The sequence below is a fragment of the Paracoccus sp. J55 genome (genome assembly GCF_000513975.1).
Taxonomy (GTDB): domain Bacteria; phylum Pseudomonadota; class Alphaproteobacteria; order Rhodobacterales; family Rhodobacteraceae; genus Paracoccus.
Genome location: NZ_AZVA01000006.1, coordinates 167,210 through 213,906, shown reverse-complemented (window position 1 = coordinate 213,906; position 46,697 = coordinate 167,210). Strand labels below are relative to the sequence as shown.

49 protein-coding genes, 1 other RNA gene and 1 pseudogene (1 of these 51 cut by a window edge) are annotated in these 46,697 nt (G+C 68.7%); 22 read left to right on the top strand and 29 right to left on the bottom strand.

Annotated features, from left to right (window positions below):
* Positions 1-245 (bottom strand): hypothetical protein (locus PARJ55_RS0108525; RefSeq protein WP_028712653.1); only part of this gene is annotated, 245 nt, incomplete at its 3' end.
* A gap of 357 nt (positions 246-602) precedes the next feature.
* Between PARJ55_RS0108525 and PARJ55_RS0108520 the strand changes: the two genes are divergently transcribed.
* Both PARJ55_RS0108520 and PARJ55_RS0108515 read left to right on the top strand, forming a co-directional pair.
* On the top strand, positions 603-857 hold the full coding sequence (locus tag PARJ55_RS0108520; protein WP_036713907.1) for a hypothetical protein: 255 nt from the start codon (positions 603-605) through the stop codon (positions 855-857).
* 99 nt (positions 858-956) lie between these two features.
* Positions 957-1,430, top strand: coding sequence for a sigma-70 family RNA polymerase sigma factor (locus tag PARJ55_RS0108515; RefSeq protein ID WP_028712651.1), 474 nt, complete (start codon positions 957-959; stop codon positions 1,428-1,430).
* Between the two features lie 997 nt (positions 1,431-2,427).
* On the opposite strand, the gene PARJ55_RS0108510 is transcribed toward PARJ55_RS0108515, so the two are convergent.
* Positions 2,428-2,925, bottom strand: a complete 498-nt coding sequence (locus tag PARJ55_RS0108510; protein WP_028712650.1) for a ferritin-like domain-containing protein — start codon at positions 2,923-2,925, stop codon at positions 2,428-2,430.
* Between the two features lie 161 nt (positions 2,926-3,086).
* Between PARJ55_RS0108510 and PARJ55_RS0108505 the strand changes: the two genes are divergently transcribed.
* From PARJ55_RS0108505 to PARJ55_RS0108495, 3 genes are read left to right on the top strand one after another with little or no spacing between them, the layout of a single operon-like run.
* The gene (locus PARJ55_RS0108505) at positions 3,087-3,773 is read left to right on the top strand and encodes a hypothetical protein (RefSeq protein WP_028712649.1); all 687 of its coding nucleotides are present in this window, start codon (positions 3,087-3,089) and stop codon (positions 3,771-3,773) included.
* Positions 3,770-4,627, top strand: coding sequence for a glucose 1-dehydrogenase (locus PARJ55_RS0108500; protein ID WP_028712648.1), 858 nt, complete (start codon positions 3,770-3,772; stop codon positions 4,625-4,627). The genes PARJ55_RS0108505 and PARJ55_RS0108500 overlap by 4 nt, the downstream gene beginning before the upstream one ends.
* 29 nt (positions 4,628-4,656) lie before the next feature.
* Positions 4,657-4,881, top strand: a complete 225-nt coding sequence (locus PARJ55_RS0108495; RefSeq protein ID WP_028712647.1) for a hypothetical protein — start codon at positions 4,657-4,659, stop codon at positions 4,879-4,881.
* Positions 4,882-5,171: 290 nt separating this feature from the next.
* Here the strand turns inward: PARJ55_RS0108495 and PARJ55_RS21680 are convergent, their stop codons facing one another.
* Both PARJ55_RS21680 and PARJ55_RS0108485 read right to left on the bottom strand, forming a co-directional pair.
* Positions 5,172-5,378 (bottom strand): hypothetical protein, encoded by a 207-nt coding sequence (locus PARJ55_RS21680; RefSeq protein WP_036697140.1) that lies wholly within the window; start codon positions 5,376-5,378, stop codon positions 5,172-5,174.
* 67 nt (positions 5,379-5,445) lie between these two features.
* Positions 5,446-5,742 (bottom strand): PRC-barrel domain-containing protein, encoded by a 297-nt coding sequence (locus PARJ55_RS0108485; RefSeq protein ID WP_028712646.1) that lies wholly within the window; start codon positions 5,740-5,742, stop codon positions 5,446-5,448.
* Between the two features lie 149 nt (positions 5,743-5,891).
* Here PARJ55_RS0108485 and PARJ55_RS0108480 point away from each other — a divergent pair, with 149 nt between their 5' ends.
* The 4 genes from PARJ55_RS0108480 to PARJ55_RS21670 all read left to right on the top strand — a co-directional run bounded on the left by PARJ55_RS0108480 (position 5,892) and on the right by PARJ55_RS21670 (position 8,726).
* Positions 5,892-6,782 (top strand): hypothetical protein, encoded by an 891-nt coding sequence (locus PARJ55_RS0108480; protein WP_028712645.1) that lies wholly within the window; start codon positions 5,892-5,894, stop codon positions 6,780-6,782.
* Positions 6,783-6,848: 66 nt separating this feature from the next.
* Positions 6,849-7,358 (top strand): hypothetical protein, encoded by a 510-nt coding sequence (locus PARJ55_RS22960; RefSeq protein ID WP_051416196.1) that lies wholly within the window; start codon positions 6,849-6,851, stop codon positions 7,356-7,358.
* A 9-nt stretch (positions 7,359-7,367) separates the two neighbouring features.
* Positions 7,368-7,811 (top strand): DUF421 domain-containing protein, encoded by a 444-nt coding sequence (locus PARJ55_RS0108470; protein WP_028712644.1) that lies wholly within the window; start codon positions 7,368-7,370, stop codon positions 7,809-7,811.
* A gap of 84 nt (positions 7,812-7,895) precedes the next feature.
* On the top strand, positions 7,896-8,726 hold the full coding sequence (locus tag PARJ55_RS21670; RefSeq protein WP_036697138.1) for a Ku protein: 831 nt from the start codon (positions 7,896-7,898) through the stop codon (positions 8,724-8,726).
* A gap of 51 nt (positions 8,727-8,777) precedes the next feature.
* Here PARJ55_RS21670 and PARJ55_RS0108460 read toward each other — a convergent pair whose 3' ends face one another.
* Both PARJ55_RS0108460 and PARJ55_RS21665 read right to left on the bottom strand, forming a co-directional pair.
* Positions 8,778-9,950 (bottom strand): zinc-dependent alcohol dehydrogenase, encoded by a 1,173-nt coding sequence (locus PARJ55_RS0108460; protein WP_028712643.1) that lies wholly within the window; start codon positions 9,948-9,950, stop codon positions 8,778-8,780.
* Positions 9,950-10,579, bottom strand: coding sequence for a hypothetical protein (locus tag PARJ55_RS21665; protein ID WP_051416195.1), 630 nt, complete (start codon positions 10,577-10,579; stop codon positions 9,950-9,952). The genes PARJ55_RS0108460 and PARJ55_RS21665 overlap by 1 nt, the downstream gene beginning before the upstream one ends.
* 201 nt (positions 10,580-10,780) lie before the next feature.
* Here PARJ55_RS21665 and PARJ55_RS0108450 point away from each other — a divergent pair, with 201 nt between their 5' ends.
* Positions 10,781-11,389 carry a UdgX family uracil-DNA binding protein gene (locus PARJ55_RS0108450; protein WP_028712642.1) on the top strand — a complete coding sequence of 203 codons (609 nt, stop codon included), beginning with the start codon at positions 10,781-10,783 and terminating at the stop codon, positions 11,387-11,389.
* 203 nt (positions 11,390-11,592) lie between these two features.
* Positions 11,593-14,130, top strand: a complete 2,538-nt coding sequence (gene ligD, locus PARJ55_RS0108445) for a DNA ligase D (protein ID WP_028712641.1) — start codon at positions 11,593-11,595, stop codon at positions 14,128-14,130.
* On the opposite strand, the gene PARJ55_RS0108440 is transcribed toward ligD, so the two are convergent.
* Together PARJ55_RS0108440 and PARJ55_RS21660 are read right to left on the bottom strand one after the other, a co-directional pair.
* On the bottom strand, positions 14,127-14,933 hold the full coding sequence (locus PARJ55_RS0108440; RefSeq protein ID WP_028712640.1) for a Ku protein: 807 nt from the start codon (positions 14,931-14,933) through the stop codon (positions 14,127-14,129). The two genes, ligD and PARJ55_RS0108440, sit on opposite strands and share 4 nt — an antisense overlap.
* A complete protein-coding gene (locus tag PARJ55_RS21660) occupies positions 14,933-15,214 on the bottom strand; it encodes a hypothetical protein (RefSeq protein WP_198019328.1) in 282 nt (93 codons plus the stop codon). Before PARJ55_RS21660 ends, PARJ55_RS0108440 begins: the two co-directional genes overlap by 1 nt.
* Positions 15,215-15,418: 204 nt before the next feature.
* On the opposite strand from PARJ55_RS21660, the pseudogene PARJ55_RS24860 reads away from it, so the two are divergent.
* Positions 15,419-15,634: pseudogene (locus tag PARJ55_RS24860) on the top strand (amidase); the annotation flags it as partial.
* Positions 15,635-15,853: 219 nt separating this feature from the next.
* On the opposite strand, the gene rnpB reads toward PARJ55_RS24860, so the two are convergent.
* Positions 15,854-16,221: RNase P RNA component class A (rnpB, locus tag PARJ55_RS22965), an RNA gene on the bottom strand.
* Between the two features lie 156 nt (positions 16,222-16,377).
* Positions 16,378-16,734: a helix-turn-helix domain-containing protein gene (locus PARJ55_RS0108425; protein WP_028712638.1), complete on the bottom strand. Its 357-nt coding sequence runs from the start codon at positions 16,732-16,734 to the stop codon at positions 16,378-16,380.
* A 74-nt stretch (positions 16,735-16,808) separates the two neighbouring features.
* On the opposite strand from PARJ55_RS0108425, the gene PARJ55_RS0108420 reads away from it, so the two are divergent.
* Positions 16,809-17,648 (top strand): NAD(P)H-binding protein, encoded by an 840-nt coding sequence (locus tag PARJ55_RS0108420; RefSeq protein ID WP_028712637.1) that lies wholly within the window; start codon positions 16,809-16,811, stop codon positions 17,646-17,648.
* Here the strand turns inward: PARJ55_RS0108420 and PARJ55_RS0108415 are convergent.
* The 5 genes from PARJ55_RS0108415 to PARJ55_RS0108395 form a co-directional block, all read right to left on the bottom strand.
* Positions 17,645-20,056, bottom strand: coding sequence for an ATP-dependent helicase (locus PARJ55_RS0108415; RefSeq protein ID WP_028712636.1), 2,412 nt, complete (start codon positions 20,054-20,056; stop codon positions 17,645-17,647). The two genes, PARJ55_RS0108420 and PARJ55_RS0108415, sit on opposite strands and share 4 nt — an antisense overlap.
* A gap of 59 nt (positions 20,057-20,115) precedes the next feature.
* Positions 20,116-21,159: a GTP cyclohydrolase FolE2 gene (folE2, locus tag PARJ55_RS0108410; protein WP_371255956.1), complete on the bottom strand. Its 1,044-nt coding sequence runs from the start codon at positions 21,157-21,159 to the stop codon at positions 20,116-20,118.
* A 25-nt stretch (positions 21,160-21,184) separates the two neighbouring features.
* Positions 21,185-22,381: an O-succinylhomoserine sulfhydrylase gene (metZ, locus tag PARJ55_RS0108405; RefSeq protein ID WP_051416194.1), complete on the bottom strand. Its 1,197-nt coding sequence runs from the start codon at positions 22,379-22,381 to the stop codon at positions 21,185-21,187.
* 70 nt (positions 22,382-22,451) lie between these two features.
* On the bottom strand, positions 22,452-23,057 hold the full coding sequence (locus PARJ55_RS0108400; RefSeq protein ID WP_028712633.1) for an inner membrane-spanning protein YciB: 606 nt from the start codon (positions 23,055-23,057) through the stop codon (positions 22,452-22,454).
* A gap of 67 nt (positions 23,058-23,124) precedes the next feature.
* Positions 23,125-24,207: a thioredoxin family protein gene (locus PARJ55_RS0108395; protein ID WP_028712632.1), complete on the bottom strand. Its 1,083-nt coding sequence runs from the start codon at positions 24,205-24,207 to the stop codon at positions 23,125-23,127.
* Between the two features lie 257 nt (positions 24,208-24,464).
* Between PARJ55_RS0108395 and acnA the strand changes: the two genes are divergently transcribed.
* On the top strand, positions 24,465-27,224 hold the full coding sequence (gene acnA, locus PARJ55_RS0108390) for an aconitate hydratase AcnA (protein WP_028712631.1): 2,760 nt from the start codon (positions 24,465-24,467) through the stop codon (positions 27,222-27,224).
* Between the two features lie 125 nt (positions 27,225-27,349).
* On the opposite strand, the gene PARJ55_RS0108385 is transcribed toward acnA, so the two are convergent.
* Positions 27,350-27,955, bottom strand: a complete 606-nt coding sequence (locus PARJ55_RS0108385) for a hypothetical protein (RefSeq protein WP_028712630.1) — start codon at positions 27,953-27,955, stop codon at positions 27,350-27,352.
* Between the two features lie 203 nt (positions 27,956-28,158).
* Positions 28,159-28,779: a 30S ribosomal protein S4 gene (rpsD, locus tag PARJ55_RS0108380; protein WP_011750529.1), complete on the bottom strand. Its 621-nt coding sequence runs from the start codon at positions 28,777-28,779 to the stop codon at positions 28,159-28,161.
* A 195-nt stretch (positions 28,780-28,974) separates the two neighbouring features.
* On the opposite strand from rpsD, the gene PARJ55_RS0108375 reads away from it, so the two are divergent.
* From PARJ55_RS0108375 to PARJ55_RS0108355, 5 genes are all read left to right on the top strand, one after another.
* Complete coding sequence (locus PARJ55_RS0108375) at positions 28,975-29,346, top strand: iron-sulfur cluster assembly accessory protein (RefSeq protein ID WP_028712629.1); 372 nt, start codon at positions 28,975-28,977, stop codon at positions 29,344-29,346.
* 101 nt (positions 29,347-29,447) lie between these two features.
* The gene (gene tpiA, locus PARJ55_RS0108370) at positions 29,448-30,182 is read left to right on the top strand and encodes a triose-phosphate isomerase (RefSeq protein WP_028712628.1); all 735 of its coding nucleotides are present in this window, start codon (positions 29,448-29,450) and stop codon (positions 30,180-30,182) included.
* 132 nt (positions 30,183-30,314) lie between these two features.
* Positions 30,315-31,361 (top strand): methionine ABC transporter ATP-binding protein, encoded by a 1,047-nt coding sequence (locus PARJ55_RS0108365; RefSeq protein WP_028712627.1) that lies wholly within the window; start codon positions 30,315-30,317, stop codon positions 31,359-31,361.
* Complete coding sequence (locus PARJ55_RS0108360; protein ID WP_028712626.1) at positions 31,351-32,025, top strand: methionine ABC transporter permease; 675 nt, start codon at positions 31,351-31,353, stop codon at positions 32,023-32,025. Before PARJ55_RS0108365 ends, PARJ55_RS0108360 begins: the two co-directional genes overlap by 11 nt.
* 16 nt (positions 32,026-32,041) lie before the next feature.
* Complete coding sequence (locus PARJ55_RS0108355) at positions 32,042-32,824, top strand: MetQ/NlpA family ABC transporter substrate-binding protein (protein ID WP_028712625.1); 783 nt, start codon at positions 32,042-32,044, stop codon at positions 32,822-32,824.
* Positions 32,825-32,933: 109 nt separating this feature from the next.
* On the opposite strand, the gene PARJ55_RS0108350 is transcribed toward PARJ55_RS0108355, so the two are convergent.
* Both PARJ55_RS0108350 and PARJ55_RS0108345 read right to left on the bottom strand, forming a co-directional pair.
* Positions 32,934-34,436, bottom strand: a complete 1,503-nt coding sequence (locus tag PARJ55_RS0108350) for an acetyl-CoA hydrolase/transferase family protein (protein WP_028712624.1) — start codon at positions 34,434-34,436, stop codon at positions 32,934-32,936.
* A 126-nt stretch (positions 34,437-34,562) separates the two neighbouring features.
* On the bottom strand, positions 34,563-34,988 hold the full coding sequence (locus PARJ55_RS0108345; protein WP_051416193.1) for a DoxX family protein: 426 nt from the start codon (positions 34,986-34,988) through the stop codon (positions 34,563-34,565).
* A gap of 111 nt (positions 34,989-35,099) precedes the next feature.
* Between PARJ55_RS0108345 and PARJ55_RS0108340 the strand changes: the two genes are divergently transcribed.
* Positions 35,100-36,011 carry a LysR family transcriptional regulator gene (locus PARJ55_RS0108340; RefSeq protein WP_028712622.1) on the top strand — a complete coding sequence of 304 codons (912 nt, stop codon included), beginning with the start codon at positions 35,100-35,102 and terminating at the stop codon, positions 36,009-36,011.
* Here the strand turns inward: PARJ55_RS0108340 and PARJ55_RS0108335 are convergent.
* The 10 genes from PARJ55_RS0108335 to coxB all read right to left on the bottom strand — a co-directional run bounded on the left by PARJ55_RS0108335 (position 35,974) and on the right by coxB (position 44,857).
* On the bottom strand, positions 35,974-37,374 hold the full coding sequence (locus PARJ55_RS0108335) for an FAD-binding oxidoreductase (protein ID WP_028712621.1): 1,401 nt from the start codon (positions 37,372-37,374) through the stop codon (positions 35,974-35,976). The two genes, PARJ55_RS0108340 and PARJ55_RS0108335, sit on opposite strands and share 38 nt — an antisense overlap.
* Positions 37,374-37,955, bottom strand: coding sequence for a GNAT family N-acetyltransferase (locus tag PARJ55_RS0108330; protein WP_028712620.1), 582 nt, complete (start codon positions 37,953-37,955; stop codon positions 37,374-37,376). Before PARJ55_RS0108330 ends, PARJ55_RS0108335 begins: the two co-directional genes overlap by 1 nt.
* Positions 37,955-39,220: a pitrilysin family protein gene (locus tag PARJ55_RS0108325; RefSeq protein WP_028712619.1), complete on the bottom strand. Its 1,266-nt coding sequence runs from the start codon at positions 39,218-39,220 to the stop codon at positions 37,955-37,957. Before PARJ55_RS0108325 ends, PARJ55_RS0108330 begins: the two co-directional genes overlap by 1 nt.
* Complete coding sequence (thrC, locus tag PARJ55_RS0108320) at positions 39,217-40,605, bottom strand: threonine synthase (RefSeq protein WP_028712618.1); 1,389 nt, start codon at positions 40,603-40,605, stop codon at positions 39,217-39,219. The genes PARJ55_RS0108325 and thrC overlap by 4 nt, the downstream gene beginning before the upstream one ends.
* 9 nt (positions 40,606-40,614) lie before the next feature.
* A complete protein-coding gene (locus PARJ55_RS0108315) occupies positions 40,615-41,286 on the bottom strand; it encodes an SURF1 family protein (RefSeq protein ID WP_028712617.1) in 672 nt (223 codons plus the stop codon).
* A 65-nt stretch (positions 41,287-41,351) separates the two neighbouring features.
* A complete protein-coding gene (locus tag PARJ55_RS0108310; protein ID WP_028712616.1) occupies positions 41,352-42,152 on the bottom strand; it encodes a cytochrome c oxidase subunit 3 in 801 nt (266 codons plus the stop codon).
* A 34-nt stretch (positions 42,153-42,186) separates the two neighbouring features.
* Positions 42,187-42,771 (bottom strand): cytochrome c oxidase assembly protein, encoded by a 585-nt coding sequence (locus PARJ55_RS0108305; protein ID WP_028712615.1) that lies wholly within the window; start codon positions 42,769-42,771, stop codon positions 42,187-42,189.
* Positions 42,768-43,037 (bottom strand): hypothetical protein, encoded by a 270-nt coding sequence (locus tag PARJ55_RS0108300; protein ID WP_036697227.1) that lies wholly within the window; start codon positions 43,035-43,037, stop codon positions 42,768-42,770. Before PARJ55_RS0108300 ends, PARJ55_RS0108305 begins: the two co-directional genes overlap by 4 nt.
* Positions 43,037-43,954, bottom strand: a complete 918-nt coding sequence (cyoE, locus tag PARJ55_RS0108295; protein ID WP_028712613.1) for a heme o synthase — start codon at positions 43,952-43,954, stop codon at positions 43,037-43,039. The genes PARJ55_RS0108300 and cyoE overlap by 1 nt, the downstream gene beginning before the upstream one ends.
* A 9-nt stretch (positions 43,955-43,963) precedes the next feature.
* Positions 43,964-44,857 carry a cytochrome c oxidase subunit II gene (coxB, locus tag PARJ55_RS0108290; protein WP_036697134.1) on the bottom strand — a complete coding sequence of 298 codons (894 nt, stop codon included), beginning with the start codon at positions 44,855-44,857 and terminating at the stop codon, positions 43,964-43,966.
* Between the two features lie 164 nt (positions 44,858-45,021).
* Between coxB and tldD the strand changes: the two genes are divergently transcribed.
* The gene (gene tldD / locus PARJ55_RS0108285) at positions 45,022-46,443 is read left to right on the top strand and encodes a metalloprotease TldD (RefSeq protein WP_028712611.1); all 1,422 of its coding nucleotides are present in this window, start codon (positions 45,022-45,024) and stop codon (positions 46,441-46,443) included.
* Between the two features lie 106 nt (positions 46,444-46,549).
* A protein-coding gene (gene dprA, locus PARJ55_RS0108280) for a DNA-processing protein DprA (RefSeq protein WP_028712610.1) crosses the window boundary here: on the top strand, positions 46,550-46,697 show its beginning. It continues 1,133 nt past the right edge of the window; only the first 148 of its 1,281 coding nucleotides appear in the window; its start codon is at positions 46,550-46,552; its stop codon lies off the right edge, out of view.

Genomic DNA, 46,697 nt, shown 5'->3' with positions numbered 1-46,697 from the left:
GCGGCGAAGCCGTCGCCCCGGCCATCCGCCTGGTCCTGATCTTGCTCCTGATCCTGATCTTGCTCCTGATCCTGGTCCGGCTGCTCCTGATCCGCCTGGTCCTGGCCGGATTGCGCGCCCGATTGCGGCCCCGATTGCGGCCCCGATTGCGTCCGGGCCCGATCCTCCGGCCCGCCCTCCTGCCGGTCCTCCTGCCGGCCCTCCGGCCGGCGCCTGCTGCCGGAGGTCTCCGTCTCACGCGCCATGTGATGCCTCCATCTGATGCCCCTCCATGCTGTGGGGCCGATGAACCGGCAGGGGGCGCAAATGTTCCCGCCCCGGCCCAGGCCGCCGCGGCGACGGCAGGGGCCGGAAGGCATGGAAAGGAACGGGGACCGCCGGGGCCACCCCCCCCGCAAGCCTCCGCAAGCCGCCGCAAGCCCTTGGAACGCAAGGCCCCCGGAACGCCAGGCCCCCGGCGGCGCCCCGCCCGCATCGCCCGAATGTGAGCGGGAGGGCGCGTCCCGTTCTGCAACACTGCCGGAATATGCAGGTTGCAGAGGGTCGCCAAGCGGCGACGATCGATTAAGATATGTCAACTCGCCTGGAAGATGGAGACCCCGATGGCCAACGCTGAAGGCGGCCCCGCCGTCGATCCCGAGCCGGACCCCGAACTGGACAGGGCCCTGGCCGACCTGCTGGCGCAGACCGAGAAGGAGCCGGTCTCGCCGCGGCTGCGCGAACTGGCCAGGCGGCTCGAGACGGCGCTCGAGGACGCCCGCCACCGCCGCGCCGGCCCCGGCAAGGGCCCTGGCAATGGCCCCGGCAAGGCCCCCGGCGATGGCGGCGGTCCCGGCAAGGGCGGCGGCGCCCGCTAGCCCCGGCCGCTTTCCGCCCGGCCGCGCTTTCGCGCGGAACCATCCCCCCGTCCCGGCATTGACTCGGCGTCGCCACCTCGAGGATCGCGAAGGACCGTCATGTCGGACGACATACTCGGACATATCCCAGCCCTCCGGGCCTATTCGCGCGCCCTGTGCAGGTCGGTCCCCGATGCCGAGGACCTGGTCCAGGAGACCCTGCTGCGCGCCATCGAGAACGCCCATCGCTACCGGCCCGGCACCAACATGCGCGCCTGGCTGTTCACCATCATGCGCAACCGCTTCCTGACCAATTGCCAGAAGGCCGCGCGCGAGCGCACCGGGGCGGCGGATTGCGCCTCGCTGCTGGCGCAGGTCAGGCCCGGGCAGGAATGGCACCTGCAGGCGACCGAGCTGCAGGCGGCGCTGCGCGAGATGCCGCGGCATTACCGCGAGGCGATCATCCTGGTCGGCGCGCTCGGCGAGACCTATCTCGACGCCGCCCGCATCCTCGACTGCGACATCGGCACCATCAAGAGCCGGGTGAACCGGGCGCGTTCGATGCTGCGCCGGGTGCTGGAGCCGGCGCTCTGACCCCGGCCCGGGTCCCGGGCGCCTGCCCCGGGGCCATGGTCATGGCCAGGGCCGGGCGGCTCGCCGGAAGGACGGGCGGGGAACCGGCGCGGGAACATATGCGGGGAAGACGAGCCTGGGACATTTGGGGCCGGGAACATTGGGGGCCTGGAACATTTGCCCGGCCGGGCGGTTTCCCGCCTTCCCGGAGGCAGCCGGCACGCCCTGCGGAAGTTCCCCTCGCGCGCCGCCGGTCCGCGGCCCGGGGGCAGGCGCGCCGCGCCGGGCGGTTCCGCCGGCCGCGCGCGCGCCCCTCGGGGCCGCGGCGGGCGCTGGCCCTGCCGGGGTCGGGGCGCGGCCGCCACGCCGCCGCCCGGCCGCATCCGGAGGACCCGGAGCGGCGGGCCGGCAGGCCGGCGGCGGCCGCGGCCCGATTGAGGCGCCCCGAACGAGGCGGCCAGAACGAGGCCGGCCAGAATGAGGTGGAGCGTTCGAGAGGGCCGATCGAGGCGCGGCCGAGCAGGGCGGGGCGAATGATGCCGGCCGACGGGTCCGGCCGTGCGTTCGGCCTTGCGCGTTCGGCCCTGTGCGTTCGGCCTTGCGCGTTCGGCCTCGTGCGTTCGGCCTCGTGCGTTCGGCCTTGTGGCCCCGCCTTGCCGGAGGGCCGCCGGCGCGCCCCGCCCTCCTGCGCTTGCGGCCTTCCGCTTCCCCCGCCGCCTTTGCCTCCGCGCCGGTGCCGCCGCCCTCCGGCTCGGGCTTGCCGGCCCAAGGGGGCGTCGCGCCGCGGCCGAGCCTGGAGGCCCTCAGCTCCCGCTTCAGGACCGGGCCTGGGCCACTCCCCTCCGGTCCTGGCCGCCCTCCTGCCCGGGATGTTCCCCCGGAGGGGGACGCCTCATGCCGCGGCCATCCTGCGCACCCCGCCTGCGGCGGGCATGCGTTTCCGGGCACCGATGCCTGCCTTGCCGCCCCGCCGGAGGCCGCGCCGGCCGCCGCAGAACCGGGCGGCCGGAGGCCCGCCTCAGGCCGGCTCGACCGCGTCGCGGTTGGCCTCGCTCTCGGCGATCTCGGTCAGCAGTTCGTCGGTCTGCGATTCCTCCTCCAGCGTCTGCTCCAGAAGCGCCGCCGCCTCCTTCAGCCCCAGCTGCCGCGCCCATTGCCGCAGCGTGCCGTAGCGGGCGATCTCGTAATGCTCCACCGCCTGGGCGGCGGCGATCAGCCCGGCATCCAGCGCCGGGGCGCCCTTGAAGGCCGCCAGGACCTCCTCGCCCTCCTCGATGATGCCGTCGATGGCCGGGCAGGTCTTGCCCCGCGCCGGCTTGCCCAGAAGCTCGAACACCTGCTGCAGCCGCTCCACATGCGTCTCGCTCTGCTCGCGGTGCTGCTCGAAGGCCTCGCGCAGCCGCTCGGACTGCGCCCCGCGCGCCATCTTCGGCAGCGCCTTCACGATCTGCCGCTCGGCATAATAGATGTCCTTCAGCGTGTCGTGGAAAAGATCGTCGAGGACCTTGTCGGGCATCGGATGTCTCCTTCCTGAAAAAAAAAACAGCCCCGGAACCCGGAGCCGAGACGCAATCAACAAAACCAAGGCAAAGATGTTCCACGGAACAATCAGAAGAGAAAAAGGTTCAGAAAGCCCGAAGCAGAAAAGCAGGAGCCGAAATGCAAGGCACCCGACCAATGCGGCGGTTCGCCATCGGCTGGCCCCTTGCCGCGACGATGGCGGCGATCGCCTCGGCCGCGATGCTGGGCGCGCTTGCCGCCGCGCGCGGCCTGCCGCCATGGATCGCCATCAACGCAACCAGCCATGTGCTGCACGGCCCCGCCGCCGCGACCGAGCCGGCGCTGGATCTGGCCCATACCGGCCTGGGCGCCGTCATCCATGTCGCCTCGTGTTTCTTCTGGGCAGCGATTGCGGTGCTGCTGGCCCGGCGCGCGCGAAGCGGCGGCATGGGGCTGGCCTGGCTGGCCGGCCTGGGGTCCGCCGCCCTGGCCGGGCTGGTGGATTACGGCCTGATGCCGGCGCGCCTGCGCCCGGGATGGGAGCTGGTGCTGCCGCCCGCGGGCGTCGGGCTGGGCCTGCTCGCGCTGGGGGTCGGCCTGTCGCTGGGCCTGATCGCGGCCGAGGCGATCGGCAGCCGCGCGCCGGAACCCCCGGGCCGCCGGACCCGTTCCCCCCGCGACCCCGGCGCCGCGCCGCCGCCCCTTTCGGCCGTCGAGCGGCTGCGCCGGCCGGCGCCGCATGTGCTCGACCAGCGCCAGCAACGCATGGACCCGGCCGGCGCCGTCACCGAGGACCCGAACCGCCAAGGCGACGGCAACAAGCAGCCCGGCGCCCCCAACCCCGACGAAAGGCCCGACCGATGAGCGATTATCCCAAGCCACCCTTTCCCGAGCAGCAGCAGGACCTGCCCGGCAGCTTCCGGAAGATGGACCCGCGCCCGGACCATGGCGAGGAGAGCTGGAAGGGCGCCGGCCGGCTGGAGGGCAAGGTGGCGCTGATCACCGGCGGAGACAGCGGCATCGGCCGCGCCGTCGCCATCGCCTATGCCCGCGAGGGCGCCGATCTTGCGCTGTCCTGGCTCAACGAGACAGAGGATGCCGCCAGCACCGCCGAACTGGTGGGCGAGGCCGGGCGCGACTGCCTGTCTATCCCCGGCGACATCGCCGATCCCGACCATTGCCGCAAGATCGTCGCCGAGGTGGTCGAACGCTTCGGCCGCATCGACATCCTGGTCAACAATGCCGCGCATCAGGCGCTGTTCGACAGCATCGAGGAGATCCCGGACGAGGAATGGCGCCACACCTTCGCGGTCAATATCGACGCGATCTTCCACCTGACCAAGGCGGCGGTGCCGCATATGCCCGAGGGTGCGGCGATCATCAACACCGCCTCGATCAATGCCGACAAGCCCAATCCCAAGCTCTTGGCCTATGCCACCACCAAGGGCGCGATCCAGAATTTCACCACCGGGCTGGCGCAGATGCTTGCCGGGCGCGGCATAAGGGTGAACGCGGTGGCGCCGGGGCCGGTCTGGACGCCGCTGATCCCGGCCAGCATGTCGCCCGAAGAGGTAGCGAAGTTCGGCGCCAACTATCCGATGCAGCGCCCGGCCCAGCCGGTCGAGCTGGCCTCGGCCTATGTGATGCTGGCCGAACCGATGTCGAGCTATGTCTCGGGCGCCACCATCGCCGTCACCGGCGGAATGCCGATGATCTGAGGCCCAGAACCCGAAGAAGGAGTGCAGTCATGAGCAACCGTCCGCTGGTCTTCGTCTGCGGCCTCGCCGCCGGCTTCGCGCTGAAGGGGCTGTGCGATGCGCTGGCGCGCCCGGCCCCGCGGGGCGCGGCGGGGCGGCGGGACATCCGCCCCGCCGGCCGCCGCCGGATGGAAAACCCGCCGCGCGACTGGGACATCGTCGACGAGCAGAGCGACGAATCCTTTCCCGCAAGCGATCCGCCCGGGAATTACTGAAGGGGCGGCGCGGCGCAAGGTGGGGCGCAAGGTCGGCAGCGCGGCGTCGGGCGGCCTAGGACCCGCAGCAGATCCGAACGGCGTTCTGCCGGCGCGGCCGGTGCCGGGGGCTGTCTGCCCCCGGACCCCCGAGGATATTTTGACAAGAAAGAACATGACCCTGGCCGGCGCGCGGCCGGCAATGGCGCGGGCTTGCGCGGGCAGGCGCCCTACGCATGGATGGCCCCGGCCCGGCCGATAGCCGGGTCGGGGCCATGTTTCCGGTCAGGGCCGGGCAAGCCCGGCGGGTCCTATTCCCCCCTGTTCGTGACGGGATCGTTCTGGCGGGCCTTGCGGTCGCCCGCCTCGCGGTTCTGGCCGCCGGCATTGGGCTCGTCCGAGCCCGGCATCTGCCGCGGGTTCAGCACCGGATCGGCATTGCCCATCTTCAGGTCCTGGGCCCGCTTGCGCACGTTGAACTTGGTGTTTTCCTCTTGCGGATCAAATGTCTTGCCCATGGCAGGATCCTCCTGGTTGCGGCGGCCGGCCCTTGACGGGCCGGCGCGGGGACGCGTCAGCGAGCCCTCACTCGCGATGCTCCGGCATCTCCTTCAGCTCGTCCTTGGTCCAGCGCGTGACGGCATGCACGCTGTTGCTGGCGTCGCGCATGAAATCCAGGTCGCGGGCGGGCACGGCCACCGGCTTCGACCCGATTCCCAGGAAACCGCCGACATCGATCACCACCAGCGTGTCGCCGCCGGTGCCGTGGACATGCGAGACATGGCCGATCCGCTCGTCGCCCGGGCCGTAGACGGTGGCCCCGGTCAGCGCGGCCTCGGTCAACTCGTCCTCGCGCAGGCGAATATGGGTGCTGTGGTCCATTCCGATCCCTCCTCTGCATTCTCGGGTTGGGTGGTTTCAACAGGGCCGATGCCGATCTGTTCCATAACGCTGCCGTGAGGAGGGCGGCTGGAACATTTTCCGCCGCAACCGGTTCACGGCCCGTCAACCCGCATCCGGAGGAGGAAAAGATGAGACATCTGTTCGTCACCACCGCCCTTGCCGCCGCGCTGAGCGTCGCGGCGGCCCAGGCCCAGGACACCCCGACGCCAGAGGCCCCGGCGCCAGAGGCCGACACCCCGCAGGCCGACACCCAACCGGTGCCGATGGGACAGGAGAGCGCCCCCGCCCTGGAGCCCGCACCGATCATCACCCCGCCCGACGGCTATGTCGAAGGCGACGTGGTGCTGACGACCGAGAACCTGGAGGGCGCCACCGTCTACGACGCCAGCGGCGAGGAGATCGGCGAGGTGCATGGGCTGGTCTTTGCCAACGGCACCACCTCGCTGCAAGGCGGCGATGCCGGCACCGCCACCGCCCCCGACGCCACATCCGAGGCCGCCCCCGCGGCCACGACCGAGGCGCCGGCCGAAGCCCCGGCGGACACGACCACCGGCGCGGCCACCGATACGACGACCGATACGACGACCGACACGGCCGCCGGCGCGGCGGACAGCCCGGCCGATTCCGCCAGTCCCGACGGCGCGGCGCCGATGACCGAGTCGGATTCCAGCAATGTCGCCACCGGCACCGATACCGGCGACACCGACCGGATGGAGAACATCGGCTCGGATGCCGGCACCATCACGCCCACCGACGCCACCACGCCCCCGGCGCAGGCCCCGACCGATGCCCAGGCGGATGCCCAGGCCGAAGGCATGGGCGCGGCCGAGATCAGCCATGCCATCATCGATGTCGGCGGCTTCCTGGGCATGGGAGAGCATCGCGTCGCGGTGCCGGTCGGCGATCTGGTGGTCTATCGCAAGGATACCGACCTGCGCATCTATCTGCCCTGGACGCGCGAGCAACTCGAGGCGCTGCCGGAATTCGACGAGGACGGCCCTGTCCCCGCCACCCAGTAACGGCGAAAGCGCGATGCGTCGTCCGCGGCCCTGGCCGGGGACGACCTTTCCGGGGAGGATCGCCCGATGGCCAAGGACCCGGCCGCCCCGCCCCTGCGCGCGGACGGCCTGCAGATCGAGGAGGACCGCGCCTTCCAGCGCCGGTTCTGGCGGGCGCAGCGCCTCGCCTGGCTGGCCTTCGCCGCGGCCTGCCTTGTGGCGCTGCTGGGCCTGACCGGCAGCGGCGGCGCCTTCCAGAAATCCGTCATGCGCTTCGACGGCGCGCGGGTCGAGTTCCCCCGCATCAGCCGCTGGGAAGGGCCCGACGAGCTGAAGGTCCGTTTCGAGCGCCCCGCCCCCTCGCACGGCCTGCGCATCGGGCGGGACTTCCTCGACCGTTTCTCGGTCGAGCGCATCCAGCCCGAGCCGGAGCGGAGCGCGCTGTCCGGCGCCGCGCAGAGCTTCGTCTTTGCGGCCGAGGGGGAGGACCCGCGGACCGTGACGCTGGACATCCGGGCGAAGCATTTCGGCTGGACGCGCCTCGAGGTCGGGATCGGCGCCGAAACCCGGACCGCCCACATCCTGATCCTGCCGTGAGGGCCGCCGATGGACTCCGTGATCCGAGGCATTGCGATCTATCTGGTCCTGCTGGCCATGACCCGGCTGTCCGGGCGCCGCACGCTGGCGCAGACCACGCCCTTCGATTTCGTCCTGCTGCTCATCATCGCCGAGACGACGCAGCAGGCGCTGCTGGGCGACGACTTCTCGATCGTGAATGCGGTGGTGCTGATGATCACGCTGGTGACCGTCGACGTGATCCTGTCCTTCGCCAAGATGCGCTCGGCGCGGCTGGCGCTCTGGCTGGACGGAACGCCCACGGTGCTGATGAGCCGGGGCGAGATCGACCGCGAGGCGCTGACGCGCGCGCGCGTCAGCCCGGCCGATATCCTGGAAGCCGCGCGCGTGCAGCACGGCCTCGCCACGTTGCGGGAGATCGACGCCGCGGTGCTGGAAATCAGCGGGGCGATCAGCATCATCCCGCGAAAGTAGCCCCGGCATGATCCGCGGCGCCGGAACCCCCGTTTCACCCGGGGCGTTGGTCATCGTTGCGGATTTCCACGAAGGACGCGCGCCATGGCCCCCAGGGCGATCTGGAAAGGACTGCTGAAGATCGCCGAGCTGAGCTGCCCGGTGGCGTTACATGCCGCCGCCTCGACCTCGGAGCGCATCGCCTTTCACACGCTGAACCGCGCCACCGGCCACCGGGTGCGGCGGCAGTTCGTGGACGGCACCACCGGAAAGCCGGTCGAGAAGGACGATCAGGTCAAGGGCTACGAGGTCGGCGAGGGCGATTACGTCGTCCTCGATCCCGAGGAGATCGCCGCCGCCGTCCCGGAAAGCGACAAGACGCTGGCCGTGGCCAGCTTCGTCGCCTGCGGCGACATCGACGACGTCTATTTCGACCGGCCCTATTACCTGACCCCGGCCGACCGGCCCGCCGAGGAGGCCTTCGCCCTGATCCGCGAAGGCATGCGCCGCAAGAAGGTGGCGGCGCTGGCGCGGGCGGTGCTGTTCCGGCGCGTGCGCACGGTGCTGATCCGCGCCCATGGCCCCGGCATGATCGCGACGACGCTGAATTTCGACTATGAGGTGCGCTCGGCCGCAGAAGCCTTCCGCGATGTCTCGGCCGTGAAGATCAAGGGCGAGATGCTGGACTTGGCCGAGCATATCATCGCCACCAAGATGGGCGAATTCGACATTGCCGGTTTCGAGGACCGCTACGAGGCGGCGCTGGCCGATCTGGTCCGGGCCAAGCTGGAGGGGCGCCGGATCGCGCCCAGGAAACCGGCGCCGCGCGAAAAGGTCGTGGACCTGATGGCGGCGCTGCGCGAAAGCGCCGGGCGGGGCGCGAAAAAGCCGGCGGCGCGGAAGAAGCCCGCCGCTCGCCAGCGCAAAAGCGGCTAAGCCGGCCCTCCGCGAGGCGGGCGGCCAGGCGCAGAACCGCCCGCGCCGGCCTCAGCGGGGGTTCAGCACCACCTTGGTCCATTCGTCCTGATTGTCGCGGAAGTTCCTGTAGCCCGTGGCGGCGTCCTCCAGCGACAGGCGATGCGAGATCAGGAAGGTGGTGTCGATCTGCCCTTCGAGGATGCGTTGCAGCAGATCCTGCCCGTATTTCTGCACATGCGTCTGGCCGGCGCGGATCTGCAGGCCCTTCTCCATCAGCGCCCCCAGCGGGAACTTGTCGGCAATGCCCCCATAGACGCCCGGCACCGACACCCGGCCGCCCTTGCGCACCGCGAGCAGCGCCATGCGCAGCACATGCGCCCGGTCCACGCCGATGCCCACCTTCTGCTTGGCGGTGTCCAGCAGGTTGTCCGGCGCAAAGCCGTGGCTCTCCATGCCGACGGCGTCGATCACCGCATCCGGGCCGATGCCGCCGGTCATCTCCGGCAGCGCCTCCAGCACATGGCTGTGGCGATAGTCGATCACCCTGGCGCCCAGATCACGCGCCAGCCGCAGCCGGTTGGGATGATGGTCGATCGCGATGACCTGCTCTGCCCCCATCAGCAGCGCCGACTGGACGGTGAACAGGCCCACCGGGCCGCAGCCCCAAACCGCCACGCTGTCGCCCGGCTGGATCTGCGCGTTCTCGGCCGCCATCCAGCCGGTCGGCAGGATATCGGACAGGAACAGCACCTGCTCGTCCGGGACCCCGTCCGGCACCACGATGGGACCGACATCGGAAAACGGCACCCGCACATATTCCGCCTGCCCGCCCGGATAGCCGCCGGTCAGGTGCGAATAGCCGAAAAGCCCGCTCATCGCATGGCCATAGAGCAATTCCGACGCCTCCTGCGCCTCGACCGGGTTGGAATTGTCGCAGGCCGAGAACTGGCCCTGCGCGCAGAAGAAGCAGCTGCCGCAAGAGATGGTGAAGGGCACCACCACCCGCTGGCCCGGCTTCAGCGTCGAGCCGGGCCCGGTCTCGACCACCCGGCCCATGAATTCATGGCCGAGCACGTCGCCCGGCCGCAGGCCCGGGATCACCCCGTCATAGAGATGCAGATCCGAGCCGCAAATCGCCGTCGCGGTCACCTCGATGATCGCGTCGCGCGGATTGACGATCCGGGGATCGGGGACGGTATCCACCCGCACGTCGTGTTTTCCCTGCCAGGTCAAGGCGCGCATCACGAATCCCTCCGATTGTCCGCCGTGGTGATTTCGCCGGTTTCCACCAGCATCTTCAGGCGTTTCAGCGCCTGCCGGCAAAGCCGTCCGGGATCGGTGCCGCCCAGCCGCGCCGCCCAGTGCCCGGGCAGGCCCCAAGGCGGCCGCCAGGCGATATGCGCCTCGACCTCGGTGCCCCGGCCGGCCGGGGCGTCGCGAAGCTGGAGCTTGGCCTCGACGTCGATCCCGGAGCCGTCCACGGACCGCCAGGCCAGGATTTCGCCCGCGCGTTCCTCGACCAGCCGCGTCTCGACCTCGATCTCGCCCGAGGGGGTGGCGAGGATCCACGCCATCCGGTCCTCCGACAGCGGCCGGACCTTCAGCCCGCCGGCGAAAATCCGGTTCAGCTGCGCGGGATCGCGCCATGGCGCATGGACGGCGCTGCGGGGCGCGGCAATCGTGACGGTCCGCCCGACCACCTGATAGCCGCCGAAATCCAGCCGCCGCGCCGCGCGGCCCGGCGCGTCGTCCGAGCGGTGCCCGCCCGTCGCCCGCCTCCACAGCAGCATCCCCGCACCCAGCGACAACGCCGCCGCGCAGGCCAGCACGGCAAGATCCCTGTGGCGCGCATTCCTGTCCTGTCCGGGCATCCTTTCCTCCTTCGCGGCTGCTCCTTCACGGCAATGGGCCGCCGGCTTCGGGACGGCGATGGGAACCGCCGGGCCGCCGGTTTGTTCCCGCGAGAGCCGCAGGGCCCGGGCGGCGGGAACATCCCGCCCCGGCATCCGTTGAGCAGCCAGAGCCCGGGGCGGCCAAAGCGGCCCGATGCCGGGCGGCAAGGAGGAGACCCGATGTCCGAGGCGGAAGTCGAGGCCGCGACCCTCGGCGCGCTGGCCGAGGCCGAGGCGAACTGCACGCGCTGCCCGCTTTATCGCGACGCGACGCAGGTCGTGCCGGGCGAGGGCCACCGGCAGGCGCGCATGATGGTCGTGGGCGAGCAGCCGGGCGATAAGGAGGATCTGGCCGGCCGCCCCTTCGTCGGCCCGGCGGGCCGCCTCTTCGACCAGACCCTGGCCGAGGCGGGCATCCCGCGCGACCAGATCTTCGTGACCAATGCCGTCAAGCATTTCAAGTTCGAGCCGCGCGGCAAGCGGCGCCTGCACCGCAGCCCGAATGCCGGCGAGATCGACCGCTGCAAATGGTGGCTGGGGCAGGAGCTGAAGCTGGTCGCCCCCGCCGTTCTGGTGGCCATGGGGGCGACGGCGCTTCGCAGCCTGCTGGGCCGTCCGGTGTCGATCTCGTCGCTGCGCGGCAAGACCGGCCGCATCGAGGACGGAATCCCGATGATCGCGACGATCCATCCCTCCTGGCTGCTGCGCATCCGCGATTCCGCGGCGCGCGAAAGGGAAAGGCAACTGTTCCTTGCCGATCTGCGCCGCGCCTGGCGGCTGGCGGGATGAGCGGCGGCCCCTCCCTGCCCCTTGCCCGGGGAACAAACGGCCCGCGGGGACGGTTGGAAGGAATGTCGCGGTTCCCGCCAAGCGCCCGGGACTGGAAAGGGAGAGCCAGGATGACATCGCCCGTTGCCGGCCATGCCGACCGACCGGCCCCTGCGGATCGCCGGCGCGCAGGACCCGCGCCCGAAAGCGTCGGCGGCTAGGCCATGGCGCTGGAGACCTATCGCAAGAAGCGGGATTTCTCGGCGACGCCCGAGCCGCGCGGCGGGCGGCGGCGCAAGGCTGGCAACGCCTTCGTCATCCAGAAACATGCCGCGACCCGGCTGCATTACGACTTCCGGCTGGAGCTGGACGGCGTGCTGAAAAGCTGGGCCGTCGCCAAGGGCCCCAGCCTGGTGTCCGGCGAAAAGCGCCTGGCGGTGCATGTCGAGGACCATCCGCTGGAATACGGCGATTTCGAAGGCACCATCCCCAAGGGCGAATATGGCGGCGGCACCGTCATCCTGTGGGATCGCGGCACCTGGACGCCCGAGGGCGATCCGCATCAGGGCTATGCCAAGGGCCATCTGGAATTCACGCTGCAGGGCGAAAAGCTGGGCGGGCGCTGGCATCTGGTCCGCATGCGCGGCAAGCCGCGCGAGAAGCGCGAGAACTGGCTGCTCATCAAGGGCGAGGACGATTTCGCGCGCGGCGAGGACGCGCCGGACATCCTCGACCAGCGACCGGAATCGGTCAAGACCGGCCGGGTGATCGCGGATGTCGCGGGCGAGGCGCCGGGCTGGTCCTCGAAGACCGGCCGCATCCGCAAATCGGCCGGCCGGGCGAAAAAGCCCGCTGCAGACCCCGACCCTCAGCCGCCCGAGCCCGCGGCGGTCAAGGGTGCGCGCAAGGCGCCGATGCCGGGCTTTATCGAGCCGATGCTGGCCACGCTGGTCTCGGCCGCGCCGCAGGGCGAACGCTGGCTGCACGAGATCAAGTTCGACGGCTACCGCCTGCTGGCCCGCATCGAGGCCGGGCGGGTCAAGCTTCTGACCCGCAGCGGGCTGGACTGGACCGCGCGCTTCGGCAAGGCCGTGCCGGCGGCGCTGCGCGACCTGCCCGCCGGCGCCGCCATCCTCGACGGCGAGCTGGTGGTCGAGACCGATGCCGGCGCCTCGGATTTCTCGGCGCTTCAGGCCGATCTGAGCGCCGGCCGCGCCGATCGCTTCGTGTTCTACGCCTTCGACCTGCTGCATCTGGACGGCTACGACCTGCGCGCCGTGCCCCTGGTCGAGCGCAAGGCGCTGCTGGCGCGGCTTCTGGGCGAGGCCGCCGGCATCCTGCGCCTGAGCAGCCATTTCGAGGAAAGCGGCGCGCTGGTCCTGCGCCATGCCTGCCGGCTGAGCCTGGAGGGGATCGTGTCGAAGCTGCGCGACAGCCCCTATCGCTCCGGGCGCGGCCGGTCCTGGGTCAAGTCGAAATGCTCGGCCCGGCAGGAATTCGTCGTGGCAGGCTACGTGCCCTCCTCGGTATCGCGCAGGGCCATCGGCTCGCTGATCCTCGGCGTTTACGAGAATGGCGAATTGCAGCATGTCGGCCGGGTCGGCACCGGGTTTTCCGGCGCCGTGGCCGAGGATCTGTTCCGCCGGCTGGACCGGATGCGCATCCCAAAAAGCCCCTTCGCCGCCCGCCTGACGGCGGAGGAGGCGCGGCAGGCCCGCTATGTCCGCCCCGAGCTGGTGGCCGAGGTCGAGTTCCGCGCCTGGACCGCCGACGGCCACCTGCGCCACGCCTCGTTCCGCGGCCTGCGCGAGGACAAGCCCGCGACCGAGATCGTGCGCGAGACCGCCAGGCCCGCCGCGAAGCCCCCTGCCCCGCAGCGCCGCCGGGTGCGGCTGACCCACCCGGACCGGCTTTACTGGCCCGAGGAAGGCGTCACGAAAGAAGGGCTCGCCGACTATTACGCCGAGATCTGGCGCCATATCGCGCCCTGGATCACCGGCCGGCCGCTGGCGCTGCTGCGCTGCCCGAACGGCATCGCGGGCGAGAAATTCTTCCAGAAACACGCCTGGAAGGGACTCAGCCCGCATATCGTCCAGGTGCAGGATCCCAAGGACCCCGCCGGCGAGCCGCTGATCGCGATCGAGGACCTGGACGGGCTGATGGGGCTGGTGCAATCCGCGGCGCTGGAGATCCACCCCTGGGGCGCGACCATCGCCGATTGGGAGCGCCCCGACATGATCACCATGGACCTCGATCCGGGCGAGGCGGTGGAATGGCCCGCCGTGGTCGCGGCCGCGCGCGAACTGCGCCAGCGGCTGGAGGACCACGGCCTCGCCGCTTTCGTCAAGACCTCGGGCGGCAAGGGGCTGCATGTCGTCGCGCCCCTGCGGCCGGGGGCGGAATGGCCGGCAATCAAGACCTTCACCAAGGCGCTGGCCGATGCCATGGCCGCCGACGATCCGGACCGCTACGTCTCGACCATCAGCAAGGCCAAGCGGCGCGGCAAGATCCTGATCGACTATCTGCGCAACCAGCGCGGCGCCACCGCCGTCGCCGCCTATTCCACCCGCGCCCGGCCCGGCGCCGCCGTCTCGGCGCCGCTGCGCTGGGACGAGCTTGACGCCGGCATCGGCCCGGCCTGGTTCACCCTGCAGAACATGCCGACGCGGCTGGCAACGCTCGCCTCGGATCCGTGGGAGGGCTTCCGCGCCGCCGCCGCACCGCTGGAAGCGCCGCGCACCCGGCGCAGGAAGGCCGGCTAGCGCCGCCGGCCCTTGCTTTCCGAGGCGATGCTTTTCTTCAGCGCATCCATGATGTTGATGACATTGCCCGGCGCGGCGGGCTTCTCGGCCTTCGGTTTCGCCGCCCGCTTGCGCCCCTTGGTCTTGGCGGCGATGATCTCCAGAAGCTTGTCCTGCACCGGGTCGGCGACCATGGCCGGGTCCCAGGGCGCGCTGCGCTCGTCGATCAGCCGGGTGACCAGCTTCAGCAGCCCGGCATCGACCTTCCCCTCGCCGATCTGGTCGAAATAATCGGCCTCGGGCCGCACCTCGTCGCCATAGCGCAGGGTCCAGAGCACGATGCCCTTGTCGCGCGGCTCCAGCATCACCGCGCGTTCGCGGCGATAAAGCACCAGCCGCGAGATGCCCACCGTCCCGGTCGAGCCCATGGCGTCGCGGATCACGCAATAGGCCTCTTCGCCGATGGGATCGTCGGGGATCAGGTAATGCGGCTTGTCATACCAGATCCAGCCGATGGAATCCGAGGGCACGAACATGTCGATGTCGATGGTCCGGGTGCTTTCCAGCGCCACCGCCTCGATCTCGTCATCCTCCAGCAGCACATGCTCGTCCTCGCCCCGGGGATAGCCCTTGACCTCGTCCTCCTCGGCCACGGGCTTGCCGGTTTCGGCATCGACATAGCGGCTGAGGACGCGATTGCCGGTTTTCGCATTCAGGGTGTGGAAGCGAACCTTCTCGCCCTCGCCGGTGGCCGGCATCATCGAGACCGGACAGGTGACCAGCGACAGCTTCAGATAGCCTTTCCAGAACGAACGCGGCGCCATCAGGGTTCGTCGCGTATCGGCCCGTCATCCGGGCGCCGGTCGGGCAGGTCGTCGTCCTCCTCCGCGCCCTCGCGATTGCCGACATGGTCGTGGTGCTGCTGGTTCTGCACATGCCGGCTGTCCAGCCCGCGCTGCTGGGAATGCCGCGCGGTGTCGCGGTTGGACAGGACCTCGTTCTCGGGCAGGCCCTCGGCCGTGTCCGGGGTCATGCCGCCCGAGGCGTCGCCCTTGCCCTGATCCTGCTGCCCTGCCCCGAATTTCTTGCGGCTTGCATGGGCCATGAGGCTTTCCTCCTGCATCTGGAATCGTGATGCCGGCTCAACCCCGGACAGGCCGCAATGTTCCCGCCGAGGGCCGGCCCGACGGCGGCGCGGTCTCACAGCTTTCGCTGCCGGGCGTGAGGGTCGAGCTGGTCGAGCTGCCGGCTGCGGACGCGCGGCGGCGATTACGGTCGCGACGTCCGGCGCAACCTGATCACCGGGGCGGTGCTGGACGAGGCCGACCCGACAACGGCGCGCGCGCTGGCGCTGCGCCTTGGCCAGCAGATGGACGAGGCGTTGGCCGGCAGCGACACGCTGGTCACCGCGACGACGTTGCAGACCGCGCCGGCCTTTGCCGGTTTTGCCGATGGCGCGGCCTGGACACCGGTGCGGACCCTGCCCTTCAACCTGACCGGGCATCCGGCGATCAGCCTGCCCTGCGGCATGGCGGGCGGATTGCCCATCTGCATGCAGATCGTCGGCCGCCATCGCGACGAGGCTGGCCGAGGCGTGAGCCCCGCATCTTGGCTTCCCCGCCCTCGGTCGTGGTCCGGGACGAGATCGAGGGCCCTGCCCAAGGGCCGGGCGACAGACCTGCTCGCCGGACAGGGCCGGGTTCTGGCTGCGCCTTGCCTTGCGGATAACATTTCAGGAAGGAAATTGCGCGGATGGCCTGTAAGCCGGATTTTGTTCCGGGGTCGCCCCCTTCGATGACCATTCCTCTGGCCCCGCCATTGCTGACGGGATCTAGCTGCCAACCCGGACCTGCTGGGGCGAAGGCGGCCCTGTCTTGCGACGCGCGGTCCCTATTCGGCATTGCTCCCGGTGGGGCTTGCCGTGCCGGGACTGTTGCCAGCCCGGCGGTGGGCTCTTACCCCACCGTTTCACCCTTGCCCATGCACGCATGGGCGGTCTCTTCTCTGTGGCGCTTTCCCTGGGGTTGCCCCCGCCGGGCGTTACCCGGCACCGTGCCTTCATGGAGTCCGGACTTTCCTCGACGTTGCCGCCGCGGTCATCCGGCCATCCGCGCGAGGTTGAGATAGGCCCTGGCGCGCGAAGGGTCAAGCGCCGGGGTGGCGGCACGGGTGCAGGGGTATTTGGAAAACAGAGAAGCCATGGGCGCCGCGCCCTGCTTCTTCGTTCTGCAAATACCCATCTTGCGATGTCGGCCGCCGGCGATCCGGTCAGGACTCGGGCCAGTTTCGGGCGATGCTGGGCAGGCTGTCCTCGATCCAGTCGAGCAGCGCGCCGACGCGGGCCGCCGCCTGCTGGCCCAAGGGCGTCAGCTCGTATTCCACATGCGGCGGCACGGTGCCGAAGTCGCGGCGCAACACCATGCCGTCGGTTTCCAGCCCCTGCAGGGTCTGCGCCAGCATCCGCTCGCTGACGCCGCCGATACGCTTGCGCAAGCCGCCGAAGCGTTGCGGGCCGCCGCTCAGCGCCCACAGCACCAGCATGCCCCAGCGCCCGGTCAGGCGCCGCAGCACGTCGCGCGACGGGCATTCCGCCGCCAACAGGTTTCCGCGCTGGACATTTTGCATACTAACATTTCCGTTCGTACTTACGGATCGTAAGTTAGGCACCTATCTTGCCCGGCGCAAGAAGGAGAAACCCCATGACCATTGCCGTCACCGGAGCCACCGGCCAGCTGGGCCGCCTGACCATCGAGAAGCTGAAGACCCTGCTGCCCGCGGGCGAGATCGTCGCCCTGGCGCGCTCGCCGGAAAAGGCCGAGCTGGGCGTCGAGACCCGCGCCTTCGACTATGACCGGCCCGAGACGCTGGCGCCGGCGCTGGCGGGCGTCGCGCGGCTGGTACTGATTTCCTCGAGCGAGGTCGGCAAGCGCGAAGCGCAGCACCGCGCCGTGATCGCGGCGGCCAAGGCCGCCGGCGTCGGGCAGATCATCTATACCAGTCTGCTGCATGCCGACCGCTCGCCCCTGTCGCTGGCGGGCGAGCATGTGGCGACCGAGGCGGCGCTGGCCGAATCCGGCATTCCGCATGTGATCCTGCGCAATGGCTGGTATGCCGAGAATTATACCGGCGCGGTTCCGGCCGCCTTGCAGCACGGCGCGCTGATCGGGGCGGCGGGCGCGGGCCGGATCTCGGGCGCGGCGCGGGCGGATTATGCCGATGCCGCAGCGATCGTGGCCGCGGATGGCAGCCATGCCGGCAAGACCTATGAACTGGCCGGCGACAGCGCCTGGACGCTGACCGATCTTGCCGCCGAGGTCTCGCGCCAGAGCGGCAAGGACATCCCCTATCGCAACCTCTCCGAGGCGGATCATGCCGCGGCGCTGGTCGGGGCCGGGCTGCCGGAGGGGCTGGCGGCGACAATCGCCGGCTGGGACGTGGGCGCAAGCCAGGGCGCGCTGTTCGACGATGGCCGGCAGCTGTCGGCGCTGATCGGACGGCCGACCACGCCCTTGGCGGATGTGGTGCGGGCCGCGCTCTAGAACGGCACGTCGTCGGTGGACGCGCCCGACGAGCCGCCCGAGGCGGGCTGCACATAGCCCGCCTTGATGGTCTTGAAGCCGGTCGGGAATTCGACGGTCAGCGTGTCCTCGGCAATGCCCATGACCGTGCCGTTGCCGAATTTCTGGTGGAACACCCGGTCGCCGACCGCAAACCGCGCCGCCGGCTCGGCATCGATCACCACCGGCGTGCGGTGCACGGGCTGCGCCCGCTGGGCGGAGCGTTCCTGCATCCGCTTCCAGCCCGGCGAATTGTAGACATCCGCCCGCGCCGCGCGTTCGTGCATCACCGATTGCGCAAAGGGCTGGGCCGCCGCACCATAGCCGCCGCCATAAAGGCCGGGCGGCGTCAGCACCTCGACATGATCCTCGGGCAGTTCGTCGATGAAGCGCGAGGGCAGCGACGACTGCCATTGCCCATACATCCGGCGGTTGCCGGCGAAGCTGATCGTCACCAGTTCCTCGCCGCGGGTGATGCCGACATAGGCCAGGCGACGCTCTTCCTCGAGCCCCTTCATGCCCGACTCGTCCATGCTGCGCTGGCTGGGGAACAGCCCGTCCTCCCATCCCGGCAGGAAGACGATGGGATATTCCAGCCCCTTGGCGGCGTGCAGCGTCATGATCGAGACCTGCTCGGCCTGCTCGCCCTTGTCATTGTCCATGACCAGCGCGACATGTTCGAGGAAACCCTGGAGGTTCTCGAATTCCTCAAGCGCCTTGACCAGTTCCTTCAGGTTGTCCAGCCGCCCCGGCGCATCGGGCGACTTGTCGTTCTGCCACATGGCGGTATAGCCGGATTCGTCCAGGATGCGCTCGGCCAGCTCGACATGGTTCACCGAGGCGTCCAGCGCATCGGCATGCCAGCGGCCCATGGCCTCGGTGAACTGCCGCAGCGCCCCTGCCCCCTTGCCGCCAAGCGCGCCGGTGGCGACGGCCGAGGCCGCGCCTTCCAGAAGCGACAGGCCGCGTTCCCGCGCCTCGATCTGGATCTTCTGCACCGCCTTGTCGCCCAAGCCGCGCTTGGGCACGTTCACGATGCGCTCGAAGGCCAGGTCGTCGGTGGGGCTGACCGCCAGCCGGAAATAGGCCATGGCATCGCGGATCTCGGCCCGCTCGTAGAAGCGCGGACCGCCGATCACCCGGTAAGGCAATCCGATGGTCATGAAGCGGTCCTCGAAGGCCCGCATCTGGTGGCTGGCGCGCACGAGGATGGCGATGTCGTTCAGGCTGCGCTGGCCGATGCTGTGACGATGGCCGCCGTGGAAGGCCTCGATCTCCTCGCCGATCCAGCGCGCCTCGGCCTCGCTGTCCCAATGGCCGATCAGGCGGACGCGCTCGCCCTCCTCGGCCTCGGTCCACAGCGTCTTGCCCAGCCGGCCCTTGTTGGCCGCGATCAGCCCCGAGGCGGCGGCGAGGATATGCGGGGTCGAGCGATAGTTCTGTTCCAGCCGGATCACCTGCGCGCCGGGGAAATCGCTTTCGAAGCGCAGGATATTGCCGACCTCGGCGCCGCGCCAGCCATAGATCGACTGGTCGTCGTCGCCGACGCAGCAGATGTTGCGATGCGCCTGGGCCAGCAGCCGCAGCCACATGTATTGCGCGACGTTGGTGTCCTGGTATTCGTCCACGAGGATATAGCGGAAACGGTCCTGCCAGGCCCGCAGCACGTCGGGATGCGCCTGGAACAGGTTGACGCAATGCATCAGCAGGTCGCCGAAATCGACCGCGTTCAGTTCCAGCAACCGGCGCTGATAGGCGGCGTAAAGCCGCCCACCGCGGCCGTCGAAGGCGCGTTCCTCGCCCTTGGGCAGCTTTGCCGGGGACAGGCAGCGGTTCTTCCAGCCGTCGATCAGATGCGCGAGCTGCCGCGCCGGCCAGCGCTTTTCGTCTATGTTCTCGGCCTGGATCAGTTGCTTCAGCAGCCGGATCTGGTCGTCGGTGTCGAGGATGGTGAAGCTGGGCTTCAGGTGCAGCTCGCCGTCGCCGATCAGTTCGGCATGGCGGCGCAGGATCTTGACGCTAATCGAGTGGAAGGTGCCGAGCCAGGGCATGCCCTCGACCATCTCGCCCAGGAGCCGGCCGATGCGGTCCTTCATCTCGCGCGCGGCCTTGTTGGTGAAGGTCACGGCCAGGATCTGTCCGGGCCGGGCGAGGCCCAGGTTCAGCAGATGCGCGATGCGCGTGGTCAGCGCCCGGGTCTTGCCGGTGCCGGCACCGGCCAGCAGCAGGACCGGGCCGTCCAGCGCCTCGACGGCCGCGCGTTGCGCCGGGTTCAACCCATCCAGATAGGGCGTCGGCCGTGCGCCCATGGCACGCTGGGACAGCGGCCCTTTCTGCGGCACCGGCGCGGCTGCGGCCTCGAAGGCATCCGAGTCGTCGAAATTGCTCATGCCCGCACCATAGCCACTGCCGGCGCGTCGGGAAAGCCCGTGTTCACGCCTTGTTCACATCAGGCCCGCAAACCGGCGAAGATCGCGGGGTCCAGGCTGGCATGGGCGAAGGTCTCGCCCTGGGTCAGCACCGAGACCGCGTCATGCGAATGCAGCGATTCCTGGTGGCTGGCGACGACGCGGAAATCGCCGATGCGCGGCTCGGCCATCAGTTCGGCGGCAAAGGCGCGCACCGCATCCTCGACGAAGATCGGATTGGCGGCGTTCAGCTCGGCAAAGGCCTGTTCGTCCTCGCGCTTGACCATGACCTGGGTTTCGGTGGCGACGGCGCGGCGGCACAGCGCCACCATGTCCTCGAACCAGAGCGTGTCGCCCTGCATCACCACCGAGATCCGGGCGATGCTGCGCTGCGAATGCGGCGTGGCCAGCTGGCCGCGCATCTGCCGGGCATGTTCGCTGAGTTCCAGCGAGCAGGGGCAGGTCGAGGAATAGACATAGTCGAAATGCATGATCCGCAGCCGTTGTCCGGCCTTTTCGACCAGTTCCAGCGCGATGTCGTAATATTGCCAGCCCGACAGGCCCGAACGCAGCGATTCGACCCGCATCGGATAGCTGAGCCGCATCTGGATGCGGGCGTCGAAACTGTCCAGGTCGGATTTGTAATCCTCGAGCGCCGCCTCGAGCACGCCCATCGAGAACTGCTTTTCCGCATGGGCGTAGAACGAGCGCATGATGCGGCTCATGTTGATGCCCTTGCGGTCGGCCTCCAGGCTGACGGTGCCGGTGACCGAGGTCTCCAGCGTGATCTCGCCGCCGTGATCCGCCGAATCGGGCGGGGTCTGGTAGCGGATGGGCAGGCGGAAATTCGAGATGCCGACATGCTGGATCGGCGCGCGGGCGCCGACGATCAGGCTGGCCGGACCGTTCTGCAGGTCCGGCAGGCTGGCCTTGTAGCTGTCGTCGACCCGGAAATCGGCCGGATATTCGCGGTTCAGCGCCGGATAGGCGCGGTCGGTGGCAACGGGGCGGGCCTCGGTCATGGTCGTCCTCGCTTGGCGGTCGGCAACAATCTGGGGACTCGGGACCAGAAAGGAAAGAGGCACCCGGCAAGTTCGGGTGCCCCCTGTATCAGGCCAGCGACTGGCGGATGTCCGCGATCAGGTCTCCGGCATCCTCCAGCCCGATGGACAGGCGCAGCAGGCCGGGCGTGATGCCAAGGCCCAGCCGCACCTCTTCGGACAGGCGCTGGTGCGTGGTGGTGGCGGGATGGGTGACGATGGATTTCGCATCGCCCAGGTTGTTCGAGATCTGGAAGATGCGCATGCGGTTCATCGCCGCGAAGGCCGCCTCCTTGCTGCCCAGGTCGATGGCGACCATGGTGCCGCCCGCCCCCATCTGGCGCTGCACCAGGTCGTGCTGCGGGTGATCGGCCAGGCCGGGATAGATCACCCGGGCAAGCTTCGGCTCGGCCTTCAGCTCGGTCGCGATGCGCAGCGCGCTGTCGGTCTGGGCGCGCACCCGCAGCTCCATCGTCGCCAGCCCGTTCAGCATCATCCAGGCGTTGAAGGGGCTGATCGCGCCGCCGGTATGCTTCAGATAGGGCTCGGCCACCTCGCGCACGAACTGGCGCGTGCCGCAGATCACCCCGCCCAGGCAGCGGCCCGAGCCATCGATATGCTTGGTCGCGGAATAGACCACCACGTCGGCGCCCTGTTCGACGGCGCGGGAAAAGACCGGGGTGGCGAAGACATTGTCCACCACCACCAGCGCCCCGACCGCATGGGCCAGGTCCGCCACGCCGGCGATATCCACCACCTCCAGCGTCGGATTCGACACCGACTCGAAGAATACCGCCTTCGTGCCGGGCCGGATCGCGGCGCGCCATTGCTCCAGATCGGTGCCGTCCACATAGGAGACCTCGACCCCGAAGCGGGCCAGCACGTCGAGCACATAGAGGCAGGAGCCGAACAGCGCCCGCGACGAGACGATGTGATCGCCCGGCTTGACGAAGCACATCAGCGCGCCGTTGACCGCCGCCATGCCGCTGGCGGTGGCGAAGGCGTCCTCGGTCCCCTCCAGATCGGCGATGCGGTCCTCGAACATGCGCGAGGTCGGGTTGCCGTAGCGGGCATAGATGAACTCGTCCGGGCCGGTCTGGATGAAGCGGGCCTCGGCCTGCTCGGCGCTGTCATAGGAGAAGCCCTGGGTCATGAACAGCGCCTCGGCCATCTCGCCATACTGGCTGCGCCGGATGCCGTGATGGACGGCGCGCGTGCGCGGATGCAGAGGCTGGTTCGACTCCTGGGCCTTCGACTCCTGGGACATGGGCTCGCTCCTGATGGTCAGGAGGTCCGGTTACTCCCGCCGGGCCAGCCGTGCAAGGGTGCAGCAGGCGCTATTCGCCGTCGCGGGGCTGGGCGTGGCGCTCGAACAGGCGGGAATTGGCGACGAAGAACACCACCATGATCGCCGGCAGGCCGAAGGTCTTGAAGTTCACCCAGGCGGTTTCCGACATCAGGCGCCAGACCGCCTCGTTCGCGGCGGCAAGGCCCAAAAACAGCGCCACCATGCGCAGGGTCAGGATGCGCCAGCCCTCGGCATTCATCGGCAGGGCCTCGGACATGACCAGCTCCAGCCAGTTGCGGCGCCGGGCCAGGCTGATGCCCAGCAGGGCGGCGAAGATCAGGTAGATGATCGTCGGCTTCATCTTGAAGAAGCGGGGATCGTTCAGCCAGACCGACAACCCGCCGAAGACCACGACCAGCACCAGCGTGGCGATCTGCATGGGCGACAGCCTGCCCGTCAGCCGCCACAGCGCCAGGGTGCTGAGCACCAGCACCGGGATGAAGACCAGCGTCGCCAGGATGAAGCCGGAATAGTCCCGGCCCGCCAGCGTGACCGCATGGTCGCGGAAGCGCGAGAAGACGAGGAAGAACAGGATCAGCGGGCCGAATTCCAGCGCGGCCTTGAGCCAGGGATTGATCTTGCGGGCTTCGGTCAAGGCGGATTCCTCTTATGCTCGGGTGGCGGGGTTTTGCCCCGAGGGCGGCCGCGGCGCAAGCGGCGCGTCAGTCCAGCCGGATCGCCGCCAGGATCGGACCGCTGGCCGAGCGCGGATCGCCCTGCCCCAGCTCCTGCGCCAGGATGGCGTGGCGGGTATCGTCGGGAAAGTCGGCGCTGTTCTGGCTGTCGCGCCTGACGGTCATGCGCAGGGGCGTGCGGCCGTCCCATTCGGCGATGCGTTCGGCGGCCAGCACCACGTTGCGGTAGTCCAGCGCGATGCCGCGATTCTCTCCGGCCTTGATCGCGACCTTGCGATGCGGCGCATAGCGCACCAGGATGATCGCCACCCGGTCGGCGATGGGGCCGCGCGGCGTCAGCTCGATGCGGTAGCCCTCCTTGCCCGGGCTGGAGGAGACCATGACCGGCGCCGGGCGCGCCATCTGGGTCTGCAGCAGGCCCATCAGCTCGGCCGGACGCAGCGCGATCAGCGTATCGGTGCCGCCGACGATCAGTTGCGGGGTATAGATCGCCCGCTCGCCGGTCTGATGGGCATAGGCCTGCTGGCGGCGGGTGAATTCCGGCCGGGCGAAATCATCGGCCCAGCCGAGATAATCCCAGTAATCGACATGCCATGACAGCGCCAGCACGTCCTCGCGGTCGGCCAGATCCGCCAGCATCTCGTCCGCCGGCGGGCATGAGGAGCAGCCCTGCGAGGTGAAGAGCTCGACCACCACCGGCGGATGGCCCACCGGCCCCATCATGCGGCTGCGCGGCTGCGCCTCGGCGAAAGAGACGATGCCGGGCGCCGACAGCGTCTCGGGATGCATGGCGGGCGGCATCATCTCGGCCGGGACGCCGGGCGCGTCCTTGGGCGCCTCGATCAGGCCGATGACGCCGTCATCCTCTTCCTCCTCCGCAAAGGCCGGCGGCAAGGGCCAGTCCGAGACCTCGTCGGACAGGAAGTCCCGGTCCGGGCCGGGCATGGAGGAGGCCGCAGGCGCCGGCGCCGGACCGGCCGGGGCGTCCTGCGCCCATGCCGGCGCCGCCAGTCCGGCCAGCAGCATCCAGGCCGCGCAGGCCAGGCCCGGCCAGGATATCGCCCGTCTGTCCTGCCCCCGGTCCGTCATCTCGATGCGCGCTGCCGCCATTTTGTCCGTTTTCCCGGCCTTCCGATCCGCATCAGGTAAACCGCCCGGCACAGGAACGACAAATCAATGCTTTGTTAGCGCGCCGTTCCCGCCGTGTGACCGTGATGCAAAACCCACATCTTGCAAGTGCAGCGAAATTTTGGCATACAATTGCATACAAACCTTGTCCCGCCCCCTTGATCCCCATGCCGAAAAGGGGCAAATGACAGGCGGAACCGCCATTCAGCCACCTTTTTGCAAGGATAGGGAGCCGAGTCATGCCCATCGAAACCGGAACAGACACCGCAAAGACGCGCCGCCAGCTTCAGGTGGGCTCTCAGAGCTATGCCTATTACTCGATCGACGCCGCGACCCAGGCCGGCCTGGGCGATTTCTCGAAGCTGCCGGCCTCGCTGAAGGTGGTGCTGGAGAACCTGCTGCGCTTCGAGGACGGCGGCCGCACGGTCAGCGTGGAGGACATCAGGGCCTTCGCCGAGTGGGCGCGGCAAGGCGGTCAGAACCCGCGCGAGATCGCCTATCGCCCGGCCCGGGTGCTGATGCAGGACTTTACCGGTGTCCCGGCGGTGGTGGACCTGGCGGCGATGCGCGACGGCATCAAGGCGCTTGGCGGCGACGCGCAAAAGATCAATCCGCTGAACCCGGTGGACCTGGTCATCGACCATTCGGTGATGATCGACGATTTCGGCAATCCCCGCGCCTTCCAGCGCAATGTCGAGCTGGAATATGAACGGAACCTGGAACGCTACACCTTCCTGAAATGGGGCCAGAACGCGTTCAACAACTTCCGCGTGGTGCCGCCCGGCACCGGCATCTGCCATCAGGTGAACCTGGAATACCTGGCCCAGACCGTCTGGACCGATACCGACCAGGCGGGCGAGACCGTCGCCTATCCCGACACGCTGGTCGGCACCGACAGCCACACCACCATGGTCAACGGCCTGGCCGTGCTGGGCTGGGGCGTCGGCGGCATCGAGGCCGAGGCGGCGATGCTGGGCCAGCCGGTGTCGATGCTGATCCCCGAGGTCGTGGGCTTCAAGCTGACCGGCAGGATGATGGAGGGCACCACGGCGACCGACCTAGTGCTGAAGGTCGTGCAGATGCTGCGCAAGAAGGGCGTGGTCGGCAAGTTCGTCGAATTCTACGGCGAGGGGCTGGACCACCTGCCGCTGGCGGACCGCGCCACCATCGCCAACATGGCCCCCGAATACGGCGCCACCTGCGGCTTCTTCCCCATCGACAACGAGACGCTGCGCTACCTGCGCAACACCGGCCGCGACGAGGAGCGCATCGCCCTGGTCGAGGCCTATGCCAAGCAGAACGGCTTCTGGCGCGGCGCGGATTACGAGCCGATCTATACCGACACGCTGCATCTGGACATGAGCGACATCGTCCCGGCGATCTCGGGTCCGAAGCGCCCGCAGGACTACACGCCGCTGAACCTCGCCGCCCGGGCCTTCTACAAGACCGTGGCCGAATACCGCGGCGTGGACATGTCGGCCGCGGCCGAAGAGATGGTCGAGGAAGGCGGCGGCGTGGTCGCAGCCTCGGGCACCGACGTGCGCAAGACCGTGGCGGTCGAGGGCAAGGACTACACCATCCGCGACGGTTCGGTGGTGATCGCGGCGATCACCTCCTGCACCAACACCTCGAACCCCTATGTGATGATCGGCGCCGGCCTGGTGGCGCGCAAGGCGCGCGCGCTCGGCCTGACCCGCAAGCCCTGGGTCAAGACCTCGCTCGCGCCCGGCTCGCAGGTGGTGGGCGAATACCTGGAGGCAGCGGGTCTGCAGGAGGATCTGGACGCGCTCGGCTTCAACCTGGTCGGCTATGGCTGCACCACCTGCATCGGCAATTCGGGGCCCTTGGGCGATGCCGCGATCTCGAAGGCAATCCATGACAACGACCTGGTCGCGACCGCCGTGCTGTCGGGCAACCGCAACTTCGAGGGCCGCATCTCGCCCGACGTGCGTGCCAACTACCTGGCCTCGCCGCCGCTGGTCGTGGCCTATGCCATTGCCGGCGACGTGAACATCAACCTGACCAAGGACCCGATCGGCCAGACGCCCGAGGGCAAGGACGTCTACCTGAAGGACATCTGGCCGACCGCGCAGGAAGTCGCGGAACTGGTCGAGGCCACCGTCACCCGCGAGGCGTTCCAGAAGAAATATGCCGACGTGTTCAAGGGCGACGAGCGCTGGCAGGCGGTCGAGGTCACCGACAGCGAGACCTATGACTGGCCGCCGACCTCGACCTATATCCAGAACCCGCCCTATTTCCGCGGCATGTCCAAGGAGCCGGGCCAGATCGACGATATCCAGGGCGCCCGCATCCTGGCGATCCTGGGCGACATGATCACCACCGACCACATCTCGCCCGCCGGCTCGTTCAAGCCGACCACCCCGGCCGGCAAATACCTGACCGAGCGGCAGGTCGCGCCCAAGGACTTCAACAGCTACGGCTCGCGCCGCGGCAACCACGAAGTGATGATGCGCGGCACCTTCGCCAATATCCGCATCCGCAACGAGATGCTGGACGGGGTCGAGGGCGGCTATACCCTGGGCCCGGACGGGCAGCAGACCTCGATCTTCGACGCCTCGATGGCCTATCAGGCGCAGGGCACGCCGCTGGTCATCTTCGGCGGCGTCGAATACGGCGCCGGCTCGTCGCGCGACTGGGCGGCCAAGGGCACCAACCTGCTGGGCGTCAAGGCGGTCATCGCCGAGAGCTTCGAGCGCATCCACCGCTCGAACCTGGTCGGCATGGGTGTGATCCCCTTCGAGTTCACGGGCGGCGAGAACCGCAAGACCCTCGGGCTCAAGGGCGACGAGGTGATCTCGATCGACGGGCTGGCGGGCGAGTTCAAGCCGCTGTCGCAGGTCGCCTGCACCATCCGCTATGCCGATGGCAGCGAGAAGGTGATCCAGCTCAAGGCCCGGGTCGATACCGAGGTCGAGATCGAATATCTCGAAAACGGCGGCGTGCTGCATTACGTGCTGCGCAACCTGGCCAAGGCCTGATCCGCATCACGGGGCAAGTGTCGCGGGCCGTCCCTTCGGGGGCGGCCTTTTCGCTTGTGGGGCCGCTGCGGGAGTATTTGGAAAACGGTGAAGCGCCACGGGGCAGCGAGCATGGCTGCGCGGCACTATTCCTCGGCGCAATACCACATGGTTCCGCCCACGGCGGCCGAGCCGATGACCAGCGAGCCGACCGCCACCGGAGAGGCCGCCATGCCCATGGCCGCCGCCCCCGCTGCCTCCAGCGTGCCGACCATCTGGCCCGAGCCCGCCGCCAGGATCGCGGCGCCGGGCCGCTGCGTCACCGCGTCGTAGCCCGCCACCGCCAGCGCGTTGGCATTGCGGAAGGTCGCCTGCCGCGCCGAATTCACCCGCTCGCAGAAGGTCTTGCGGCACAGGGCGTTGCCCTTGCGCGGGCCTTTCTGCGCGCCGATATAGGTGTCGTTCTGCTTGTCCCAGAGCAGGCAATAGCTGCCGTCATCACCCATGGCGTTGCGCCGCAGGATCTCGCGCAGGGTGACATAGCCGGGGCACGAGATCCGTCCCCAACCCGAAAAGTTCTTCTCGAGCCGCCCGACATTCTCGCGGAATTCGGCATCGCGGACATAGTTGATCTCGGTCTTTTCGCCGGCGATGGAGGTCTCGCAGGTCCAGAGCCGCTCGTCCCTGGCGGGCTTCTCCTGCGCCGCAACGGGCAGCGCCAGCACCACCATCAAAACCGCCACAAGCCGCATCGCATCCTCCGAGATTTGCCCGTAGAGCTCTCATTCCAGACCGCAGGCAGGCGCTGCAATCCACAGGATCGTTACCGGCCCCGGTTGTGGCCTTGGGGGCACGGCCCCGCCTTCTCTGTTTTCCAAATACCCCTGCGGCCGCGCCGCAAAGGAAAAGGCCGCCCCCGAAGGGACGGCCCTGCAACCCGTCTGACCCGAAAGGATCAGTTCTTCGCGTAGAATTCGACGACCAGGTTCGGCTCCATCTGCACGGCATAGGGCACGTCGCCCAAGGCCGGGGTGCGCACGAAGGTCGCGGTCATCTTGTTGTGGTCCACTTCCAGGTAGTCCGGCACGTCGCGCTCGGCCAGGCCGACCGATTCCAGCACGATGGCCAGCTGGCGCGACCGCTCGCGGATCGAGACGACGTCGCCCTCTTTCACGCGATAGGAGGCGATGTTCACGCGCTTGCCGTTCACCTCGACATGGCCGTGGTTCACGAACTGGCGGGCGGCGAAGATGGTCGGCACGAACTTGGCGCGATAGATCACCGCGTCCAGGCGGCGCTCCAGCAGGCCGATCAGGTTCTCGCCGGTGTCGCCCTTGACGCGCTCGGCTTCCGCATAGATGCGGCGGAACTGCTTCTCGGTCAGGTCGCCGTAATAGCCCTTCAGCTTCTGCTTGGCGCGCAGCTGGGTGCCGAAATCCGACAGCTTGCCCTTGCGGCGCTGGCCGTGCTGACCGGGGCCGTATTCGCGGCGGTTGAGCGGCGACTTGGCGCGGCCCCAGATGTTCTCGCCCATGCGGCGGTCGATCTTGTACTTGGCAGCGGTGCGTTTGGTCATCGCTGATCTCCTTCTTTATGTTATGTTCTCGAAGGGCGTTGTCCTTTGGCGAAATGCCCGACAGGATTCCCCTTGCGGGGTCCACCAACACCAATGAAGCGGCGCTTATAGCCGCCCCGCGCCCGGTGTCAAGCACCCCTTGAGCGGCGGCCCCGTTGCTCCTAAATGAGAGACAGCGAACAGAAAAGGCCCGAGATGTTTTCGATCCCCGGCAAATCCCCCGTGACCATCACCCAGGCGGCCGAGCGGCAGATCGCCCGGCTGATGGCCCAGAAATCCGCCAGCGGCCTGCGCATCGGCCTGAAGAAGGGCGGCTGCGCCGGCATGGAATACACCATGGAGCTGGCCGAGACCGCCGCGCCCGGCGACGAGGTGGTCGAACAGGGCGAAGCGCGGGTGCTGATCGCCCCCACCGCGCAGATGTTCCTGTTCGGGACCGAGATCGACTATGAAACCGGCCTGCTGGAATCCGGCTTCAGGTTCCGCAACCCGAACGTCACCGACAGCTGCGGCTGCGGCGAATCGGTCAGCTTCGCGGCGCTCGAAGGGTCGCGCGCCAAGACCTGAGGGTTTTTCCGGCGCGTTAGCGCCCACATCGCCCTGCCCGTCTTGATCGCGGGAAAGCCCCGGCCTAATCCCCTGTCAGACCAAGAGAGAGGGAGAGGCTGATGGCCCCGCGCAAACTCGCCGCCGGCAACTGGAAGATGAACGGAACCCTGGCCTCGCTGGCCGAGATCGACCGGCTGCTGGCCGAACACCCGGCGCCCGGCTGCGACCTGCTGGTCTGCCCGCCCGCCACGCTGATCCATGCCATGGCAGCCAAGGGCATCGCCACCGGCGGCCAGGACTGCCATGCGAAAGCCTCGGGCGCCCATACCGGCGACATCGCTGCCGCGCAGCTCAGGGACGCCGGCGCCAGCCACGTCATCCTCGGCCATTCCGAGCGCCGCACCGATCATGCCGAAACCGACGCCCAGGTCGCCGCCAAATCCGTCGCCGCGCATGAGGCGGGGCTGGTCGCGGTGATCTGCGTCGGCGAGACCGAGGCGCAGCGCGATGCGGGCCAGACGCTGGACGTGATCGCGGCACAGCTGGCCGGCTCGGTCCCGGATGGCGCCACGGCCGCGAACACGGTGATCGCCTATGAGCCGGTCTGGGCCATCGGCACCGGCCGCACGCCCACCTCCGAGCAGATCGCCGAGGTGCATGCCCTGATGCGCGAGCGCCTCTCGGCGCGTTTCGCCGACGGGGCCGACTTCGCCCTGCTCTATGGCGGCTCGGTCAAGCCCGGCAATGCGGCCGAAATCTTCGCCATCCCGCATGTGAACGGCGCGCTGGTCGGCGGCGCCAGCCTCAAGGCGGCCGATTTCGGCCCGATCATCGCCGCGCTTTCCGCAGCGTAACGCCCACGAAAAGAACGCCATTCCATCCGGCCGGCCCGGTTTGGGATGGCATTGCCGTTTTGGCGAACGCCTGCCCCTTGCCAAGCCCGGCCCGGCAGGCATAGGTCTCGCCTGACATTCAAGGCAGGGGCGATGACAGGGCCGGCAATCTCATTCCAGGGCGTGACGCGCCGCTATCCGCAAAAGGGCGGCAGCGACGTGGTGGCGCTGCACGACATCTGGCTGGACGTGCCGCAGGGCGCGATCACCGGCATCATCGGCCGATCCGGCGCCGGCAAGTCGACGCTGCTGCGCATGGTGAACGGGCTGGAGCGCCCCAGCGCCGGCAAGGTGATCGTGAACGAGCGCGACGTGGGCGCCGCCTCGGATGCGAGCCTGCGCCGCATCCGCCGCGAGGTCGGCATGATCTTCCAGCATTTCAACCTGCTGGCCAGCCGCACCGTGGCCGAGAACATCGCCCTGCCGCTGGAGATCGCCGGAGAGGACCGCGCAAAGATCGCGCCCCGTGTCACGGAGCTGATCGAGCGCGTCGGCCTGACCGCCCAGGCCGGCCGCTACCCGGCCGAGCTTTCCGGCGGGCAGAAGCAGCGCGTCGGTATCGCCCGGGCCTTGGCCACCGGGCCGCGCGTGCTGCTGTCGGACGAGGCGACCTCGGCCCTCGACCCTGATACCACCCGGCAGGTGCTGGACCTGCTGCAAGCCATCAACCGCGAGCTTGGCCTGACCATCCTGCTCATCACCCATGAAATGGCGGTGGTGCGCGACATCTGCAGCCATGTCGCGGTGATCGAGGGCGGCCGCATCGTCGAGACGGGCGAGACCTATGCGGTGTTCTCGAAACCCGCCCATGCCACCACGCGCTCCTTCCTGACCGGGGTCACCGGCGTCGCCGTGCCGCAATTCGTCGCCGGCCAGATGCGGGACGCGCCGCAGGGCCCCGAGGCCGAGGCAGTGGTGCAGGTCACCTTCATCGGCAGCCATGCGACCGACCCGATGCTGGCGCGGCTGACCTCGGAACGCGGGGTCAGCGTCAACATCCTGGCCGGCGCCATCGAAGAGATCGGCACCCGGCCCTTCGGCAGCCTGATCGTCGCCCTGCCCGCCCAGCGGCTGGAGGAATCGCGCCGCTTCCTGGAAGAACACGGGCTTCTGACCGAGGTGCTTGGCTATGTCGGCTAACCTGATCCCGATCCTCTGGCAGGCGACGCTGCAGACGCTCTACATGGTCGCCATGTCCACGCTGCTCGGCACGCTGATCGGCGGACCGCTGGGCGTGTTCCTGGCCACCTCGCGCCGGGGCGAGCTGCTCTCGGCGCCCTGGCTGAACACCGTGCTGGGGCTGGTCGTGAACGCGGCGCGCTCGACGCCCTTCATCATCTTGGTGGTGGCGATCATCCCCTTCACGCGGCTGATCGCCGGCACCTCGATCGGCACCACCGCGGCCATCGTGCCGCTGACCATTGCGGCCGCCCCCTTCATCGCCCGCCTCATCGAGACCGCCATCCGCGAGGTCGATGCCGGCCTGATCGAAGCCGCCCGCGCCATGGGGGCGACACCCGGCCAGATCGTGCGCAAGGTGCTGATCCCCGAGGCGATGCCCGGCATCATCCTGGGCCTGACGCTCGCCGTGGTCAGCCTGATCGGCTATTCGGCCATGGTCGGCGCGGTCGGCGGCGAGGGCCTGGGCGATCTCGGCATCCGCTACGGCTACCAGCGCTTCATGCCCGAGGTGATGCTGGCCGTAGTCGTGATCCTGATCGTGCTGGTGCAACTGGTGCAATCGGCCGGCGAATGGATCGCCGCCCGTTTCGACAAGCGCGCGCCCCGCAACCGGGGCCGATAACCTGAAAGGACATCCCATGCGCAAATTCAGCCTTGCCGCCCTGACCTCGGCCCTCGCCCTCGCCGCCGGCATGGCCGCCGCCGAGGAAATCAAGGTCGGCGTCTCTCCGGGCGAACATGGCGAGATCATGGAAGAGGTCGCCAAGGTCGCCAAGGACAAGGGCCTGACCATCGACATCGTCGAATTCACCGATTACGTAGTGCCGAACCAGGCGCTGGCCGATGGCGACCTGCAGGCCAACAGCTTCCAGCACCAGCCCTATCTGGACAACCAGATCAAGGACCGCGGCTTCGCGCTGGTCAGCATCGCCAAGACCATCACCACCCCGATGGGCGTCTATTCGCAAAAGCTGAAATCGCTGGACGAGCTGCCCGAAGGCGCCAAAGTCGCGATTCCGAACGACCCGACCAATGGCGGCCGCGCGCTGCTGATCCTGCAGGACAAGGGCGTGATCACGCTGGCCGACGGCACCGGCCTCACCCCCTCGCCGCTGGACGTGACCGGGAATCCCAAGAACCTGCGCTTCCTCGAACTCGAGGCCGCGCAGCTGCCGCGCGCGCTGGCTGATGCCGACATCGCCATCATCAACACCAACTATGCGTTGGATGCCGGCCTCAACCCGAACGAGGACGCCATCGCCATGGAAAAGGCCGACAGCCCCTATGCCAACATCATCGTGGTGCGCCAGGGCGACGAGGACGCCCCCTGGGCCAAGCAACTGGTCGAGGCCTATCACGACCCGGCGGTGAAGCAGTTCATCGAGGAGAAATACCAGGGCGCCGTCATCCCGGCTTGGTGACCTTCTCGGTTTCCCAAATACCCCGGGGGAGTCGCGGCACGCGACGGGGGCAGAGCCCCCATCCCCCGCGCCACAAGGAAACGCCCCGCCGATACTGCGGGGCGTTTGCTCATTCCGGCCTCATGCTGCCGGTGCGGCGCAGCCGGTCGTGCCAGCTCAGCGCCTCCTCGATCAGATGCGGCGTATGCCCGCCCCGCGCCAGCGCCCGGTCGTGGTAATCCGCCAGCGCATCGCGCCATTCCGGGGCCACGCAGTTCTGCAGGACCACCCGCGCCCGCTCGCGCGGCGCAAGGCCGCGCAGGTCGGCCAGCCCCTGCTCTGTGACCAGGATGTCCACGTCATGCTCGGTATGGTCGACATGGCTGACCATCGGCACCACCGAGGAGATGGCCCCGGCCTTGGCCATGGACTTCGTCACGAAAACCGACAGATAGGCGTTCCTCGCGAAATCCCCCGAACCGCCGATGCCGTTCATCATCTGCGTGCCCATGACATGGGTCGAGTTCACGTTGCCGTAAAGGTCGAATTCCAGCGCCGTGTTGATGCAGATCAGCCCCAGCCGCCGCACCACCTCGGGGTGGTTCGAGATCTCCTGCGGACGCAGCACCAGCCGCGGCTTGAACTCGTGGAACCGCGCCATCACCTCGCGGTATTTCGGCGCCGAGAGCGTGATCGAGGAACCCGAGGCAAAGACCATCTTGCCCGCATCCATCAGGTCGAAGGTCGAATCCTGCAGGACTTCGGAATACATTGTCAGGTCGTGGAACGGGCTGTCGATGAACCCGTGCAGCACCGCGTTGGCGATGGTGCCGATGCCGGCCTGCAGCGGGTGCAGGTGGCCCGGCATCCGGGACTGCGCCACCTCGTGTTTCAGGAATTCGGTCAGGTGGCCGGCGATGGCGCGGGTCTCCTCGTCCGGATCCAGCACCGTCGAGGAGGAGTCGAGCTTGGTCGAGACGACGATGGCCGCGATGCGCTCGGGCGGCACCGGGATGAAGGGAAAGCCGACCCGGCTTTCCGGCGTCACCACCGGGATCGGCGTGCGGGTGGGGCGATAGGTGGGGATATAGATGTCGTGCAGCCCCTCCAGCGCCTCGGGCTGGCTCAGGTTGATCTCGACGATCACCTTCTCGGCCAGCAGCGCGAAGCTTGCCGAATTGCCGACCGAGGTGGTGGGGACGATGCCGCCGGTCTCGGTGATCGCCACCGCCTCGACGATGGCGATGTCCACCGGCGGCAGCTGGCAGGTGCGCAACTGCTCGACCGTCTCGGAGAGGTGCTGGTCGATATACATCACCTCGCCGGCGTTGATCGCACGGCGCAGCGCCGGGTCGGACATGAAGGGGATGCGGCGCGACAGCACCTGCGCCTCGGCCAGGGTCTTGTCAAGGTCGTTGCCGAGCGACGCCCCGGTCATCAGCGTCACCTTCAGCGGCTCGCGCCTGGCGCGCTCGGCCAGAGCCAGGGGCACCGCCTTGGCCTCGCCGGCGCGGGTAAAGCCCGACATGCCCAGCACCATGCCGTCGCGGATCAGGCTTGCGGCCTCTTCGGCGCTGACCACGCGCTCGCGCAGGGCCTTGTGGCGGATGCGGTGAAGGTGATCCTCGGTCATGGCAGCCTCCCTGATCTGGGCGGGATGATTAGGGCCTCTGCGCAGCAGTGACAAATCAACCCAGCCATGCACGCAAGGAAAGGCCGGCCCGAAGGCCGGCCCTGGCAAGATCGTTTCGCGCAGGGCTCAGCGGCGCCGGCCCAGCGACCAGGCCCCGTCGCCCAGCAGCGCCAGCGCCACCATGGTCACGGCCCAGAGCACCGGATACTCCCAGCCGCCGCCCGGATTGCTGAAGGTGAAGCCCGCGCCGCCATGGCCGAACCAGGCCGCGCCCAGCAGCACGGCGGCCAGCGCGAGCGCGACCTGGCGGGTAAAGATGCCGGCGATCAGCGCCAGCCCGCCCAGGATCTCGGCCAGCATGGTCAGCGGCCCCAGGATGCCCGGCAGGCCGATGGACTGGAAATAGCCGGCGGTTCCGGAAGGCGTGAAGACCAGCAGCTTGATCAGCCCGTGGACCAGGAACCAGATCCCGGTCGAGACCCGCAGGATGAAGGCGGCGATGTCGGCATTGCGCTCGGCCAGGGCCGGGGCGCTTGGGCTAAGGTCGGTCATGATGTGTTTCCTTGCAACTGTTCGCATGTCCGTTGCCCGACAGATAGCCCTTGGCGATTGTCGCGAAAATTGCCATATTCATGGAAATATTGTCGCCGATACGGGGATGGAATGGACAGGATCGACGGCATCCGCGCCTTTGTTGCCGTGGTCGATGCCGGCTCGTTCACCCGGGCGGGCGAGCGGCTGGGGATCTCGAACAAGCTGGTCAGCAAATATGTCGCGGCGCTGGAAGGGCAGCAGGGCGTCACGCTTCTGAACCGCACCACCCGCGCCCTGTCGCTGACCCCGGCGGGCGAGCGTTACCTTGCGGCGGCCCGCCGGGTGCTGGCGGCGGTCGAGGAACTGGACGCGCAGGCCCATGCCGAGGAGGGGATGCTGACCGGACGGCTGCGCATCAGCGCCCCGGTGGCCTTCGGCGAGATGTTCGCCACCACCCTGACCCGCGACTTCACCGCCGGCCATCCTGGGATCGAGATCGACCTGAACCTGACCGACCGCTATGTCGATCTGGCGGCCGAGGGCTTCGACCTGGCGCTGCGCATCGGCCAGCTGGCCGATTCCAGCCTGATCGCCCGCCGCATCGGCCAGGCCGAGGCCTGGGCGGTGGCGAGCCCCGCCTATCTGGACAGGCATCCGCGCCCCGCCCGTCCCGAGGAGCTGCGCGAGCATGTGAACATCCGCGACAGCAATACGCAGAATCCCGGCCGGGCGATCTTCCTGATCGAGGGCAAGGCGGTCAGCATCCCCCTGCCCGGCCGCATCACCGTGAACAGCGCCCAGGCGGTGCGGAAACTGGTGCTGGAGGGCGAGGGCGTGGCGCTGATCCCCAGCTTCGTCGTGGCGCAGGACGTGGCCCAGGGCCGGCTGCAGCGGCTGCTGCCGGATTTCCTGCGGCCGCAGCTGGACATCCAGGCGCTCTACCTGCCGCAGCCCTTCATGCCGCCGCGGCTTTCAGCCTATCTGGACCACCTTCGGGCGCGGCTTACGCCGCTGCTGAAAGCACCGCGCCCGGATTCATGATGCCCAGCGGGTCCAGCGTGGCCTTGATCGCCCGCATGGCCGCCAGCCGCGCCGGATCGCCCCAGCGTTCCAGGTCGCCGACCTTCAGCCGCCCGACCCCGTGCTCGGCCGAGAAGGAACCGCCGCGATCCACCACCATCTGATGCACCAGAAGCGACAGCGCCTTGCGCCGGTCGTCGTAATCCGCGCGATTGCGGCCCGGCGCCGGGAACAGGTTGTAGTGCAGGTTGCCGTCGCCCAGATGCCCGAAGCAGTTGATGCGCAGCCCCTCGCCCGCAAGCCGCGCGCCGGCGTCGCGGATGAAGCCGGCGATTTCCGACAGCGGCAGGCTGATGTCGTGGCTGGCGACGGCGCCGATGCGGCGGTTCGCCTCGGGGATATGTTCACGCAGGTGCCAGAAACCGGCCGCCTGCGCCCCCGATTGCGCGATCACCCCGTCGGAGACCAGGCCGCGCTCCATGGCGTCGATCAGCAGCCCCTCCAGCGCCGCCTCGGGGGCCAGCCCCTCGGGCAGGCCGACCTCGATCAGCACCGACCATTCGGCGCCGGGCAGCGGCTGGCGGATCTCGGGCAGAACCTCGGCCAGGAAGGCCAGCCCCTGGCCGCCGATCAGCTCGAAGGCGGTGACGCCGCCGGCCATGCGCCCCTCGGCCAGCGACAAGAGCGTCAGCGCCGCCTCGGGCGAGGGCACCTGCAGCATGGCGGTGCCGATCCCCGGCGGCGGCACCACCAGCTTGAGGCTGGCGGCGGTGACGATGCCCAGCGTGCCCTCGGCCCCGATCAAGAGGTCGCGCAGGTCGTAGCCGGTATTGTCCTTGCGCAGCCGCTTCAGGTCGTGGACGATGGATCCGTCGGGCAGCACCGCCTCGATCCCCAGGCAAAGCGCCCGCGCCGTGCCATAGCGCAGCGCGGTGACGCCGCCGGCATTGGTCGCAAGGCAGCCGCCGATGGCCGCAGTGCCCTGGCTGGCCAGCGACAGCGGGAACAGCCGCCCCGCCGCTTCCGCCGCGTCGCGCACGGCCTGCAGGGTCATGCCGGCCTCGGCCACCAGCACATTCTCTTCGGGCCAGATGCCGCGCAGCGCGGTCATCCGCTCCAGCGACAGGATCAGCGGCACAGGGCCATCCGGCATGACCTGCCCCGAGACCAGGCCGGTGCCGCCGCCGCGCGGGACGATGGCGACGCGGGCCTCGGCGCAGGCACGGACCACGGCGGCGACCTCATCCGTGCTGCGCGGCGCGGCGACCAGCCCGGCCCGGCCCAGATAGCGGCCGCGCGGCTCCTCCAGATAGGCGGGCGTCACCTCGCGCAGCACGCCTTCGGGCAGGCGCGCGGCCAGCGTTTCGTCGGCGGGATTCAGCATCAGCGCACCTCGGTCTTGCCGCGCCGGTCGTGGCGCAGGTTGGCGTAAAGCACATGATTGCGCCAGCGGCCGTTGATCTGCAGATAGCTTTGCGCCACGCCTTCATACTTGAAGCCGGAACGTTCCAGCACCCCGCGCGAGGGGGTGTTCTCGGGCAGGCAGGCGGCTTCGATGCGGCTCAGGTCCATCCCGGTGAAGGCGTGCTGCACCAGCGCGCCGATGGCCTCGCGCATATAGCCCTGCCGGGCAAAGGGCTGGCCGATCCAATAGCCGATGGTCGCCGATTGCGCCGGACCGCGGCGGATGTTGTCCAGCGTGATCGCGCCCAAAAGCGTGCCGTCGCGCCGGATCAGGAACAAGGGCAGCGCCGTGCCGTTGCGGCTGGCGCGCTGCGCCCAATAGACCCGGTTGGTGAAGCTGCGCTTGGTCAGGTGGTCGGGCGCCCAGACCGGCTCCCACGGGGTCAGGAAGGCGCGGCTTTCGATGCGCAGCGCCATCCAGGCCCCGAAATCCGCATGCGCCGGCAGGCGCAGCACCATCCGCTCGGTTTCCAGGCGCGGCGGACGGCGGCGCGAGAACATCAGGCGGCAAGCCTTTCGGCCAGCACCTCGCGCGAGGGCGCGCCCTCGACCGGCCCGTAAAGCGCCAGCGCCGGGCGGGCATGGGCGATCAGATGCTCGGCATGGGCGCGGATATCGGCGACGCTGACCGCGTCGATGCGCTCGGCCACCTCGGCGGGATCGGGCACCCGGCCCCAGATCGAGAGCGAGCGCGCCATGCGCTCGGCCTGCCCGGTCGGGCTTTCCAGCCCCATCAGCAGCCCGGCCTTGAGCTGCGCCCGCGCGCGGGCCACCTCGGCCTCGGTCATGTCCTCGGCCGACCGCTTCAGCTCGTCCACAGTCAGCGTCGCCAGGTCGGCGATCTGCTCGCCCGAGGTGCCGGCATAGATCGTCACCATGCCGGTATCGTCATGGAAGCCGCTTTGCGCGAAGATCGAATAGCACAGGCCCTTTTCCTCGCGCAGCTTCTGGAACAGGCGCGAGGACATGCCGCCCCCCACCGCCGAGGTCCAGATCTGCGCGGCGTAGAAATCCGGCGCCTGATAGCCCGGCCCCTCGAAGGCCAGCGCGAAATGCGCCTGCTCCAGCCCCTTGACGCGGCGGGCCTCGGCGCCCTGCCAGCGGGCGGGCTCGCGCGTGGTCAGCTTGCGGGCCGGCAGATGGCCGAAGATCGCCTCGACCTGGCGCAGGATGCGGTCGTGATCCACCGCGCCGGCAGCGGCGACGATCATGCGCTCGGGGCCGTAATGCTCGGTGATGAAGCCCGACAGGTCGGCGCGCTCGAAGCGGCTGACCCGCTCGGCCGGGCCCAGGATGGTGCGGCCCATGGGCTGGTCGGGATAGGCCGCCTCTTGCAGCCAGTCGAAGATCACGTCGTCGGGCGTGTCCAGCGCCTGGCCGATCTCTTGCAGGATCACGCCGCGCTCGACCTCGATCTCGCGCTGGTCGAAAACCGGATTCATCACGATGTCCGAGATCACATCCAGCGCCAGCTCGACATCCCCCGCCAGCACCCGCGCGTAATAGGAGGTCACGTCGCGCGAGGTATAGGCGTTGATATAGCCGCCGACATTCTCGATCGACTCGACGATCTCCAGCGCGCTGCGCCGGGCGGTGCCCTTGAAGGCCATATGCTCCAGGAAATGGGCGATGCCGTTCTGCTCGGCGCGCTCGTCGCGGCAGCCGGCATTGACCCAGATGCCGATGGCGGCGGAATGCAGGCCGGGCATGTCGCGGCTGACGACGCGCAGGCCGTTGGGCAAGGTGCTGATGCGGATCTGATTCAAGCTGTTCTCCGTTCAAGGATCAGCGATTTAATGGCCTCGGCGTCGTTTGCAATACGGGTGATGCGCTCGTCGCGGTCGAAAAGGTCGGCCATATGCGGCGGCAGAGGCGGGCGGATGCCCACGGCGGCCTCGACCGCATCGGGGAATTTCGCCGGATGCGCGGTCGAAAGCGAGATCATCGGCACGCCCGGCCGCAGATGCTCGCGCGCCACCTTCACGGCGACGGCGGTATGCGGGCAGATCACCTCGCCCGTCTCCGCGCGGATGGTGGCGATCATCGCGGTGGTTTCCTCCTCGGAGGCGCGGCCCGAGACATAGGTCTCGCGCAGCGCCTGCAGCGCGCCCTGGCTGATGGCGAAGCCGCCGGATTTCAGCTCCTCCATCAGCGCCGCCACGGCATTGCCGTCATGGCCGTAGGCCAGCCACAGCGCGCGCTCGAAGTTCGAGCTGACCTGGATGTCCATCGAGGGGCTGATCGAGGGCGCGACCGTGCCCACCCGGTATTCGCCGCCGGTCAGCGCCCGGTGCAGGATGTCGTTCTGGTTGGTGGCCACGACCAGCCGGCCGATGGGCAGACCCATGGCCTTGGCGATGGAGCCGGCGAAGACATCGCCGAAATTCCCGGTCGGCACGGTGAAGTCCACCGCGCGGCCCGGCGCGCCCAGGCTGACGGCGGCGGTGAAGTAATAGACGATCTGCGCCAGCACCCGCGCCCAGTTGATCGAGTTCACGCCCGCAAGCCCGACGGCGTCGCGGAAGCCGTGGTCGTTGAACAGGTCCTTCAGCCGCGCCTGGCAGTCGTCGAATGTGCCGTCGACGGCCAGCGCGTGGACATTGGCCTCGGCGGGCGTGGACATCTGCCGGCGCTGCACCTCGCTGACGCGGCCATGCGGATACATGATGAACACGTCCACGTTGGGCAGGCCCTTGAACGCCTCGATGGCGGCCGAGCCGGTATCGCCCGAGGTCGCGCCCAGGATCGTGACCCGCTGCCCCGAGCGCGCCAGCGCCAGCTGGAACAGCTGGCCGATCAGCTGCATGGCGAAGTCCTTGAAGGCCAGCGTGGGGCCGTGGAACAGCTCTAGCAGGTGATGGCCGGGGGCAAGCTGGACCAGCGGCGCGCGGGCGATGTGGTCGAATGCCTGATAGGCGCGGGCGATGGCATCCCGCAGCTCGGCATCGCTGAAGCTTTCGCCGACGAAGGGGCTGGTGACGCGGCGCGCGACCTCCTCATAGGGCAGGCCCTCGAAGCGGGCGATCTCCTCGGCCGAGAACATCGGGATCGCCTCGGGCAGATACAGCCCGCCGTCCCGCGCCAGCCCGGTCATCATCGCCTGTTCGAAGTCCAGGACCGGAGCCCGCCCCCGAGTCGAAACGTAACGCATCGCGTCCCCCTAGAATTGCCGCTGCCTGATACGCCAGATCAGCGCCACTGTCATCCCTGCCCAGACCGCAGCGATCATGAACCATTGCACGGCATAGCTCAGGTGATTGTTCGGGATGCCCTCGACCGCCACCGGGATCGGCGCGACGCCCTGCGCATCGCCGCGGACCTCGGCCGCGACCACCAGGATCGGCTCGGTCCCCAGCTGCGCGGCCATGGCGGGCACGTCGCGGGCGAACCAGACATTCTCGGCCAGGTTGGGCGCGGGCGTGGCGCTGCCCTTCTCGTCGGGCCAGTGCAGGTTCCCCGCCACCTCCAGCCGCGTGGGCGGGCGCGGGTCGCGCTTATGGTCCTGGTCGACGAAGCCGCGGTCAAGCAGGATCTTGCGCCCGTCATCGGTGACGAAGCCCGAGACGACCTGATAGCCGCCGCCCGACTCGCGCGTGCCGGAGAGCACGTCGATCTCCTCGCCCGTGGTCTGGCCCGAGACCAGCACCGGCAGATATTTCATCGACGGGTCCACCGCCGCGGGCAAGGGCACTGGCCGGCCCTCGATCCGGCTCTGGATCTGGGCGATCATGCCCTCCTTCCAGTCCAGCCGCTTGAGCTGCCAGAGGCCAAGCGAGATCAGGATGGCGCAGCCCGCCACGCCGACGATCAGCGGGAACAGGTAACGGCGCATGGGCGGGCCTCCAAAGCAAACGGCGCGGGAACTCCTGCCCCGCGCCGTGGAAATGTCAGTCGGGATCAGCGGCCCCAGATATAGATCACGACGAAGAGGAACAGCCAGACCACGTCGACGAAGTGCCAGTACCAGGCGGCGGCCTCGAAGCCGACATGCTGCTGCTGGGTCATCTGGCCGCGCAGCAGGCGGATCAGGCAGACGAACAGGAAGATCGTGCCGATGATGACATGCGCGCCGTGGAAGCCGGTGGCCATGTAGAAGGTGCCGGCATAGACCGTGTCGGCCAGGCCGAAGGCGGCATGGCTGTATTCATAGGCCTGCAGGCCGGTGAAGCAGATGCCCAGGATCACCGCGACGATCAGGCCGTTGATCGTGGTCTTGCGGTCGCCCTCGTGCACGAAGGCGTGGTGGGCCCAGGTCACGGCGACGCCCGACAAGAGCAGGATCAACGTGTTGATCAGCGGCAGGTGCCAGGGGTCGAAGGTGACGATGCCTTCCGGCGGCCAGACGCCGTCCTTGATCGGGCTGTCCGGCCCCATCGGATACATGGCGTTCTTGATGAAGGCCCAGAACCAGGCGACGAAGAACATCACCTCGGACATGATGAACAGGATGAAGCCGTATTGCAGGCCGATGCGCACGACCGGGGTATGTTCGCCCGACTCGCCCTCGCGCACCACGTCCGCCCACCAGCCGAACATCACATAGAGCACGCCCACCAGACCGATCAGGAACAGCCAGGGCGCACCGCCCTTCATCCACATGACCGCCCCGGTCAGCATCACGAAGGCGCCGACCGCGCCGAGGAAGGGCCAGATCGATGGCGGCAGAATCTGATAGTCGTGGTTCTTTACATGGGCCATGGCTGCATTCCCGGCTGTTGCTGGTTCTTGTTGCTCAGTTTACGGTCGGTTCCGTCTTCCGGTCCAGCGCCGCCTGTTTCGGCGCCGGCGGATCGGTCCGGTGGAAGGTATAGGACAGGGTGATGTCGCGGATGCGGCCCGCGTCGCGGTCTTTGACCAGATCGGCATCGACGAAGAAGCTGACCGGCATCTCGACCCGCTCACCCGGTTGCAGCACCTGCTCGGTAAAGCAGAAGCATTCGATCTTGTTGAAGAAATAGCCTGCGGCATCCGGCGCCACGTTATAGCTGGCCGTGCCGGTGACGGGCTCGTCGGTATTGTTGATCGCCTCGTAGAAGGCGATGGCGTTCTCGCCGATCTTCAGTTCGATCTCGCGCTGCATCGGACGGAAGGTCCAGCCGAGATTGGGATCGACATTGGCGTCGAAGCGCACGCGGATCTTTTCGTCCAGCACGGTGTCCGAGGCCGCCTCGGCCACGTTGGTGGTGCCGCCGAAGCCGGTCACCTTGCAGAACCAGGAATAGAACGGCACCGCCGCCCAGCTGAGCGCGCCCATCAGCACCACGACGCCGGCCAGCATGGCCACGGTGCGGCCGTTCGATCTTGGCTTGTCGGTCATTGGCCTGCCTCCTGCGGCGCGCCCTGCCCGGCGGCCGGGACGCCCGGCGCCGCGACGGGCGCGGGGTTGCGCGCCGGCGGGTTCGGATCCTCGGGCAGCATCGAGGCGCGCGGGCGGTGGTCGTAGCCCTGCATCATGTCGCCCTGGGTGATCTTGACCACCGAGAGCCCGAAGACCAGCGCCACGAAGGCCAGCAGCACGACCAGAAGGCCGATGTTGCGGCTGCGCCGGCGCTTGTGCAATTCGTGTTCGACCTGGGGCAGCATCACCATCCCCCCACCCAATGCTGGATCAGCAGCGCCAGGAAATGCAGGAATGTGTAATAAAGCGACAGGCGGAAATAGCGCTTCTCGACCTTGTAGCCGTCGGCCCGGGCCTCGTCCTCGTTGCGGCGCAGGATGCGCCAGCCGCCGGCGATGAACAGCGCGTTCAGCACCACCGAGACCGCCAGGTAGAGCGGCCCGCCGACCGAGGTGAAGCCCAGCCAGATCGCGAAGGGCGCCAGCACCAGCGTATAGGCGAAGATGTGGCGGCGCGTCACCTTGCGGCCGTGGGTCACGGTCAGCATCGGCACGCCGGCCTTGGAGTAATCCTCCTTCATGAACAGCGCCAGGGCCCAGAAATGCGGCGGCGTCCAGAAGAAGATCAGCGCGAACATCAGAAGCGATTCCAGGCTGATGCCGCCGGTGGCGCAGGCCCAGCCGATCATCGGCGGGAAGGCCCCGGCCGCGCCGCCGATGACGATGTTCTGCGGCGTCGAGCGCTTCAGCCAGATCGTATAGACCACGGCATAGAAGAAGATGGTGAAGGCCAGGAACCCGGCCGCGAACCAGTTCGCCGCCAGCCCCAGCATCATCACCGACAGACCGGACAGGGCAATGCCGACCGCCAGCGCCTCCTGCGGGGCGACGCGGCCCGAAGGCACGGGACGGCCCGCGGTCCGCTTCATCACCGCGTCGATATCGGCGTCATACCACATGTTGAGGGCGCCCGAAGCGCCGCCCCCCAGCGCGATGAACAGCACCGCGCAGAAGGCGACGAAGGGGTTGACCGGCTGCGGGGCGATCCACAGCCCGACGAAGGCCGTGAACACCACCAGGGACATGACCCGCGGCTTCAGCAGCGCGACATAGTCGCCGAAGCCCGCCTCTGCGGGCCCCTCATATGCGTTGATATCGGCCACGGCCCGACCTTACTCCGCCGAAGCCAGCTGGACGGGCTTGGCCGGCAGGTAATCCGAGGCGTCGGCGGCGAATTCTTCCTTCGCGCCGGCCAGCCAGGCGTCGTATTTCTCCTGGCTGACGGCTTTGACCACGATGGGCATATAGGCGTGGTTGATGCCGCAAAGTTCCGAGCACTGGCCGAAATAGACGCCTTCCTCATCGACCGAGAACCACAGCTGCGCGATGCGGCCCGGCACGGCGTCCTGCTTGACGGCGAAGGCCGGGACGGTCCAGGCGTGGATCACGTCGGTCGCGGTCACCTGGACCAGCACCTTCTTGCCGACCGGCACCACGACCGGGTTGTCGGTGGCCAGCAGGTATTCGTCCTCGGAGTAACCGGCATCGGCCAGCGCGTCCTTCTCCAGCATCAGTGCGTCGAAGGCCACGCCGTCATTGGGATATTCATAGGACCAATACCACTGGTGGCCGATGGCCTTGATCACCAGGTCCGGGTCGTTGGGCATTTCCTGGCTGCGGAACAGGATCGGCAGCGAGAAGGCGCCGATGGCCACCAGGATCAGCACCGGAACCAGGGTCCAGATCACCTCGATCGGGGTGTTGTGGGTGAAGCGCGCCGGCACCGGATTCGCCCGGCGGTTGTAGCGGACGATGCAGATCAGCAGCAGAAGGCAGACGAAGATCGTCACGGCGGTGATGATGTAGAGCACGAAATGATCCAGCCATTGCTGGTCATGCGCCAGCGGGCTGGATGCCGGCTGGAAGCCCATGCCGCCGTTCACCGGCTTGCCGATCACGGGCAGGTCGCCCAGCACGTCCTGCGCCATGGCCGGAACGGCCGTCATCGTCGCAAGTCCAAGGCCCGTCACCGCCGCAAATCCGCGGCGCATCGTCGCAATCGCCATCTTCCCATCCCGTTGCCTACAGTGCCGCCGGCAGGCCATGGTCTTGCGGCCCGGCCGGCATCGGTGCTGCACCAGAACCATATCTTACCCCGGCGGGCAAGCCATACCTATCGACTTCCGACCAAAAAACCCCTAGGCGAGGCAGGAAGGCAAGGACAGGTTCCATGACAGACGCTTCGTTTTCGCCCTTCCGCACGCATCTCGACCAGGACCGCGCGCTGCGCATCCTGCGCGACGCCCTGTCCGGGGCCGACGACGGCGAGCTGTTCCTGGAACGCTCGCGATCCGAGGCGCTGGTCTATGACGACGGCCGCCTGCGCACCGCCAGCTACGATGCCGAGCAGGGCTTCGGCCTGCGCGCCGTGCGAGGCGAGGTCACCGGCTACGCCCATTCGACCGAGATCGACGAGGCGTCGCTGAAGACGGCCGCCGAGACCGTGCGCCTTGCGGTGGGCAGCGGCGGCGGCACGCTGGCCCTGCCCCCGGAGGGCGAGATCCGGCCGCTTTATGCCGCCATCGATCCGGCCGAGGCCGTGCCCTTCGCCGCCCGCGTGGCGCTGCTGCGGGAAATCGACGCCTTTGCGCGCGGGCTCGACCCGCGGGTGGTGCAGGTCTCGGCCAGCATCGCCACCTCGGTGCAGGAGGTGGCGATCCTGCGCCCCGAGGGCGGGCTTGCCACCGACATCCGGCCGATGGCGCGGCTGAACGTCTCGGTGATCGTGGAATCCAACGCCCGCCGCGAATCGGGAACCGCCGGCGGCGGCGGCCGCGTCGCGCTGGAGGGGCTGATCGCGCCCGAGCACTGGCAGGGGCTGGCGCGCGAGGCGCTGCGCATCGCGCTGGTCAACCTGCGCTCGGTCCCCGCGCCCGCCGGGGTGATGGACGTGGTGCTGGGCCCCGGCTGGCCCGGCATCCTGCTGCACGAGGCCGTCGGCCACGGGTTGGAAGGCGATTTCAACCGCAAGGGCCATTCGGCCTTCGCCGGGCTGATGGGCCAGCGCGTCGCGGCGCCGGGCGTGACCGTGGTGGACGACGGCACCATCCCGGACCGGCGCGGCTCGATCTCGGTCGATGACGAGGGCACGGCGCCCGGCCGCAACGTGCTGATCGAGGACGGGATTCTGGTCGGCTACATGCAGGACCGCCAGAACGCCCGGCTGATGGGAGTGGCGCCGACCGGCAACGGCCGGCGGCAGAGCTATGCCCATGCGCCGATGCCGCGCATGACCAATACCTTCATGCTGGCAGGGCCGGACGACCCGGCCTCGATCCTCGCCGGGCTCGAGGACGGGATCTATGCGGTGGGTTTCGGCGGCGGCCAGGTGGACATCACCAACGGCAAGTTCGTGTTTTCCTGCACCGAGGCCTATCGCGTCAGGAACGGCCAGGTCGGCGACCCGATCCGCGGCGCGACGCTGATCGGCGACGGCGCCACCGCCTTGCAGCAGATCCGCGCCATCGGCAACGACCTGTCTCTGGACCCGGGAATCGGCAATTGCGGCAAGCAGGGACAATGGGTCCCGGTCGGAGTCGGCCTGCCCACGCTGCGCATCGGCGGGCTGACCATCGGCGGCTCTGCCTCATAATCCGGTGTTGTCTCAAGGCGTTGAAAGAAATTTTCCCCGGCTAACCCATTCTTAACCATTGCCATGCGATGACTCGGCCTGCGGATGAGGCACAGGCAGGGACATGATGGCAAGACCGCTTTCTTTCGACCCCCACCACACCCCACTCACCCCGAAGGGGAACGGGCTCGCCGCCCTGCGCCTCATCCGCTCTCGCAAGGTCGGGCCCGCGACCTTCCACCGGCTGCTGGCCGAACATGGCAGCGCCGAAGCGG

Bases quoted from the DNA above. Each gene is read 5' to 3' on its own strand.
- PARJ55_RS0108450 (WP_028712642.1), top strand. From the start codon at position 10,781: ATGTCCGAGGCGGAAGTCGAGGCCGCGACCCTCGGCGCGCTGGCCGAG.
- PARJ55_RS0108330 (WP_028712620.1), bottom strand. From the start codon at position 37,955: ATGTTCTCGCGCCGCCGTCCGCCGCGCCTGGAAACCGAGCGGATGGTG.
- PARJ55_RS0108460 (WP_028712643.1), bottom strand. From the start codon at position 9,950: ATGCGCGCCTTGACCTGGCAGGGAAAACACGACGTGCGGGTGGATACC.
- PARJ55_RS0108515 (WP_028712651.1), top strand. From the start codon at position 957: ATGTCGGACGACATACTCGGACATATCCCAGCCCTCCGGGCCTATTCG.
- PARJ55_RS0108485 (WP_028712646.1), bottom strand. From the start codon at position 5,742: ATGGACCACAGCACCCATATTCGCCTGCGCGAGGACGAGTTGACCGAG.
- acnA (WP_028712631.1), top strand. From the start codon at position 24,465: ATGCCCATCGAAACCGGAACAGACACCGCAAAGACGCGCCGCCAGCTT.
- PARJ55_RS0108310 (WP_028712616.1), bottom strand. From the start codon at position 42,152: ATGGCCCATGTAAAGAACCACGACTATCAGATTCTGCCGCCATCGATC.
- PARJ55_RS0108375 (WP_028712629.1), top strand. From the start codon at position 28,975: ATGTTTTCGATCCCCGGCAAATCCCCCGTGACCATCACCCAGGCGGCC.
- PARJ55_RS0108340 (WP_028712622.1), top strand. From the start codon at position 35,100: ATGGACAGGATCGACGGCATCCGCGCCTTTGTTGCCGTGGTCGATGCC.
- rpsD (WP_011750529.1), bottom strand. From the start codon at position 28,779: ATGACCAAACGCACCGCTGCCAAGTACAAGATCGACCGCCGCATGGGC.
- PARJ55_RS0108500 (WP_028712648.1), top strand. From the start codon at position 3,770: ATGAGCGATTATCCCAAGCCACCCTTTCCCGAGCAGCAGCAGGACCTG.
- PARJ55_RS0108385 (WP_028712630.1), bottom strand. From the start codon at position 27,955: ATGCGGCTTGTGGCGGTTTTGATGGTGGTGCTGGCGCTGCCCGTTGCG.
- PARJ55_RS0108345 (WP_051416193.1), bottom strand. From the start codon at position 34,988: ATGACCGACCTTAGCCCAAGCGCCCCGGCCCTGGCCGAGCGCAATGCC.
- PARJ55_RS0108510 (WP_028712650.1), bottom strand. From the start codon at position 2,925: ATGCCCGACAAGGTCCTCGACGATCTTTTCCACGACACGCTGAAGGAC.
- PARJ55_RS0108335 (WP_028712621.1), bottom strand. From the start codon at position 37,374: ATGCTGAATCCCGCCGACGAAACGCTGGCCGCGCGCCTGCCCGAAGGC.
- tldD (WP_028712611.1), top strand. From the start codon at position 45,022: ATGACAGACGCTTCGTTTTCGCCCTTCCGCACGCATCTCGACCAGGAC.
- PARJ55_RS0108495 (WP_028712647.1), top strand. From the start codon at position 4,657: ATGAGCAACCGTCCGCTGGTCTTCGTCTGCGGCCTCGCCGCCGGCTTC.
- ligD (WP_028712641.1), top strand. From the start codon at position 11,593: ATGGCGCTGGAGACCTATCGCAAGAAGCGGGATTTCTCGGCGACGCCC.
- PARJ55_RS0108470 (WP_028712644.1), top strand. From the start codon at position 7,368: ATGGACTCCGTGATCCGAGGCATTGCGATCTATCTGGTCCTGCTGGCC.
- PARJ55_RS0108425 (WP_028712638.1), bottom strand. From the start codon at position 16,734: ATGCAAAATGTCCAGCGCGGAAACCTGTTGGCGGCGGAATGCCCGTCG.
- tpiA (WP_028712628.1), top strand. From the start codon at position 29,448: ATGGCCCCGCGCAAACTCGCCGCCGGCAACTGGAAGATGAACGGAACC.
- PARJ55_RS21680 (WP_036697140.1), bottom strand. From the start codon at position 5,378: ATGGGCAAGACATTTGATCCGCAAGAGGAAAACACCAAGTTCAACGTG.
- PARJ55_RS21660 (WP_198019328.1), bottom strand. From the start codon at position 15,214: ATGGCCCATGCAAGCCGCAAGAAATTCGGGGCAGGGCAGCAGGATCAG.
- PARJ55_RS0108415 (WP_028712636.1), bottom strand. From the start codon at position 20,056: ATGAGCAATTTCGACGACTCGGATGCCTTCGAGGCCGCAGCCGCGCCG.
- PARJ55_RS0108300 (WP_036697227.1), bottom strand. From the start codon at position 43,037: ATGCTGCCCCAGGTCGAACACGAATTGCACAAGCGCCGGCGCAGCCGC.
- PARJ55_RS0108420 (WP_028712637.1), top strand. From the start codon at position 16,809: ATGACCATTGCCGTCACCGGAGCCACCGGCCAGCTGGGCCGCCTGACC.
- PARJ55_RS22960 (WP_051416196.1), top strand. From the start codon at position 6,849: ATGGCCAAGGACCCGGCCGCCCCGCCCCTGCGCGCGGACGGCCTGCAG.
- PARJ55_RS0108355 (WP_028712625.1), top strand. From the start codon at position 32,042: ATGCGCAAATTCAGCCTTGCCGCCCTGACCTCGGCCCTCGCCCTCGCC.
- PARJ55_RS0108315 (WP_028712617.1), bottom strand. From the start codon at position 41,286: ATGCGCCGTTACCTGTTCCCGCTGATCGTCGGCGTGGCGGGCTGCGCC.
- metZ (WP_051416194.1), bottom strand. From the start codon at position 22,381: ATGTCCCAGGAGTCGAAGGCCCAGGAGTCGAACCAGCCTCTGCATCCG.
- PARJ55_RS0108440 (WP_028712640.1), bottom strand. From the start codon at position 14,933: ATGGCGCCGCGTTCGTTCTGGAAAGGCTATCTGAAGCTGTCGCTGGTC.
- PARJ55_RS0108360 (WP_028712626.1), top strand. From the start codon at position 31,351: ATGTCGGCTAACCTGATCCCGATCCTCTGGCAGGCGACGCTGCAGACG.
- PARJ55_RS0108520 (WP_036713907.1), top strand. From the start codon at position 603: ATGGCCAACGCTGAAGGCGGCCCCGCCGTCGATCCCGAGCCGGACCCC.
- PARJ55_RS0108365 (WP_028712627.1), top strand. From the start codon at position 30,315: ATGACAGGGCCGGCAATCTCATTCCAGGGCGTGACGCGCCGCTATCCG.
- PARJ55_RS21665 (WP_051416195.1), bottom strand. From the start codon at position 10,579: ATGCCCGGACAGGACAGGAATGCGCGCCACAGGGATCTTGCCGTGCTG.
- PARJ55_RS0108305 (WP_028712615.1), bottom strand. From the start codon at position 42,771: ATGACCGACAAGCCAAGATCGAACGGCCGCACCGTGGCCATGCTGGCC.
- PARJ55_RS0108395 (WP_028712632.1), bottom strand. From the start codon at position 24,207: ATGGCGGCAGCGCGCATCGAGATGACGGACCGGGGGCAGGACAGACGG.
- PARJ55_RS0108505 (WP_028712649.1), top strand. From the start codon at position 3,087: ATGCGGCGGTTCGCCATCGGCTGGCCCCTTGCCGCGACGATGGCGGCG.
- PARJ55_RS0108350 (WP_028712624.1), bottom strand. From the start codon at position 34,436: ATGACCGAGGATCACCTTCACCGCATCCGCCACAAGGCCCTGCGCGAG.
- thrC (WP_028712618.1), bottom strand. From the start codon at position 40,605: ATGCGTTACGTTTCGACTCGGGGGCGGGCTCCGGTCCTGGACTTCGAA.
- PARJ55_RS0108480 (WP_028712645.1), top strand. From the start codon at position 5,892: ATGAGACATCTGTTCGTCACCACCGCCCTTGCCGCCGCGCTGAGCGTC.
- PARJ55_RS21670 (WP_036697138.1), top strand. From the start codon at position 7,896: ATGGCCCCCAGGGCGATCTGGAAAGGACTGCTGAAGATCGCCGAGCTG.
- coxB (WP_036697134.1), bottom strand. From the start codon at position 44,857: ATGGCGATTGCGACGATGCGCCGCGGATTTGCGGCGGTGACGGGCCTT.